Source organism: Arthrobacter crusticola, from assembly GCF_004357995.1.
In the GTDB taxonomy this organism is placed as follows: Bacteria; Actinomycetota; Actinomycetes; order Actinomycetales; family Micrococcaceae; genus Arthrobacter_D; species Arthrobacter_D crusticola.
Genome location: NZ_SMTK01000006.1, coordinates 172,703 through 228,992, shown reverse-complemented (window position 1 = coordinate 228,992; position 56,290 = coordinate 172,703). Strand labels below are relative to the sequence as shown.

Sequence of the window (56,290 nt, the reverse complement as noted above, 5' to 3'; positions counted from 1 at the left end):
ATCCTGCACGCCGACCACGAGCAGAACTGCTCGACCTCCACGGTGCGCCTGGTGGGAAGCTCCAACGCCAACATGTTCGCTTCCGTCTCGGCCGGCATCAACGCCCTGTTCGGTCCGCTGCACGGCGGCGCGAACGAGGCCGTGCTGAACATGCTGCGCGACATCAAGGCCAAGGGCATGCAGCCCGAAGACTTCATGGAGAAGGTCAAGAACAAGGAAGACGGCGTGAAGCTCATGGGCTTCGGGCACCGCGTCTACAAAAACTACGATCCGCGCGCGAAGATCGTCAAGGCCACCGCCCACGACATCCTCTCCAAGCTCGGCGGCAACGACGAGCTGCTCGACATCGCGATGCGCCTTGAAGAGAAGGCCCTGGCCGACGACTACTTCATCGAGCGCAAGCTCTACCCGAACGTGGACTTCTACACGGGCCTGATCTACAAGGCCATGGGCTTCCCGGAGAAGATGTTCACCGTGCTCTTCGCCATCGGACGCCTCCCGGGCTGGATTGCCCAGTGGCGCGAGATGATGCAGGACCCGCAGACGAAGATCGGCCGGCCCCGCCAGCTGTACACGGGCTCCCCGGAGCGCAACTACCCCGTGCGCTAGCCGCGCGGCCCGCACGGCCGGACCGCTCAGAACGAAGGCGGCCACCCACCTGCTGGTGGGTGGCCGCCTTCGTCTGTTCTTGATTCGGTTTTGATGGGCTGGTCAGCCGTTGTAGCCCTGTGGGTTGTTCTTCTGCCAGCGCCAGTGGTCCTCGCACATGGTGTCGAGGTTCCGGTGCGCCGACCAGCCGAGGTCGGCCATCGCTGCCGACGGGTCGGCGTAGCTCACCGCGGCGTCTCCGGGCCGGCGCGGGGCGAACTCGTAGGGGATTTCGCGCCCCGAGGCCTTCGAGAAGGCGTCGAGCACCTCGAGGACCGAGGAGCCCTTCCCGGTACCCAGGTTCCACCGGTACACCCCGCGGTGTTCGGTCAGGTACTTCAGGGCGGCAAGGTGCCCTGCCGCGAGGTCGACGACGTGGATGTAATCCCGCACCCCGGTGCCGTCGGGCGTGGGGTAGTCGTTGCCGAACACCCGCACCTTCTCCCGCCGGCCCACCGCCACCTGCGCCACGAACGGCAGCAGGTTGTTGGGGATCCCGGTGGGGTCCTCGCCGATCAGCCCCGACTCGTGCGCGCCCACCGGGTTGAAGTAGCGGAGCAGGGCAATGTTCCAGCGGCCGTCGGCGGCGCCGAGGTCGGAAAGGATGTCCTCGATCTGCTCCTTGGTCCGCCCGTACGGGTTCACTGCGTCCAGGGCCATCTTCTCGATCAGGGGGACCTGCTCGGATGCGCCGTAGACGGTGGCCGAGGAACTGAAGACCAGCGTCCGCACGTCGTAGGAGTCCATGACCCGCAGGAGGTTCAGGGTGCCGCCCACATTGTTGTGGTAGTACGTCAGCGGCTTCTCCACCGACTCTCCGACGGCCTTCAGCCCGGCGAAGTGAATCACCGCCTCGACCGCTTCCTCCGCGAAAACCGACCGCAGGGCCGGCTCGTCGAGCAGGTCCACTTTGTGGAACCGCAGGGGGCGCCCGGCCAGCTTCTGGACGCGCTGCAGGGACGTCTCCGTCGAGTTCGAGAGGTTGTCGATCACAACAACCTCATGGCCGGCCTCGAGCAGGGCAAGGACGGTGTGTGAGCCGATATAACCGCTTCCACCGGTAACGAGAATCTTCATGCCTCCACTCTAGTTTGCCCGCGGGCCGAAGCAGGAAAGCGGGGTGCCCGGTGGGGCTGCAGGCTCTGGAGCGGCGGGGAAGTCAGGTCTACTCTTGGAGCAGCACATCGGTCGAAGGAGGCCCATGACGCACCAGCCGTCCCGGCGCGGCGGACGCTTCAGCGTCGATACCTCGGAGGTCCTGCTCGTTGCACTGTACCTCCGCGACTGCTCCGGATTGCGCGGGATCGGCCAGCCCTGCCTCCCGCCGGTCCGCCCCGCCGTCCGTGCTTCAACGCTGGGCCGGCCGGTCGAGGATGCCGGTGGCACCGAGACGCTGCGCGTCGAGTGGGAGGCGTGGTGGCACCGCCTGGTCAGCGGGGACCTTGCCGGTGCGTCACTGCCGATTCCGCCCGAGTTTGAAGAGCTCGACGGCATGGCGGCCCTGCAGCGGGTGGCGCAGGCACACTTCGGCTCCGCCATAGAGTGGGCGGAGGAACGCCGTGCGGAGTACGCCCTGCACGCCGGCGCCCGCGGGGGCCGGCTCGAAGCGCTGCTGGAGATCCTCGTGCAGGAGCGCGAACTCGAACTGGGACGCAGCGCCCGGCGCTTCACCCTCGACGTCGTCGAGCTCCCGCTGGGTGCGCAGCGGGCGTGGTGGGTGGAGCCGGACCGGCTGCTGATGTGCCAGGACCTGTGCGAGGACGAAGGGGCCCTGCGCAGCTATGTCGAACCGGTCATCAAGATGCTCGCCTGAAGCTTGTGTTCGAGACCCGGGCGAGGGTTCGAGGCGCCGGTTCGGGGGTCCGCTCAGGGGGCAGGATCGCCCGCGACGGTGATGGTCAGGTTTCCCGCTTCGGTGGGGGCGGGGCTCCACTCGCCCGACGCGCGGGTCCACTCCTGCCCGGCGAAGGAGACCTCCGTGATGGACAGGGCGTCGGCCGTCGCCACCGCCCAGGAGGCGGTGGTCCAGCCCCCGGGCTCGGTGGCGGGCACCACCAGGGCTTTGCCCTCGGCCACACCGCCGAGGGGACCGAAGATCCGCTCGGCCGCCGCGGCCACCGCGGCGGGATCGCCCGGGGCGGAGGCCTTGCGCAGCACGCAGGTCAGGGCTGCCGGGGACTGTCCGGTCAGCGCGGAGGCGAAGGCCCGTCCCTCCGGTTCGTGGTCGGCGTAGGCGGTGGGGTAGGCGCTGCGCTGGACGCGCTGGGCGGCGTCGGTGATGGGCAGCGTCTCGTAGCCCGGTATGCGCACCAGCGCGTCATAGAACGCGCCCGCCGCGTACAGGGGATCCATCACCTGCGCCTCGGTGCCCCAGCCCTGTGAGGGCCGCTGCTGGAACAGCCCGCGCGAGTCGGGTCCTGCATCGTCGCCGTAGTTGATGTTCTCAAGCCGGGACTCCTGCACGGCGGTGGCAATCGCAATGGAGGCCGCCCGTGCCGGCAGTCCTCGGACCACGGCGACCCCGGCGATCAGGGCGGCGTTCTGCGCCTGCACCGGGGTGAGGTCGTAGCTGTCGGAGCCCACGGTGGCGGTGCACCGTTCGGTGCGGAGCACCTCCGGGGGCTCAAGCTGCGCGGCAGCCGCCCACACTCCTCCGCCGGCGACGGCGAGCAGGACGACGGCTCCGATCCTCCGGCGCCGGAGAACTGCCCGCGAGGGGCCGGTGGCAGGCATGCTCGGCTAGTTGGCGTGCAGCGCGGCGTTGAGGGCGATGCCCTCGCCGCGGCGGGGGCGGGCTTCCACGACGCCGGTGGATGAGTTGCGAAGGTAGAGGACCCCGGATACGCCGGATAGGGTCGCTGCCTTGACGATCGAGCCGTCCACCAGGGTCACTTTGGTGCCGGCCGTCAGGTAGAGCCCGGCCTCCACCACGCAATCGTCGCCCAGCGAAATGCCCACCCCGGCCTGGGCGCCGAGCAGGCAGCGCTCGCCGATGGTGATTCTCTGGGTGCCGCCGCCGGAGAGCGTCCCCATGATGGAGGCTCCACCGCCGATGTCGGAGCCGTTGCCGACGACGACGCCTGCGGAGATGCGGCCTTCAACCATCGAGGTGCCGAGGGTGCCCGCATTGAAGTTCACGAAGCCCTCGTGCATGACCGTCGTGCCCTCCGCGAGGTAGGCTCCGAGCCGCACCCGGTCCGCGTCGGCGATGCGCACGCCCTGGGGCACCACGTAGTCGACCATGCGCGGGAACTTGTCGACGGACAGTACGGTCACCGGCCCGCGCGCCCGCAGGGCCACTCGCACGCCCTCGAAGTCCGCGGCGGCGCAGGGCCCGTGGTTCGTCCACACGACGTTCGCCAAGAGTCCGAAGATGCCCTCGAGGTTGATGCTGTTCGGGGTGACCAGCCGGTGCGAGAGCAGGTGCAGGCGCAGGTACGCGTCGACGGCGTCGGCGGGCGGGGCGTCGAGGTCGATCGAGGGGGAGACCAGCGCGCTGGTCGTCCGGCGCACCGGATCGGCGCCCGCCCCGGCTAGGGCCTCGAGTTCGCTCCGCAGGGCCCGGTCGGATTCCTGCTCCTCGGCCGCCCCGAGCCGGGGGGCCGGGAACCACACCTCAAGCACGCTGTCGTCAGCGGCGAGGGTGGCGAGGCCAAGGCCGAAAGCGGTCCGCGCGCCGGGCGCGGGCGTGGAGGGATGATCTGCGCTTTGGGTCATGGGCAGAAGTCTACCGAGGGATAGGGTGGGAAAATGACTCAGCCCAGCCTGCGGCGCCTCGATCTCGGCGTCGATGTTGCCCAATTGACAGCAGATCTCGTTGACATCTACAGCGTCTCCGGCGAGGAACGCGCCATCGCCGACGCGCTCGAGGAGGCCCTGCGGGGCCTTGCCCACCTTGAGGTGGTGCGGGACGGCGACGCGTTGATCGCGCGCACCTCCCTGGGCCGCAGCGAGCGGGTGATCCTGGCCGGGCACCTCGACACGGTGCCCCTGCCCACCGCTGCGGGCGCGCGGGCGACGGTCCCGGGCGAGTGGGACGGCGAGGTGCTCTACGGCCGCGGGACAACCGACATGAAGGGCGGCGTCGCTGTCCAGCTGGCACTGGCAGCCGCGCTGACGGACCCGGTGCGCGACGTCACCTATGTCTTCTACGACCACGAGGAGGTCGAGGCCTCGCTCAGCGGCCTGGGCCGGCTGGCCGAGCACTACCCCGAGTGGCTGAGCGCCGATTTCGCGGTGCTCCTCGAACCCACTGCGGGCACCGTGGAGGGCGGATGCAACGGCACGGCCCGTTTCAATGTCATCACCACGGGCAAGGCCGCCCACTCCGCCCGCGCCTGGCGCGGCGAGAACGCCATCCACAAGGCCGCCGAGGTGCTGGTGCGGCTGCGGGAGCACCAGCCTGCGACGGTGCCGGTGGACGGGCTGAACTACCGCGAGAGCCTCAACGCGGTGCTGATCAGCGGCGGCACCGCGGGCAACGTCATCCCCGACCGCGCCGTCATCGAGGTGAACTACCGCTTCGCCCCGGATAAGAGCCCGGACGAGGCCGAACAGTATGTCCGCGGGGTGCTCGAGGGGTTCGAGATCGAGCGGACTGATGCTGCGGCCGGTGCGCGGCCGGGGCTGCAACACCCCGCCGCGGCGAGCTTCGTGGCGGCGGTGGGTGCCGAGCCGAAGCCCAAGTACGGGTGGACGGACGTTGCGCGCTTCAGCGAACTGGGCATCCCGGCGGTCAATTTCGGGCCCGGCGATGCCCTGCTGGCCCACAGCGACGACGAGCACGTGCATGCCGGCGAGGTGCGTGAGTGCCTGCGGGTGTTGACCACCTGGCTCTCCGACTGACAACAACGAGTGACAACAAAGGGCCCCGGTCAGCCGAGCTGACCGGGGCCCTTTAGGGAAGGTGCCGACGTCCTCCGGGCAGAAGCCCGGTGCGACTCAGCGGGAGAGGGTGCCCTCGGGCTCCGCTGCGGCGATCCCATCGAGTGTTTCGTCGCGCGCCCTGCCCTTGCTCCGAAAGCTCAGCAGCTTGGAGAGCTTTGTGGCGAGGGATGAAAGCGCGAAGTTGATGACAATGAAGATCACGGCGGCGATGAGGAGGGACTGCAGGAGGTTGCCCTCACCGACCCCAAGGCGCCGGGCGTTCTGCAGCAGCTCGGGGAACCCGATGATGTAGCCCAGGGCCGAGTCCTTCAGGATGACGACGAACTGGCTCACCAGCGCCGGCAGCATGGCGATGAGCGCCTGGGGCACCTCGATGGTGCGCAGGGACTGCATCTGGGTCATGCCGATCGCCAGTCCCGCCTCGCGCTGGCCCTTGGGCAGGCCCTGCACGCCGGAGCGGATCAGCTCCGCGATGACCGAGCCGTTGTATAGGGTCAGGGCGATGACGACGGCCCAGAAGGGCGCGTCCTCGACGAGGTTGGAGCGTCCCAGCGCCAGCCACAGGAAGATCATCATGAGCAGGACCGGCACGGCCCGGAAGAACTCGACGACGAGCCCGGCGAACCAGCGGATGGGCTTCACATGGGAGAGCCGGCCGAGGCCGAAGATCAGCCCGAACAGGACCGAGGTCACCACGGCGATGGCGGCCGCCCGCAGGGTGCTCAGCAGGCCGGGAAGCAGGAAGAACTCCCAGGTGCGTCCCTCGAGGAAGGGCGTCCACTTGTCTGCCGCGAGCTGTCCCTTGCCGCCGAGCAGGAACACCACATAGGCGATCAGGCCGGCGATGAGCAGGGCCCCGATGATGTTTCCGATGAGGATGGTGCGCCGCGCCTTGGGGCCGGGGGCGTCGAACAGAACGTTCTGGGCGCTCATCGGGCCACCGCCAATCTCCTGGAGGCCCAGGTTGTGAGGAGCCCGACCGGGATCACCAGGATGACGAAGCCGATGGCGAACGTGAAGAAGATCGGGATGACCAGGTCGCCGCGGAACTCGATCATGGTCTTCATCAGGCTTGAGGCCTCGGCCGCGACCGAGCCGGCCGCCGCGACTGTCGAGTTCTTGATCAGGGCGATCAGGACGTTGCCCAGCGGGGCGATGGCGCCGCGGAAGGCCTGCGGCAGGATGATCAGGCGGGCCGCCGGGAGGAAGCTGAGCCCGATCGCCCGGGCGGCTTCGGCCTGGCCCAGCGGCACGGTGTTCACGCCGCTGCGGATCGCCTCGCAGACGAAGGCCGCGTGGTAGATCGTCAGCCCGAGGATGGCCAGGCGGAAGAAGTTAAGGTTGAAGTCGTCCGTCAGGGACACCTGGAGCTGCCCGAAGAGCCCGAGCACCCCGAAGGCGATAATGATCGTCAGCGGGGTGTTGCGGAAGATGTTGACGTACGCAGCGCCCAGCCACTGAAGGCTGGGGATCGGGGAGATTCTCATGAGCGCCAGCAGGGTGCCGAGCACCAGGGACCATACGGCGGCCCAGAAGGTCAGCTGGATGTTCACCCAGAAGGCCGCCGGGACGTTGTAGGTCTCGAAGAGCGTCAGGAAGTTATCCACGGTTCACCTCATTCTTTGGGGGACATGCATTGGTGGGACGGCCGGGATCGGCCGCCCCACCAAGACAGGAGGTGATTAGGCGCAGGGCTCGGGCTCCGGCGGGTTCAGTTCCTCATTGAAACTGTAGTCCGCACCCTCGGTGTTCTTGGTGATCGCCTCTTCCCAGGCGCCTTCCTCGATCATCTTGGTGATCGCCGCGTTGATGTCCTCACAGCGGTCGCTGTCCTTGGGCAGGCCGACGCCGTAGCGCTCTTCGGAGAAGGGGTTGCCGACGACCTTGAACTGGCCGGCGTTGGCCTCCTGGGCGGCGAGGCCGGCCAGGATGATGTCGTCGGTGGTGACGGCGTCGATCTGGCCGCCGCCCATCACGCTGACGCACTCGGCGTAACCGGGCTGCTCGACCAGGTTCACGCCCGGGTACTGGTCCTTGATCTTCTGTGCGGAGGTCGAGCCGGTGACCGAGCACAGGTTCTTGCCCTCGAGGTCCTCGGGGCCGGCGATGTCGCTGTCCTTGGGCACCAGGAGGTCCTGGCCGGCGACGAAGTACGGTCCGGCGAAGGACACGGTCTGCTTGCGCTCGTCGGTGATGGAGTAGGTCGCGAAGATCATGTCGACGTCATTGTTCGCGAGCAGGTTCTCGCGGTTGGCCGACGGGGCTTCCTTCCACTCGATCTGGTCTTCCGAGAAGCCGAGTTCATTCGCGACGTACTTGGCGACGTCGACGTCGAAGCCCGAGTAGGAGCCACCCTCGTCGAAGCCCAGGCCCGGCTGGTCGAACTTGATGCCGATCGTGATGGTTTCGCCGCCGCCTTCCTCGCCGCCGCCGCCTCCGCCGCCGCCTTCATTGCCGCCTCCTCCGCCACAGGCGGTGAGGGTGAGTGCTGCTGCCGCTGCCATAGCGGCTGCATATCGGGTCTTTCGCATGATTTCTCCTTGCGTTGCGGCCCTTGTGAGGCCTTGAGGTGCGGTACGTGTAGGTCGTGAAACTCAGTGGGCGAGGATCTTGCCAAGGAAGTCCTTGGCCCGCTCGCTCCTGGGATTGGTGAAGAACTCCTCGGGTGTGGCCTGCTCGACAATCTGCCCGTCGGCCATAAATACGACCCGGTCGGCGGCCTTGCGGGCGAAGCCCATCTCGTGGGTCACAACGATCATCGTCATGCCCTCCTTGGCGAGGGCGACCATCGCGTCGAGGACCTCGTTGATCATTTCGGGGTCCAGGGCCGAGGTCGGTTCGTCGAACAGCATCACTTTGGGCTTCATCGCCAGCGCCCGGGCGATCGCCACGCGCTGCTGCTGGCCGCCGGAGAGCTGGGCAGGCAGCTTGTCGGCCTGGTTGTCGACGCCCACGCGCTTGAGCAGCGACAGGGCAAGCTCCTTCGCTTCGCCGCCCTTCATGCCCTTGACCTTGACCGGCCCAAGGGTCACATTTTCAAGGATGGACTTGTGCGCGAAGAGGTTGAAGGACTGGAAGACCATCCCGACGTCGGCGCGGAGCCGTGCCAGCGCCTTCCCCTCGGCGGGCAGGACCTTGCCGTCGACCCGGATCTCGCCGTCGTCGATGGTCTCCAGCCGGTTGATGGCCCGGCACAGGGTCGACTTTCCGGAACCGGACGGGCCGATCACGACGACGACCTCGCCGCGGGCCACCTCCAAGTCAATGTCCTTGAGAACGTGCAGGGGACCGTAGTGCTTGTTGACCTTCTTCAGGGAGACCAGGGGGTGCGCAGAAGACGCGGACGTGGACGGCTGCGGTTCGCTTGTCATGGAGAAGAATCTAGCGAACGAATGCCCTCTGGCAATACAAGCGCGCCCAAAAGGGGGAATTGTGATTCAAGAGCAACCAAAGCCCCAACGGCGGGCCGGACGGTTAGCCTAGGAGCATGCCTCACCTGAACCGCGACTCCGATTCCGACGCCAGCACCCCCTCCCGCCCGGTGCCTTCAAGAGCCAACGGGGGAGAGCCCCGACGCCGCGGCTCGGTCGAGCTGCGCCGGGGGCAGGCGGCCGAGCCGCAGTCCGACAGCTTCCTCCTGGACGCCGACGAAGAACCGATGTTCACCAAAACGGATCCGTGGCGGGTGCTGCGGATCCAGAGCGAATTCGTCGAAGGCTTCGGTACCCTCTCCGAACTCGGCCCCGCCATCAGCGTCTTCGGGTCGGCGCGGACACCGCGGGGCTCTCGCTTCTACGCCGTGGGCGAGGAGGTAGGCCGGCGGCTCGTCGGTGCCGGCTACGCCGTGATCACCGGTGGCGGTCCGGGTGCCATGGAGGCCGCCAATAAGGGCGCCTGCGAGGCCGGCGGCATGTCGGTGGGGCTGGGCATCGAGCTTCCCTTCGAACAGGGAATGAACGAGTGGGTCGACCTCGGCATCAACTTCCGGTACTTCTTCGCCCGCAAGACCATGTTCGTGAAGTACGCGCGGGGCTTCGTGGTGCTGCCCGGCGGTTTCGGCACCCTCGACGAGCTCTTCGAAGCCATGACCCTCGTGCAGACCCGCAAGGTCACCTCGTTCCCAATTGTGCTGATCGGTATCGACTACTGGACCCCGCTGTGGGACTGGGTGAAGAACACCCTGCTCGCCGAGGGCATGATCGCCGAAGCGGATCTGGGCCTGGTGCACCTCGTCGACACCGCCGAGGAAGCCGTCAATTTCGTCATTGCCGACACCAAGACACACACCGCGCCGTAGGGCCGCCCGGAACCGCTGCCGGTGCCGGAGGGCTTTCTGGCACGATGGCACTGTGACTCTCTTCCTCGTTCTCGTCGCGGTGGCCCTGCTGGCCGGCACCGCCGCCGCGGCCTGGCGGCTTCCGCAGCCGCGCACCGCGCTGCGCCGGTCCGCCCGCCCCGCCTGGGTGCTTCCGGGCCTTGCCGGGCAGCTCCCCGCGCTGCCGCCGATCCTGCTGCCGGACCCTCCGGCCGCCGAGGACGTCACCGCGATCCGGTTCGGGCGGGCCCTGCGGGGCTACCGCACCGACCAGGTGCATGAGGTCCTGAACTCCCTCGCCGGGGCGCTCGCGGCGCGGGATGCCCAGATCGAGGCGCTGCGCCGGAGCGCCCAAGGTCCCGGCGGTCGCGGCGGAGCACAGCCGTGACGCCGGCCGCCGCGGGGTCCGACGGCAAACTGCGTTGCGGGTGGTCGGTCTCCAGCGCCGAGTACGAGCGCTACCACGACGAGGAGTGGGGCCGGCCCGTCCACGGGGAGGGCGCCCTGTTCGAACGCCTCAGCCTCGAGGCGTTCCAGTCCGGGCTCAGCTGGATCACCATCCTGCGCAAGCGTCCCGCCTTCCGTGAGGCCTTCGCCGGCTTCGAGCCGTCCCGTGTCGCGGCCTTCACCGAGGAGGACATCGCCCGGCTGCTCGCCGACGCCCGGATCGTGCGCAACCGGGCCAAGATCCTGGCCACCATTGCCAACGCCCGGGCGCTGGCGGCCCTGCCCCCGGGGGTGAGCCTCGCCGGACTGCTCGAAGCCCACCGGCCGGCCCCGCGCCCGGCGCCGGTGGAGCTGCAGGACGTTCCCGCCGTCACCGCCGAGTCGACGGCGCTCGCGAAGGCCCTCCGCGGCCACGGGTTCCGGTTCGTCGGGCCCACCACGGCCTACGCCATGATGCAGGCCACCGGCTATGTGAACGACCATCTCGCCTCCTGCTGGGTGCGGGCGGAGACCGCCGCCGGTGGGCCGGACGGTGCGGCGGCACCGGTGCCGTGACGCGCCCGGGACTGCAGGGAGGCACGCGCGGGGCACTGCTCCGGTGGCCCTGGCCGCTGCAGGTGCTGCTCGTCTTCGCGGCGGCCCGTGCCGTCTCGACGGCCCTGCTCCTGGCCGCGGCCTCCCGCCAAGGGGCCAATCCGTGGGCTCCGTCTTCCCCCGATTACCTGTCCTTCCTCGAATTCTGGGACAGCGGCTGGTACCGGCGGATCTACGACGAGGGGTACCCCGAGGTGCTGCCGCGTGCTGAGGACGGAACGGTCCTGCAGAACCAGTGGGCCTTCTATCCGCTCTTCCCGGGCCTGGTCCGGGCCCTTCACCTCCTGACCGGAGTCGGCTGGAACGTTCTCGCCCCGGCCGTCGCCACCGTCTGCGGGTTCGCCGCCGCACTGGTGCTCTACCGGCTGTTCCTCCTCGCCGCCGCTCCGCGCGAGGCGCTGTGGGGTGTGGCGTTCGTGGCGGTGCTGCCGGTCTCGCCCATCCTCCAGATCCCGTACGCCGAGTCGCTCCACCTGCTCATGCTGGCCCTGGCGCTCCACCTTGTCGCGACAGGACGCTACCTTGGTGCTGTCCCGGTGGTCCTGCTGATGGGCTTCGCCCGGCCGGCCGGGGTTCCCTTCGCGGTGCTCGTCTTCGCCCTGTTCGTGCGGAAGGCGCTCGGTGCCTGGCGGGAGCGGTCGGGCCCGCCCCGGGACGGCGCCTCGGACTCCGCCCTGCAGCGGCTTGCGGTGCTCACCCTCGCCGCGGCGGCGGCCGCCCTCGCCTGGCCCGCCACCGCGTGGGCCGTGACCGGCCAGTACGACGCCTACCTCCAGACCGAAACTGCCTGGCGCGGATCCCATCTGGCACCCTTCCTGCCCTGGCTGCAGGCCGGAATGAACCTGCTCGGGCCCGTCGGTGGGCCGGTGGCGGTTCTGGCCGCCGCGGCCGGGTGCGTCCTGCTCCTGCGGCTGGAGCCGGTGCGGAGCCTCGGACGGGTGCCCGTCTGGTGGTGCGCCTCCTACCTGCTGTACCTGGCCGCGTTCTGGAACCCGCAGACCAGCACCTACCGCATCCTGCTGCCGCTGTTCCCCCTCGCGCTGGCCGCCGTCTTCGTGGTTCGATCCACGCCGGCGCGGTGCGCCATCCTGGGGGTGTCGGTGCTGCTGCAGGCCGTCTGGATCGCCCTGCTGTGGATGTGGAACCCCTCCGGGGGCAGCAGCGACTTTCCCCCCTGAGAGCGCGACACTGTGATCCGCACCGCACTGAATTAGTCCCTGCGCGCGATTGTGCTGGATAATGTTTGGTGATGACGTGTATCGGCGCGCTTCTCTCTTAGGGGGTGCGTTCCGCGCACACCGCTTACCGACGCGCGGCCCTCATCCGGCAGCGCACTGTTGAAAGGGACACTCCTTATGGCTGCCATGAAACCGCGAACCGGCGACGGACCGATGGAAGTCACCAAGGAGGGGCGCAGCCTCATCATGCGGGTCCCGATCGACGGTGGGGGACGGCTCGTTGTCGAGCTCAATGCGGAGGAAGCCGGAAAGCTTAAGGACTGCCTGCTCACCGTCACCGGCTGAGCCCGCCGCGCCGCGTCACGTCAGGCCGGGCGTCCCGTCGCGTCAGGCTCGGCTTTCAAAAGTCTCGAGCCGGGCGTTCAGCCGCGTCAGGCCTGGCGTTTCACGGCGAGCAGCAGCCCCGAGCCCGTCGGCAGCAGCGCCGACAGGAGCTTCTCGTGCTCCCGCACGGTCCTGCCGACCTGGCGCAGCGTATTGGTCGAAGCTTCCCGTACCGCCGGTTCGGCCACACGGTCGGCGTCGAGGGCGTCATTGACGATGAGCATTCCGCCGGGCTTCAGCAGCCGGATGGCCTGGTCAACGTAGAGGGGCAGATTCGGCTTGTCGGCGTCGATGAACACAAGGTCGTAGGCGGCGTCGGTCAGCCGGGGGAGCACATCGGCGGCGCGCCCCGAGATGGTGCGTGTGCGGTTGGCGGGGATTCCCGCCTCCGCGTAGGCCTCACGGGCGGTGCGCAGATGATCAACGTCGGAGTCGATGGTGGTGAGCACCGCGCTGCGGCCAAGCCCGCGCAGCAGGCACACGCCCGAGACCCCGGCGCCCGCACCGACCTCCACGGCCGTCTGTGCCTTGGACCCCGCGGCAAGCACCGTCAGCGCTGCTCCCACACCGGGCGACACGGGGGTCACTCCGAGCTCGTGGGATCGGTCCCGGGCACGCAGGAGGACGTCGTCCTCCTCGGGAAGCCCTTCGGTGTAGGACCAGCTGCTCTGCTTATCCGCGGCCATCGGTGTCCGTTCTGTCGGTGATTCTCTGGTTCGGGCCCCCACCCCGCTTCAACCCTACTGTTAATGCCCCGCAGGGCGCGCACCGGCGTCCATCCAACGCACCTGCTTTTATCAGCGTGCTCCCAGCTTGATGCGAAAGTATTTTCTTTCCGGGACATCCAACGCACGTACGGCGTCGAACTCCTTCTGGCTGCATCTTCATCTCGCAGCAGCCCGGAGCGGGAACAGATCGACGGCGGGAAGAGGAAACTGATGTCTACAGTACGGGCGGCAACGGCCGCAGGGCCGGCGATCCCGCCGGCTGAAACCGGCACGGGCGACAGTGAGTGGGTTGCGCCGTCCTGGGAGGAAGTCGTCACCAACTACTCACCCAAGGTGTACCGGCTCGCCTACCGCCTCACCGGCAACAAGTACGACGCCGAGGACCTCACGCAGGAAGTGTTTGTCCGGGTCTTCCGATCGCTGGCGAACTTCAAGCCCGGAACCCTGGACGGCTGGCTGCACCGCATCACCACGAACCTCTTCCTCGACCAGGCGCGGCGCAAGACCCGCATCCGGTTCGACGGGCTCACCGAGGAAGCCGAAAGCCGGCTCCCCAGCGGCCATCCCGGACCCGAACGCAGCTACGAGTTCAACAACCTCGACATCGACGTCCAGTCCGCACTTGAGGAACTGCCCCCGGACTTCCGGGCCGCCGTCGTGCTCTGCGACCTTGAGGGGCTGGCCTACGACGAGGTGGCTGCGGTGCTCGGGGTCAAGCTGGGAACCGTGCGCTCGCGCATCCACCGCGGGCGCACCATGCTCCGGGAGAAGCTGGCCCACCGGGCTCCGCGCAGGCCGGCCCTGTCGATCCCGCGCATCGCCGGCGTCGGCTAGGCCCGTGCGGCGGACCAAATGGTCCGGGTGCTGCCCAGGAAGGTAGTCTTTTCTCGTGTTGGGAATCAACGGTCTCGAGTTTGTCGTCCTGGCGCTGCTTGCCGTTGTGATCCTCGGCCCGGAGCGCCTCCCCGAGTACGCCTCCCAGCTCGCCCGGCTCGTCAAGGGACTCCGGAGGATGGCCACCGGCGCCCGTGAGCAGCTGCGGGAGGAAGTGGGCCCCGAGCTGGATGAGGTTGACTGGCGCAAACTCGATCCCCGTCAGTACGACCCCCGGCGGATCATCCGCGAAGCGCTCCTCGAGGATTTCGACGACGTCCTCAAGCCCGTCAGCAGCGGCGCTCCCGCCCCCGTCCCCCCTGCCGGAATCCGCAGTGCGCCCCAGACCGTCAGGCTGTCCGCCGGGCAGTCGGCCCCCTATGACGCCGAGGCGACCTAGGCAATCCAGGCCGAGGCGACCCCGACCGAGACGGCTTTGACCGGACCCGCCGTCGAACGGGTGAAACGGACCAGGCTCAGCGCGGCGAGAGCGTCAGCTTGGTCCCCGAGAGCCCCCGCGGGCGGTGCGCGAGTCCATCCGCGACCTTCCTCAGTTCCAGGGCCGCCGGGGAGTCCTCCCCGGACAGGACGATGGGGAGGCCGGCGTCGCCACCCTCCCGCAGGGCGACCTCGACGGGCACCGAGCCCAGCAGTCCGATGTCGGTGCCAAGGGTGTCGGTGAGCCGGGAGGCGAGGGTGGCGCCGCCTCCGGCGCCGAACAGCTCAAGCCGCCCGCCGTCGGGCAGTTCGAGCCAGGACATGTTCTCGATCACCCCGGCCACCTTCTGGCCTGTCTGCGCGGCCATCGCCCCGGCCCGTTCCGCCACATCCGCCGCGGCACTCTGCGGGGTGGTGACCACGAGCAGTTCGGAGCGCGGCAGCAGCTGGGCCACCGAGATGGCGATGTCCCCGGTGCCCGGGGGCAGGTCGAGGAAGAGCGCGTCGAGGTCGCCGAAGTAGACGTCCGTCAGGAACTGCTCAAGGGCCCGGTGAAGCATCGGTCCGCGCCAGGCCACCGGCTGGTTGCCGCTGACGAACATGCCGATCGAAATCACCTTCACCCCGTGGGCCACCGGCGGCAGGATCATTTCATCGACCTTCGTCGGCTGCTGGGTGATTCCCATCAACGCGGGCACCGAGAATCCGTAGACGTCGGCATCGATGATGCCCACCCGCAGCCCCTGCGCGGCCATGGCGGCCGCGAGGTTGACGGTGACGGTCGACTTACCGACCCCGCCCTTGCCGCTGGCGACGGCGTAGACCCGGGTCAGGGACCCTTCCTCATTGAAGGGGATGCCCCGGGCGCCGCCCGGACCGCGGAGCTTCGCCTTCAGCTCATCGCGCTGGTCCTGGTTCATCACGCCCAGTTCCACGCGCACGCGCTCGACGCCGGACAGGCCTGCCAGGGCCGCCTCGACGTCCGAGGTGATGGTGGTGGATAGGGGGCACCCGGCGATTGTCAGCAGGACCCGAACGGTCACGCTGCCGTCGCCGGAGGCCTGGACGCCCTCGACCATCCCGAGGTCGGTGATGGGCCGGCGGAGTTCGGGGTCGAGGACCGAACCGAGCGCCGTGAGCACGGCTGCCTCAGAGATCACTGGCTGTCGCTTCTGACCGGCGGAGCGACCCGGGGCAGGCTCATGGTGTTATCCGACGGTTTCCTCCGCGGTTTCTTCGAAAGGGTCAGCTCCTGACCATCAGCCGCCTCCAACAGTTCCTCGAGCGCCGAGCGGAGCTCCGAGCGCACATAGTCGCGGGTGGCGACCTCGCGGATGGCGATACGCAACTCGGCGATCTCACGGGTCAGGTATTCGGTGTCGGACAGGTTCCGTTCAGCCCGGTGCCGGTCCTCGCGCAGCGACACCCGGTCGCGGTCGTCCTGCCGGTTCTGCGCCAGCAGCAGCAGGGGAGCAGCGTAGGAGGCCTGAAGGGACAGCATCAGCGTCAGGGCGGTGAAGCCCAGCGCCGCGCTGTCCCACCGTGCGTTCTCGGGTCCCCAGGTGTTCCAGACCAGCCAGAGCACACAGAATACCGTCATATAGAAGAGGAACTGGGGCGTTCCCATGAAACGGGCGAAGTTCTCGGTGGCGCTGCCGAAACGGTCCGGGTTGGGGCGCAGCCGCGGGAACACCCGTTTGCGGCTCTCCCTTGGGGTGTCAAGACCGGTCGAGGTCGAGCGGATTCTTTCAGCCATGTGTTCCTCCCCGACGAAGTGCCCGCGCGTCGTCCTGGGCCCGCCAGTCGTCCGGCAGCAGGTGATCGAGCACGTCGTCCACCGTCACCGCGCCCACCAGGCGGCCCTCCTTGTTGATGATCGGCAGCGAGTTGAGGTTGTAGGTCGCGAGGATGCGGGAGACCTCGCTGACGTTGGCCTGGTCGCTGACCGGTTCGAGGTCCGCATCGAGGATGTTGCCCAGCTGCTCGGGCGGAGGGAAACGCAGCAGCTGCTGGATGTGCACCACGCCCAGGTAACGCCCGGTCGGGGTTTCCAGGGGCGGGCGGCACACGAAGATCGACGAGGCGAGCGCCGGGGTGAGTTCTTCGCGCCGGACGTGGGCCAGCGCCTCGGCCACCGTGGCTTCGGGTGGGAGGATGACCGGCACCGTGGTCATGAGCGAACCGGCGGTGTCCTCCTCGTACTCGAGCAGGCGGCGCACGTCGTCGGCGTCCTCCGGCTCCATCAGCTGGAGCAGTTCCTCCTTCTGGGCCTCGGGGAGCTCGTTGAGCAGGTCCGCGGCGTCGTCGGGGTCCATCTCCTCGAGGATGTCGGCGGCCCGTTCGCGGTTGAGCGATGAGAGGATCTGGACCTGGTCGTCGTCGGGCAGCTCCTGGAGGATGTCGGCGAGCCGGTCATCCTGAAGCTCGCCGGCCACCTCTAGGCGGCGCTTGTTGCTCATCTCGTGGAGGGCCTCGGCGAAGTCGGCAGCCTTGAGGTCCTCGTGCTGGGCGACGAACTGGGAGGCCCCCTGAGGTTCGTTCGTGGCCCCGTGGTAGGCGTCGAGCCAGTTAATGATCAGGCGCTCGCCGCTCCTGCGCAGGCTCCGCAGGGGCGAGCTCGGCCCGCCGCGCCGAATGAACAGCTGGGAGACATGCCAGTCCCCGGCACGGTTCTTCTCCATGGCGATGTCTTCGATGACGGCGTCCCCGGAGCCGTCCTGCAGGGTGACCCTCCGGTCGAACAGCTCGCCGACCACGAGCAGTTCCGCCCCCCGCTGTTCGAAGCGGCGCAGGTTGACCAGGCCCGTGCAGATGATCTGCGAGGTGTCCATCGAGGTGACCCGGGTCATGGGCACGAAGATGCGCTTCTTGCCCGGAACCTCGATGACGATGCCCACAACCTGCGGCTCCTTCAGGGCGCCGCGGTCGAGCACCACGACGTCGCGCAGCCGGCCCAGGCGGTCGCCCAGGGGGTCGAAAACGTCGAGGCCGAGAAGGCGGGCCACAAAGACGCGGGTTGGATTGGTACTCACAAGGCAAGGCTACTTCGCGGAGCGGGATCCGGTGTACTTGGTGACAGTTTCATCGGCGCGGGGACCGTCCCGGGGCTTTCCGGCACGCACCGCCGGTTCTGAAGGTTCGGCCCGGCGTGCGGGGCAGTGCCCCGTCGATGGGGAGGTCCCTTCGTCAGCCGCCCACCGGCACGGGTGAGAGCACCGCGGGCGGGGCGACGGAAAACAGGGTGAAGAACTCCGCAGCCAGCCCGGCGTCCCCCTCCACGGTGATCCGTTCGGACGCAAGCGACTCGGGCACGGTCTCGCCGCTGAAGATCAGGTCCCAGAGGGCGAGGACATCCCCGGTCACCTCCACGTCCACGGTTCCCGCGCCGGACCGGCTGACGTCGATGGCCTGCGGGGTCACCACCACGGTGAACTGGTCCCCGTTGACCCGGATCCGGATCCTTGCGTCGAACCGGGATCCTTCGGGTGGAAAGTAGAGGGCCTTGAGCATCAGCATGAAAGCGTCGGTGCTCATGCCCTTCTCCGGCCGGTGCGAAATCCTCGAGCCCCACCGCGAGAGCTCAAGGAGGATCGGTTCGAGCTGGCGCCCGCTGTCGGTGAGTTTATAGGCCGAGACGCTTGCCGGGGGCCCGAGCTTCACATGCCGAAGCAGGCCCGAGGCCTCAAGTTCCTTCAGTCGCTGGCTCAGGACATTAGGGCTGGCGTTCGGCAGGCCGGCGCGCAGGTCGCTGAAGCGCTTGGGTCCGAGCAGCAGCTCACGAACCACCAGCATCGACCACCGCTCGCCGACTGCGTCCATCGCAAGGGCCGCTCCGCACGAGTCGTCATAAGTTCTCTGTGCCATGCAGGAATTATATCGCAACCGCACGGGTTGGTATGGAAATAAGATTTTTCGATCCTAGCAAAGGATCATGCTGTATGGGAGGCGAATCATGGAGAAGTCACCAACACCGCTGGAGAGGATCTTCGGAATCGAGTGGACGCCGGAGCGTCTTCAGGCCGCGGCCGCAAGCTATGAAATGGTCCAGTCCCACACCTCGTTCAACAGCACCGTGGTACGCCTCGCCTCCCGAACGGACCGTGTCGACATGCCGTCTCTGCGGGCACTGGTCACGCGAACGATGGGGCGGGTCGAGGGGACCTACTGGATGGTTGCCGCACTCGCGATGGCCCACCTGGCGCTCAGCTGTCCGGAGCTGCTCACCGAGGAGCAGACCTCACTCCTTCTGACTCCGCTGACCGCCGGCGAAAAGTCCGGCCCCTCCGACCGGGTCTTAGCGCACGCCGCGTAGCGCGCATGAGGCCCGGGCGGAAGCACCGTCCCGGCCCGCCGGGGCATCCCACCACCGCCTGCGGCTCGTCGGCGGCCGAGGCGCGAGTTCACTGCAAGCGATACTCCATCCCGGGCGTCCGGATGTGGTGAACAATGGGCCCATGGCGAATGTACTTGGACGCACCCCTTCCCGTGACGAAGGCCGCGCTCTGCCGCGCGGTGAAACGGTGGGCCGCTACACGGCCTACCTCGAAGCGCAGAAGGCGGTGGACTACCTCGCCGACAACAAGTTCCCGGTGGAACGCGTCTCCATCATCGGCAACGACCTGAAGACGGTGGAGCGGGTCACCGGACGGCTCAGCTACCCGCGGGTGGCCCTGGCCAGTGCGGCCACCGGCGCCTGGTTCGGCTTCTTCGTCGGGCTGATCCTCACCCTCTTCGGAGGCAGCGAACCCTTCACCAGCGTCCTCTCCTCGATGGCGCTCGGTGCGATGTTCTGGCTTCTCTTCGGGGTCATCACCTACGCGTTCCAGCGGGGGAAGCGGGACTTCACCTCCACGAACCAGGTCATCGCCACAAGCTACGACGTGATCGTCGACCCCTCGGTCGCCGGGGAGGCGCGCCGCCGGCTCCAGCAGCTTCCCATGAACGGCCAGGCGCTGCATCCCGGCGGTCCGGCCGGCGGCTGGGACCGGCCCGCAGGAGGTTATCAGCCTCCCGCCCCGCTGGGCGGCGTCCCCGGTCCCGAGGTAACGCCCGGCCCGGCCGGGCCCGACGCCGGCACACCCGCACCGGCCGGCCCCGGCGGTGCGCCCGGAGATCCGGCAGGACCCCGGCGCGGCAAGTATCCCGATCTGCCCGATGGAAGGCCCCAGTACGGAATCCGGGTCGACACCCCCGTCCAGGAGGAGGTCCCCCGCGCCGAGGGTCCGGCCGGCGTGCAGCCTCCGGCCGCGGAGCCGGAGGGACCGGTTTCGGACGGGCCGGCCGGGGAGGCGGGCCAGCATGGCTCGACGAGGGTTGAGCCTCCCCGCGACGGCCGGTAGCTCCCGGCGGAGCGCCTCGGCCCAGCCGCCGGTGGAGAGCCGGCACGAGCAGCACCCGGCACGCGAGAGAGCCCGGCACCCCATGGGTGCCGGGCTCTGTCGCATTCCCGGACGCTTTGTCGCCGCCGGCGCGCCTACTCGCCGGTCGGGCTGTAGATGCCGGCCATCCAGGCCTCAACGTCCTCGGGATCGCGGGGCAGGGCGCCGCTGAGGTTCACCGGACCGTCTTTGGTCATGAGGATGTCGTCTTCGATCCGGACGCCGATGCCCCGGTATTCCTCGGGCACCGAGAGGTCCTCGTTCTTGAAGTACAGCCCGGGCTCGATAGTGAACACCATTCCCTCGGTGAGCACCCCGTCGAGGTAGAGTTCCCGGCGCGCCTGGGCGCAGTCGTGCACGTCCATTCCGAGGTGGTGGCTGGTGCCGTGGGGCATCCACCGCCGGTGCTGCTGGCCCTCTGGGGCGAGAACCTCCTCGAGCGGCACCGGGAGCAGGCCCCAGTCGTTGAGGCGCTCGGCGAGGACGGTGACGGCCGCGGTGTGGATGTCGCGGAACTTGCCTCCGGGCCGGGCCGCGGCGAAGGCGGCGTCGGCGGCCTCGAGGACCGCCGAGTAGATCCGGCGCTGCACCTCGGAGTAGGTGCCGTTCACCGGCAGGGTCCGGGTGACGTCGGCGGTGTAAAGGCTCTCGGCTTCAACGCCGGCGTCGAGCAGGAGGAGGTCCCCGGCCGACACCCGGCCGTTGTTCCGGATCCAGTGAAGCACCGTCGCGTTGTTGCCCGAGGCCGCGATCGTGTCGTAGCCGAGGTCGTTGCCTTCTTCCCGGGCCCGGGTGAAGAACGCACCCTCCACCACGCGCTCGCCACGGGGGTGGGAGATGGCCCGGGGGAGCTGGCGAACCACTTCATGGAAGCCGTTGACGGTGGCATCAACGGCGGCCTGGAGCTGCTCGATCTCCCAGGAGTCCTTGATCAGGCGCAGCTCCGAGAGCGCCTCGGCGAGCTTCGCGTCGAGGGCGTCCGCCTTCTCCAGGTCCACCCCGGTGTTGATGCGGGAGGTGTCCACGAGCGCATCGGCATTGAGGTCGACCTCGCGGAGGAGCCGAATGCTGATGCCGCCGATCTGCGGCACGCCGGCGTCCTTGGTCACGGCCGTCTCGAGGCCGTCGAGGTCGGCCGTCTCGAGGGCCAGCAGGGATGACACCTGGGCGCGGGACAGGCGCGGGCCGATCCAGAACTCGCCGTAGCGCGCGTTGGCATAGAATTCCGAGCTGTCCCGGCCGGCCAGTTCGCGGAAGTACAGGGTGGCGGTGTGGTGGCCGCCGTCGTCACCGGTTCCTTCGCCGACCGGTTCCATCACCAGCACCGCGTCGGGCTCGTGGTCCAGGCCGAGGCCGGTCAGGTGGGCGAAGCCGGAGTGCGGGCGGAAACGGTAGTCCGTGTCATTCGAGCGGACCTTCAGCGGCCCGGCCGGAATGACGAGGCGCTCACCCGGGAACTGCTCCGAAATTGCGCGCCGGCGCTGCGCGGCGAAGTCCGCCACGGGAGCCTTCTCCGGCAGGGCGGTGTCGGTGGGTGCCCAGCTGCCGGCCATGAAGGCCTTGAACGCCTCGGAGTCCGGACGCTGGGACCGGTTCTCGTTGCGGCTCGACAGCGGCTGGTCTTCGGGGGTGACCGGGGTGGCCCCGGGCTCGGGCTGGGACGCTTGAGGATTCTCTGCTGTACTCACTGGTCCATGGTCCCACCGGTCCCGCGGGCGGCCAAACATGGCGCCGGGGCGTGCGCGTGTTGAAGTGCGGGCCGCCCCTTCAAGGAAGGGGGAATCCACGTCTGCTGGCGTAGATTGGGTTGGTGAGAATCGACCTGCACACGCACTCCAACATCTCCGACGGCACGGAAAGCCCCGCGGTGCTGATTCGTTCGGCGCGGCGTGCCGGGCTCGACGCCGTCGCGCTGACCGACCACGATTCCACGGCGGGCTGGGCGGAGGCCGCGGAGGCGGCCTCGGCGGAAGGGATCCGCTTCATCCCGGGAATGGAGGTCTCGTGCCAGAGCGACACCGGCATCAGCGTGCACGTGCTGTCCTACCTGCACGACCCCACCCACGCCGGCCTGCTCGCGGAGATCGAAAAATCGCGGGCGGCGCGCCTCAGCCGCGCGCGGCGCATGGTCGAGCGGCTGTCCGAGGATTTCCCCATCAGCTGGGACCTGGTCGAGGACCATGTGGCCGACGGGGCCACAGTGGGGCGCCCCCACATCGCGGACGCGCTCGTCGCCCTGAAGATCGTCGCCGACCGCTCCGAGGCGTTCGAGCGGATCCTCACCGTGCGCTCCAAGTACTGGGTGGGGCACTATGCACCACATCCGGCGGTGGCGGTCGAACTGATCCGCAGCGCCGGCGGCGTGCCGGTCTTCGCCCACCCGTCGGCCTTCGCCCGGGGCCGGGTGATCGGCAGCGCGGTCCTGAACGAGATGATCGATGCGGGGCTGCTCGGCCTGGAGATCGACCACCGCGACAACCCCGAGGACGCGCGGGCAGCGCTCCGGCGCACCGCGGCCCAGCACGACCTGCTGATCACCGGCTCGAGCGATTACCACGGTGCGGGCAAGCCGAATCTGCTCGGGGAGAACGTGACGGCGCCCGAGACCCTCGACCGCATCATCGAGCACGCCGGCGGCCACCGCGTCCGCTAGGGCAGGCGCCGGCGGCTACGCGCTGCTGCGTCCGGCCGGTTCGCAGTAGGGAGCCAGGCGCCTGCGCATGATCTCCACGGCCTGCGGGTTCTGATCGACGCACACGAACCGGCGTCCCAGCTTTCCGGCGACGGCGCCCAGGGTTCCGGATCCGGCGAAGAAGTCGAGGACCCAGTCGCCCTCGCGGCTGCTCGCGGCGACCGCCCGGCGCAGCAGGCCCTCTGGCTTCTGCGTCGGATAACCGGTCTTCTCGCGCCCGGTTGGCGAGACGATGGTGTGCCACCAGACATCGGTGGGCAGCTTGCCGAGTGCGGCCTTCTCCGCGGTCACCAGCCCCGGCGCCATGTAGGGTTCCCGGTCCACCTCGGCGCTGTTGAAGTGGTACCGGGCCGGGTCCTTGACGTAGACGAGGATGTTGTCGTGCTTCGCCGGCCACTTCCGCTTGGCGCGGGCCCCGTAGTCGTAGGCCCAGATGATTTCGTTGAGGAAGCACTCGCGGCCGAACAGTGAATCGAGCATCACCTTGGCGTAGTGCACCTCGCGGTAGTCAAGGTGGAGGTACAGCGTGCCGTCCTCGGCGAGGAGGCGCCACGCCTCGGCCAGCCGCGGCGCGAGGAAGTCCCAGTAGTCCTCGAACGCGTCGTCGTAGCTGGCGAGCATCCCCTTGACCGTGGAGTAGCTCATCCCCTTGAACCCGACCCGGTCCCCGGTGCCGTCGGCATTGCGGACCATGCTCAGCTGCTGACGCCGCTGGGCCCGACCCGTGTTGAAGGGCGGGTCGACGTAGATCATGGTGAAGGCGCCGTCGGGCAGGGTCGGGAGGTAGGCGGCGTTGTCTGCGTGGACCACGAGGTTGCTGCCGCCCGGGGTCCAGGCAGGTTCCGTCATCGGGTGCTACTCCTCCGAGCCGCGGGTGGGCTGGGCGACGACCTCGCCGTTGCGCCGGCGGGTACGGGTGCGGCGGGGACGCTCGGGGGCGGCGGCCGACGGGGCGGCCGCGTCGGCGGTGCCCTCCCCGGCAGCCGGTGAACGGCGCCGGCGGGTGCCCTGCGCCTCGCTGCCCTCGTCGGCGGAACCTGAACCCCGGCCGCCGGAGCGGGAGCGCGAACGGCTCCGCCCGCCCTCGCTGCGCTGGCCGTCGCCGCGGGCGCCGTCACGGCGCTGACCGTCTCCGCGGCCGGTCGGCGCGCCGCCGGTGCGGCCCTTCTTGCCGGTCTCGCCGAGGTCCTCGAGCACCTCGGCGTCGATGCCGGCCAGCTTGCGGGCACCGCGCGGCAGCCGCCCCTTCGTCCCCTCCGGAATGTCGAGGTCCGTGAACAGGTGGGGCGAGGAGGAGTACGTCTCGATCGGCTCGGGCGAGTCCAGCCCGAGGGCCTTGTTGATCAGACCCCAGCGGGGCACGTCGTCCCAGTCGACGAACGTGACGGCCGTGCCCTTCTTGCCGGCGCGGCCGGTGCGGCCCACGCGGTGCAGGTACGCCTTTTCGTCCTCGGGGCACTGGTAGTTGATCACGTGCGTGATGTCTTCGACGTCGATGCCGCGGGCCGCGACCTCGGTGGCGACCAGGACGTCGATCTTGTCACCGCGGAAGGCGCGCAGGGCCTGCTCGCGCGCGCCCTGGCCGAGGTCGCCGTGGATCGCGCCGGCGGCGAAGCCGCGGTCAATGAGTTCCTCGGAGAGCTTCGCGGCGGTGCGCTTGGTCTTGGTGAAGATGATCGTCCGGCCGCGGCCGCGCGCCTGCAGGATCCGGGCGACGACCTCAGCCTTGTCGAGGTTGTGGGCGCGGTAGATGACCTGGCGGATGTCCTTCTTGGTGATGCCCTCGTCCTCGGGATCCGCGGCGCGGATATGCGTGGGCTGGGTCATGTAGCGGCGCGCCATGGCGACGACGGGGCCAGGCATGGTGGCGGAGAACAGCAGCGTCTGGCGCACCGGGGGCGTGGCGGCGATCAGCGTCTCCACGTCGGGCAGGAAGCCGAGGTCGAGCATCTCGTCGGCCTCGTCGAGCACCACGATCTTGACGTTCTTGAGCACCAGGAGCTTCTGGCGGTGCAGGTCGATCAGCCGGCCCGGGGTGCCGACGACAATCTCGACGCCGCGCTGCAGCGCCTCGATCTGCGGCTCGTAGGCCCGGCCGCCGTAGATGGTGACGATGCGCGCGTTGCGCTTCTTCGCCGCGGTGGTGAGGTCGCCGGCGACCTGGACGGCGAGTTCGCGGGTCGGCACGACGACGAGGGCCTGGGGTGCGCCCGGAACGGGCAGCTTGTCGTAGCCGGCGTCGTCGGGGCCGACGACACGCTGCAGGGCGGGGATGCCGAAACCAAGCGTCTTGCCGGTTCCGGTCTTGGCCTGGCCGATGATGTCATGGCCGCCCAGGGCGATCGACAGGGTCATCGCCTGGATGGGGAAGGGGTGGAGGATTCCGGCATCGGCCAACGACTCCACGATGTCGGGGCGGACGTTGAAGTCGGCGAAGGTCTCGGGGACCTCCTTGTGGGGCTCCTCGGTGGTGACGAGCGTGTCCTCGACGTCGATGGCGTCGTCGCTGTTATCGGCAAGGAGGTGGTGCGAATCCGCAACCGGGCTGTTCTCAGTGTTCAATTACATACCGTTCATTAAGGCCGAGCGGCCACCGAGGCTCGACGGGTAGCTGGGGTTGGCATCCAGCTCGGAGCGTATCGGAGGCGCAGGGCGTCCAGTGGAAGCCGATCGCGGGCTTGCAACTGCGTGCCGGCTGGCGGTTGAAGCGCCAGCGCCGGCTGGGAAAAACTCGGGACCGAGTAGGTACTGCGGGTCATCGGGGTATGTCGATAACGACCGGGCATCCATTACTACGAGGCCAGTCTACCCCGAGGGCGCGGCGGAAACGGGCAGGCCGCCCGCGGCGGCGGGTGCGGCCAGCTCGAAACGCACGACGCGGCGGGCGGTATCGGCCTCGACGAGCCGCACCGTGACCAGGGTGCCCGCCGTCAGCTCCCCGTAGCACTTCGCCTCGATCGCCGGATCGATCAGCTGCACCGTGCCGGAGGGGCGGGTGCGGGGCCCGGCGTCCCCGTTGCTGTGCCGCGAACCGGCCAGCACCACGGCGGTGAAGTCCTTGCCCACGTCGTCGCTCAGCAGGGCCGCCGCCAGGGCGTCCATGGCCCCGGATTCCATCCGGGCCGAGACCTGATTCGCCGTGGCCATCAGGGAATTCAGATCGGGCAGGGCCTCCCGGGCCCACCGGGGCACCGGCCGCCCCGCGCACAGGGCTTCGCAGATCACCAGCACGAACCGGTCGACCAGGCGGCGCAGAGGTGCGGTGGTGTGCGCGTAGGGGGCGGCGATCGCGGCCTGCACCACCGCGTCGGGCACCTCGCCATCGAAGGCGGTGTACCCGGCGCCGCGGAACAGCGATGCGGCGGCATGCATCAGGGCCAGCTGCTCGGGCCGGTCGGTGTCAAGGCTCCGCAGGAAGCCCCCGTAGGCCATCCCCTCCGGCCACGCCCTGCCGCAGGCCGCCGCCTGGCTGCGGAACTTGGCCAGCGCCGCCTCGTCGGGTGCCGGCATGGTGCGCAGGATGCCGATGCGTCCCTCGATCATGATCCTGGCGGCCTCCATCCCGGTCATCAGTGAGATCTGGGCGTTCCAGTCCTCCGAGGGCAGTGCCGGTGCGGTCATGAGGAAGTAGCGGCCCCGCTCGAAGCCGATCTCCTGGGCGGGCAGGTTCAGGCTGGCTCCGCCGCGCTGAAGTTCGAGGTCGATGCGCTTGAGGCCGATTTCGCGCAGCAGCACCAGGTTCTCCGGCGCTCCGCCCGAGCGCAGGTGTTCCTCGACCTCCGCATAGGTCAGCTGCGTGCGGCTGCGGACGGAGGCGCGGCGCACGGACGCCGTGGTCACCGCGGCGTAGGAATCGAGGTCGAACTCCCAGACGTATGCACCGCGGACCACCCCTGGCAGGAGGCTGGCCGCGTCCTCGGCGATCACCTCGGGATGGAGGGAGATCCGCCCGTCGGGGGCATAAACGGTCTGGCCGCGGAGCCGGGCCTCCGTATCGACGGCCCCGCCCGGCCGGACGAAGCCCGGGACGTCGGCGATGGCGTACCAGACGCGGTAGCCGGCACCCCGGCGCTGCAGGTGCACGGCCTGGTCGAGGTCAATCGAGCCGGGGGGATCGATGGTGATGAAGTCCAGGCCGGTGAGGTCCTCGGCCGGGAACTCGTAGGCCGCGACCGCGGCCTCCGCCTCCGCAAGGACCTCCGGAGGGAAGACGGTCCGCAGCTCAAGCTCGTCCCGCAGCGCCTTCAGGGCAACGGCGAGGTGCTGCTGTGAGGCGCTGTCCCCGAGACCCGGATGCAAATACGGCACACGCTCACCGTAATACACGCACTGCGGCGCCGGGAGGGGACGGCTCGGAGGGTGCGGCGCCGCTTCACCGGGCGGCGCGGGGAGGGAGGCCCGGCAGGTGCGGGCCTTCTGTAGTGTTAGGAGAATGAACAACCGCACGAACGAAGGCGTTCAGCCCGGCCCCGACGGAGCCGAAACCTCCTCCGCAGCAGCCGACCCGGACCGGGTCCAGAACCCCCGCTACGCCCGCTTCATCGCGGATCTGCTGGGGGTCATCGCCTATGGGGAGCTATCCGGATTCGAACGGCTTTCCTCGGATGCGAGGTTCTCCCCGACCCTCGCCGACCGGGCCGGGATCGGGCGCCTGGCGGTGCAGGAGTTCGCGCACTTCGAGCTGGTCAGCAGCCACCTCGCAGCCCGGGGGATCGACGTGGAGCAGGCGATGGCGCCGTTCGTGGCTTCAGTGGATGCCTTCCACGAGCGGACCCGGCCCGCTGACTGGTTCGAGTCCCTGATGAAGGCGTACGTGATCGATGCGATGTCCGGCGATTTCTACCGGGCCCTTGCAGACCGGCTGGATACGGAGACCCGGGGGCTGATCGGCAGGATCGACGCCGACGACGACACCGCGCTGCTCGGGCGGCTCCTCAAGGAGGCGCTCGCCGACGATCCCCGGCTCGCCTCGCGGCTGGCCCTGTGGGGACGCCGGCTGGTGGGGGAGGCCCTGACCCAGGCCCAGCGGATCGGCATTGAGCGTGAATTCCTCGGCGGGCTGCTGTTCGCCGACACGGCCGACCCGGCCGCCCATACGACGGCGCTGTTTGCCCAGCTCACACGGAACCATTCGCGCCGGATGAGCGCCCTGGGCCTGACGGCCTGAGGGCCCGGCCCGCCGGTGGCGGGCCGGGGCGGGAGGTGGCCCTAGAGAGCCCCGAAGCCGACGCGGCGCTGCTCTTCGGCGCCGATTTCGACGTACCCCAGGACCGTCGACGGGACGATCACCGTGCGGCCCTTCGAATCGGTGAGCCGGAGTTCGGAGCCGCCGTTCATCGCCGAGGCGACCACCTCCGCAATCGCTTCGGCGGTTTCGGAGGACTCCAGAACAATCTCCCTGTTGACGTTCTGAATACCGATCTTAATTTCCACGGCGGGTGCCTCCTGTGTAGTGAATCTTTAGCCCTTGGAAACCTACTCTAGATTTCCTTGGGGAACCGACTAATTCCGCGCCAAGCTAAACGGTAGATCAGCTCACTGGCCGTCTCGATGTCGAGGGTCCCGTGGGTTTCGAGCCAGAACCGGGCGCTGATCTGCGCCATGCCGGCCAGTCCGCGTCCGAGCAGGGTGGCCTCCACCATCGACAGCTGGGTGTCCTCGGCGATGACTTCGGCGATGGCATTGGCGAAGTGGGCGTTGAACGCCTCAAGGCGGGCGCTGACCTCGGGGTCGTTGCTGACATCGGACTCGAACACCAACCGGTGGGCCTTGCTGTCACGGGCGATGAAGGAAAAATAGGCGCGCATGGTGGCCTGCACCCGGACCTTGTTGTCCCCGGTGGAGCGGAGCGCCTCCATGAGCAGATTGGTGAGTTCTGCGAGGTGGTTCTCCAGCAGCGCCAGGTAGAGCTCCCGCTTGCCGGGAAAGTGCTGGTACAGCACCGGCTTGCTGACCTTCGCGGCCTCGGCGATGTCGTCCATCGCGGCGCCGTGGAAACCGTGGGCCACGAAGACCTCGTGCGCGGCATTCAGGAGCTGGCGGCGGCGCTCGTCGCGCGGCAGCCGCAGCGCTTTTCCATTCGGTGAAGCCTCTGCGCTCACAACCTGCAACCTTCGTTCTGGAGTTCCGTTCGGTTCAGTTTACCTACGGCGCTCCCGGGGACCGATTCGGCTGGCAGCGCAGGCGGTGCGGGCATACATTGAAGGCATGAGCGCACACCGCCGGGCCACCGGCAGACCGGGGCTTCCTCCGATGCCGCCGCTGGTCGATCCGCACCCCGGACTCACCGCCGAGGAGATGGTCCGCTACTCGCGCCACCTGCTGATCCCCGAGTTCGGCCTGGAGGCGCAGCGGCGGCTCAAGAACGCCAGGGTGCTGGTGATCGGGGCCGGGGGGCTCGGCTCGCCCGTCCTGCAGTACCTCGCCGCCGCCGGCGTGGGCACGCTGGGCATCGTCGACGACGACACCGTCGAAATCTCAAACCTGCAGCGGCAGGTGATCCACGGGGTGGGCGACCTGGGGGACCTCAAGGCCGCCTCCGCGCAGCGCAGCCTGGCCGAGATCAACCCGCTCGTCGAGGTGGTCCTGCATCCCGAACGCCTGACCTCCCGCAACGCCCTCGAGCTGCTGGGTGGGTACGACCTCGCGGTGGACGGCACCGACAATTTCGCCACCCGCTACCTCGTCAACGACGCCGCCGCGCTGCTCGGCAAGCCCTACGTGTGGGGGTCGATCCTGCGCTTCGACGGGCAGGTGAGCGTGTTCTGGGAGAAGCACGGCCCCGGCTACCGGGACCTGTACCCGGAGGCCCCGCCGCCCGGGTCCGTCCCCTCCTGCGCCGAGGGCGGGGTCCTCGGCGTCCTGTGCGCCTCAATCGGCTCCCTCATGGGGACCGAGGCGGTCAAACTCATCACCGGGGTGGGCAGGACCCTGCTGGGCCGGGTGCTGATCTTCAACGCCCTCGACATGTCCTGGCAGGAGATCACAGTGCGCAAGGATCCCACGGCCGCTCCGGTGACGGCCCTGATGGACTACGAGGCGTTCTGCGGACTGGCGCCGACCGCCGAGGAGGAGGTGCCGTCGATCGGGGTGCGGGAGCTCGCGGAGCTGCTCGGCGGCAGGGAACGCGGCGAGGAGACGTTCGACCTGATCGATGTTCGGGAACCCGGGGAGTACAACATCGTCCGGATCGAGGGCGCGCAGCTGATTCCGAAGGACCGGGTGCTGGCCGGCGGATACACCCCGGAACCGTCACGGCCGGTCTATGTCCACTGCAAGTCCGGCAAGCGTTCGGCCGAGGTGGTGCGCCACCTGCGCAGCCAGGGGCACCGGCAGGTCTTCAACGTTGACGGCGGCATCCTGGCCTGGGTGTCGGCGATCGAACCGGGCCAGCCCGTCTACTGACCGGCGTGGCCGGCCTCCACGCGGTTCCCGCGCCAGGGTTCACGCCAGGCGGATCCCACCGGGGGCTCAGGGGGCTCACACCAGGGGTGCGGGCCGGGCGCCACAGGGAGCACGCACCGCGCCGCGCGGTCAGGCGGAGGCGGCAGCGGGCGGTTCGTGGCTGACCGGACACTGCGCGGGGTCGCCGCTGCCGGCCGGGTGCGGCACGCCGGCCGGGTGCAGCGCGGGGCGGGACGGCGCCGCGGGGGCCTCAGCTTCGGCGGCGGGACGCAGGTCGATGCCGTAGAGGGCCTCGAGCGCCGCGGTGTAGTCGTCCTGGCGTCCCTCCGCGGCGAGTTCGCGGGCGCGCACGGTGGGGGTGTGGAGCAGCTGGCGCACCATCCGGCGCAGCGCGAGTTCGACCTCCTCGGCGGCGGCGGTGCACCCGTGCTGTGAGCGCACCCGCTTCATCTCCGCGTCGAGCACCTGCTGGGTGTGTTTGCGCAGGGCGACGATCGCGGCGTCCATGGCCCTCGTGTTCTGCTGCTCCTCGAAGTCGTCGGCCGCCTGCTGCACCAGCTCACCGGCCTGGCGCAGGGTCTCGGCCTGCTCCTCGGGCGCGGCGAGCCGGACGGACTCCAGGGTGATCAGCTCGACATTGTCGAGATTGGCGACGGCGGGATCGAAGTCATGGCTCAGCGCCAGGTCGATGACCACGAGGGGGCTCGAGGAGCCCTCCCGGATCGATGCGAGGTCCGTGGCCTCGATGCGGGCGTCGCTGCCGCTGCAGCCGATGATTACATCGGCCTCCCGGATCGCCCCGGTGAGGCTGTCCGAATCGAGGGCGCGGCCGCCGCGGGAGGCGACGAACGTCTCGGCGCGTCCGGAGGAGGAGAACACGGCGACCTCGCCGGCCTTCTTCTCGTTGAGCAGGGCCATGGTCGCGCCGGCGTAGGCGCCGGTCCCGAAGAGGACGACCGACTTCTGCGACCAGTCGGCGCTGCCGGAGATATCCCCGGCGAGTTCGAGCGCCACCGAGACGATGGAGCGCCCGTCGCTGCCGAGGACGGTGCGGGCCCCGACGTCCTTGGCCGTGCGGGAGGCGGCCTGGAAGAGGCGCACGAGGCCCTTGCTTGCCGCCCCCGAGGCCTGCGCCTCGATCAGGGCGCGGCGGACCTGGCCGGCGATTTCGCGCTCACCGACGACGGCGGAATCGAGGCCGGCCCCCACCGCGAAGAGATGCTTGGCGACCGAGCCGCCCTTCTTGGTGACGAAGGCGGAGGACACGGAGGGCTCGGGGATGCCGGAGTAGCTGCTGATGGTGGAGATGATGGCGGAGCGGGCGGCCTCGACGTCCTCTTCGGACGGGGCCTCGAAGTAGATTTCGAAGCGGTTGCAGGTGGAGAGCACCACGGCGCCGGACACGGGGCGGTCGTCCGCGAGCACGGCTGAAGGAACCTGGGGCGCCCCCACGCTCAGGCGGGCAACGGTTTCCAGGTCCACATTCGAGTGAGTCGCAACGAGAGAAAGTAGAACCACAGCTCTCCAAGCATAGCGAGCCGATGGTTGCGGATGGTAATAGGAAACCCTAAGTGCGGGCTTGATTTCACTGGACTTCCGCGGAATTCCACGGGGCGGGGTGTACGTGATTTTCGCCACCCGGGTGCCCACCGGAACGCCCACCGGTTAACCATCGCCCGGGATCTTGGGCAGAATCAGGGTATGACCCTTGGAGCATCCCACCCGCTGGTGGACGGCCGCACCGCAGATTCCCCGCTGATCGCGGCCTACCGCGGGCGGAAACCGTCCCGCCGTCCCGTCTGGTTCATGCGCCAGGCCGGACGGTCCCTGCCGGAGTACCGGGCGCTGCGCGAGGGAACCGCGATGCTCGAGGCCTGCCTCGACCCGGGGATGGCCGCCGAGATCACCCTCCAGCCGGTCCGCCGCCATGACGTGGACGCCGCGATCTTCTTCTCCGACATCGTGATTCCGCTCAAGCTCGCCGGGGTCGACGTCGACATCGTCCCGGGGGTCGGCCCGGTCCTCGGCTCCCCGGTCCGCACGGCCGCCGACGTCGCCGCCCTTCCCGTCCTCACCGACGAGGCCCTCGATCCGATCCGCGCCGCGGTCGCCCTGACGGTCGCCGAACTGGGCAGCACCCCCCTGATCGGCTTCGCCGGGGCGCCCTTCACCCTGGCCGCCTACATGGTCGAGGGCAAGCCCTCCCGCGACCACCTGGGTCCGCGCACCATGATGCATTCCGACCCCGAGACCTGGCAGGCGCTGGCCGAGTGGGCGGCGGATGCCTCCGGGCGGTTCCTGCGGGCCCAGCTCGAGGCGGGCGCGAGCGCTGCCCAGCTCTTCGACTCATGGGCAGGCTCCCTCGGACTGGCCGACTACCGGACGTACGCGGCGCCCGCCTCGGCCCGGGCCCTCGATGCCGTCCGCGGGCTGGGGGCCCCGCTGATCCACTTCGGCACCGGAACCTCCGAGCTGCTCGGAGCCATGCACGACGTCGGCGTCGACGTGATAGGCGTCGACTACCGGCTGGATCTGGCGGAGGCCAGCCGGAGGTTGGGCGGCACCGTCCCGCTTCAGGGCAACATCGACCCGGCCCTGCTCGGCGCCCCCTGGCCGGTGCTCGAACAGCACGTCCGGGCCGTGCTCGAGGCCGGGGCGGCCGCGCCCGGGCACGTGGTGAACCTCGGCCACGGCGTGCCGCCGGAGACCGACCCGGACGTGCTGACACGCGTGGTGAAGCTGATCCACTCGGTGGAGCCCTGACCATGGCTGAGGGCAGCGCGCGTCCGGCAGTCGTCGTCGTCGGCGGTGGCGTCGCCGGCCTGGTCGCGGCGCGCGTGCTGATGCAGCGCGGGGCGCAGGTCACCGTGCTTGAGCGCTCGGACGGGTTCGGGGGCAACCTCGGCGGCCGCGAACTCGGCGGATTCGTCCTCGACAGCGGCGCCGAGTCCTTCTCCACCCGCTCCGACACGGTGCCCGCCTTAGCGGCCGAACTCGGCCTCGAGGACCTCATCGTGACCCCGGACGCCCCCGGGGCGTGGGTGCAGCTGCCGGCGCGGGACCTCCCGGCCGGCGCCCACCCCCTGCCCGCCTCGGGCGTCCTCGGCATTCCGGCGGACCCCACCGACCCGGGTACCGCCGCGTTGATCGGGCGGACCGGAGCGCTGCGCGCCGCCCTCGACAAGGTGCTGCCGCCGGGCGCCCTTGCCACCCGCCCGGGCGTGAGCCTCGGCGAACTCGTGCGTGCCCGGATGGGCGAGGAGGTCCTGAACCGACTGGTGGCCCCCGTCGCCGGGGGAGTCTTCTCCGCCGACCCCGACACGCTCGACGTCGACTCCGTCGCCCCGGGGCTGCGGCCGGCCATGGCACGGCTCGGCTCCCTGGGTGCGGCCGCCGGCGCCCTGCGGCAGGCGGCACCCGCCGGCTCCGCGGTCGCCGGGCTGCGCGGCGGCATGGTCCGGCTGCGCGATGCCCTCGTCGCCTCCCTGCGGGAGGGTGGGGCCGACCTGCGCACCTCCGAAACCGTCCGAGCCCTTCGGCGCGCACCCGGAGGCGGGTGGACCGTGTCCACCGAACATTCGACCCTCCAGCGCAGCGTCAGCGCCTCCGCCGTCGTGCTGGCCGCCGACGGGCCCGGCGCCGTCGACCTGCTCGCCGGGGTGCTGCCGCAGGCCGCTGTGGAACGCCCCGACCCCGTGCCCGGCGTCGCGCTGGTCACCCTGATCGTCGACCAGCCCGAACTCGACGCGAGCCCCCGCGGCACCGGCGTCCTGGTGGCCCGCGGCGTGGCGGGCGTCCAGGCCAAGGCCCTGACCCACTCGACCGCCAAATGGAAATGGCTGCGTGAGCAGGCGGGCCCGGGGTCGCACATCCTGCGGGTCTCCTACGGCCGGGCCGGGGACAACCCGGCGGATTCCGGTGCCTCAACAGGAGACGAGGACCTGTTCCGGCAGGCCCTCGCCGACGCCTCGGCGCTGCTCGGGGTCCGCCTCGAGGCCGCCGACGTCCTCGCCTGGGACGTCGTACGCTGGGCCGGTGCCCTTCCGCACGCCGCCGTCGGGCACCGTGACCGCGTGGCCAGGCTTCGGGCGGCGGTGGGCCCGCTCGAGGCACTCGAGGTCACCGGCGGCTGGCTCGCCGGCACCGGACTGGTGTCGGTCATCGATGACGCCACCGCCCGGGCGCGGGCGCTCGCAGCCGAACTGGGCCTCCCCGAAGGGCCGCAGGGCGATCCACTGTGATCTTCATTACTTTCTACGTCTTGTAGAACATCGAGATTTTCTTTGCTCCAGCGCAGGGGGCAGACTAGTAGCATGAGCGAGCTAACCGGCGACCGGGTCTCCCCAACCACCTCCTCCGAACCCTCAGAAAGCGCCGGTGACGAGCCGCAGACGCCGCAGTTCTTCACCCTGTGGACGGTCTTCCGGCGGGCCGGCTCAAGCTCCGGCGCCGCGGGCCTGCCGCTGACGGAGGTCCTGGGCACCCTCGGCAACGGGGTCACGGTGCGCGGTTTCTACGATGTATCGGCCATGCGCGAGGACGCCGACGTAATGGTGTGGCTGCACGGTCCGCGCCCCGAGGACCTGCAGGCCGCGGTCCGGCGGATCCGCCGGTCGGAACCCTTTGCCGGCACCTCCATCGCGTGGTCGGCCATGGGTGTCCACCGGGACGCCGAGTTCTCCAAGAGCCATGTCCCGGCGTTCGCCCGGGGCGTCGAGCCGGCGGAGTGGGTCTGTGTTTACCCCTTCGTCCGCTCCTACGACTGGTACATCCTCCCCACCGAGGAACGCCGTGAAATGCTCTACGACCACGGCATGAAGGGCCGGCAGTACCCGCAGGTCATCTCCAACACCGTCTCCTCCTTCGCGCTGGGGGACTGGGAGTGGATCCTCGCCCTCGAGGCCCCCGAACTGGTTGACCTGGTCGACCTGATGCGCCACCTGCGCGAAACCGAAGCGCGCCGCCACGTGCGGGAGGAAGTCCCGTTCTACACCGGCCGGCGCATCACCCCCGAAGAGATCGCAGAGGTTCTCCAGTGACCCAGACCTTCAACCCGCTCGACGGCGTCGACGAAGCCGGCCGGATGGTCCCGAAGAACTACGACGCGATCGTCCTCGCCTCCTTCGGCGGGCCGGAGGGCCAGGACGACGTGCTCCCCTTCCTGCGTAACGTCACCCGCGGGCGCGGCATCCCCGACGAGCGCCTCGAGGAAGTCTCCCACCACTACCGCGCGTTCGGCGGGATCAGCCCGATCAACGGACAGAACCGCGCGCTGCGGGCGGCCATGGAGGCCGAGCTCCGCCGGCGCGGCATCGACCTTCCCGTGTACTGGGGCAACCGTAACTGGGCCCCGTTCATCGCCGACACGCTGCGTGAGGCCTACGACGCCGGCCACCGGCGCATTCTGGCCGTCACGACCAGCGCCTACTCCTCCTACTCGAGCTGCCGCCAGTACCGCGAGGACCTCGGCATGGCCCTGGTGGAGACCGGGCTCGAAGGCCTGCTCGAAGTGGACAAGACCCGGCAGTATTTCGACCACCCCGGCTTCGTCGAGCCCTTCGTCGAAGGCGTGACCGAAGGCCTCCGGAAGGTCCGCGCTTCCCTGGCCGGGCGCGGCGAGGCGGATGCGCCCGTGCACATCATGTTCGCCACCCACTCGATCCCCACCGGCGACGCCGAGGCCTCCGGCCCCCGCGCCGCCGACGGCGGCCCCGCCTACGAGGACGGCGCGTACGTCGCCCAGCACCTCGCCACCGCCCAGGCGGTCCTCGACCGCATCCCCGAAGCCGAAGGGGTGAACTGGTCGCTGGTCTACCAGTCCCGTTCCGGCGCCCCACACATCCCCTGGCTCGAACCCGACGTGAACGACGCGCTGCGCGAACGCGCCGACGCCGGCGTCCGCGGGGTCGTGATCGTGCCGCTGGGCTTCGTCAGCGACCACATGGAAGTGGCCTGGGACCTCGACACGGAGGCTCTGGAGACCTGCCGCGAGCTGGATCTGGTCGCGGACCGGGTGCCCACCCCCGCCACCCACGAAAAGTTCGTCGCCGGGCTGATCGACCTCGTCTCCGAGCGCACCATCGAGAACAACATCGCCGACCGGCCCGCGGCCACCGCGCTGGGCCCCTGGTTCGATGTCTGCCGGCCGAACTGCTGCGCCAACCGGCGGGGTGAGAAGCCGACGATCGCCGCAGTGGATTCGACCGTGGGAACGCCCCTTCCCAATCCCGGATCCTGATGTCTTCCGGAATCCGGGTCGGGACGCGGGGCAGCGCCCTGGCCCTCACCCAGACCACGACGGTCGCCGAGCGGGTCGCCGAACTGGCGGGGCGGGACTATGAACTGGTGCGGATCCGCACCGAGGGCGACGTCCTCAAGGGGCCGCTGTCCCAGATGGGCGGCACCGGGGTCTTCGTCGTGGCCCTGCGCGAGGCGCTGCTCGACGGCCGGTGCGACCTCGCCGTGCACTCGCTGAAGGACCTCCCCACCACCCCCGCCCCGGGGCTGCGGGTCGCCGCCGTGCCCGAGCGGGCCGATACCCGCGACGCCCTGTGCGCGCGCGACGGCCTGACCCTTGCCACCCTGCCCGACGGTGCCCGGGTGGGCACCGGCTCGCCGCGCCGGGCCGCCCAGCTCCGGGCCGCCCGTCCCGGTCTCGAGGTCGTTGACATCCGCGGCAACGTCGACACCCGGCTGGGCCGCGTTGCCGGCGCCGAGACGGGTCCCGGAGACCTGGACGCCGTGGTCCTCGCCGCCGCGGGCCTGCACCGGCTGGGCCGGGACGCCGCCATCACCGAGTACATCGATCCGGCGGTCATGCTTCCCGCTCCCGGGCAGGGCGCCCTGGCCGTGGAGTTCCGGACCGGTGACGAGGAAGACGGCCTCCGCGCCGCCCTGGCCGCCTACGACCACGCCGAGACCCGGGCAGCCGTCACCGCCGAGCGCGCGGTGCTGCTGCGGCTCGAAGCCGGATGTTCAGCCCCGATCGGGGCGCTCGGATCGGTGCAGGGTGACACGCTGACCCTTGAGGCGGTGGTGGCCAGCCTCGATGGGCGCCACCTGCTCCGGCGCAGCCGTTCCGCCCCCAACGAGGGCCCCGAGGGCGCCGCCCGGCTCGGAGTGTCCCTCGCCGAGGAACTTCTCGAGGCGGGGGCTGCCCGGATCGCGCCCCTCAGCGCCTGAGGACCATGCAGTTGCCCGACAGCCAGGACCTCGACGGCCTCCGGGTGGTCCTGCTGCGCACTCCGGGCCGGTCGGTGGACTTTGGGGAGGAACTCGCCCGGCGCGGGGCGCTCCCGTTCTGCCTGCCGCTGATCGACTTTGAGCGGCCCGCCGACCCCGCCCCGCTCGAACGGGGCCTGGAGCGGCTGGCTGCGGGCGGGTACGACTGGCTCGTGGTCACCAGCGCCACCACGGTCATGGCCCTCGAAGCCTGCGCCCGGCGCACCGGCTCAACGCTGGCCGGCGCCGTGCCCGCCGGCACCCGGACCGCCGCGGTCGGGGAGGCCACCGCGGCCGCCCTGTCCCGCGCCGGGGTTCCGGTGTCGCTGACCGCCCTGAACAGCTCCGCGCAGGGCCTGCTCGCCGAACTTCCCCCCGGACCCGGGGCGCTGCTGCTGCCGCAGGCGTCCCTGGCCGACGACGTGCTGGACGCCGGCCTCGCCGGCAGGGCGTGGCGGGTGGACCGGATCGAGGCCTACCGCACCGTGGACTACCCGGCCGATCCCGCGCTCCGCCTCTCGGAGCCCGAGCCGCCGCCGCCGTCCGCGCCGGCCGTGCTCGACGCCGCCGCCTACCGGCTGCTGGCGGCCGCCGGCGTCCACGCCGTGGTGCTCACCTCCCCGAGCACGGCACGCCGGTTCTTCACGCTGCTGGAGGGCGCACCCTCCACCGGTCTGGCCGCTGTCGCCATCGGACCCAGCACGGCGGCCGAGGCCGCCCGACTGGGGCTTCGGCTTGCCGCCACCGCCAACGCACCGACCCCCCGCGGCGTCGCCGACGCCGTCGCCGGCGCCGTCGCCCCGCCACCACCATCGTCGACGAACGGAGTCACCCCATGAGCTTCCCCCAGCACCGGCCGCGCCGGCTGCGCACCACCCCGGCGATGCGCCGGCTGACCGCTGAACACCGGCTCAGCCCCGCCGACCTCATCCTCCCGGCCTTCATCCGCGAGGGCCTGACCCAGCCCGCGCCCATCTCCTCGATGCCCGGCGTCGTCCAGCACACCACCGACACCCTCCGGCGGGCCGCCGCCGAGGCCGTGAGCCTCGGCGTCGGGGGGATCATGCTCTTCGGCATCCCGGCCCGCCGGGACGCCACCGGCAGCGCCGGGATCGACCCCGACGGCGTCCTGAACCGCGCCATCGCCGACGTGCGCGCCGAGGTGGGCGACGACCTCGTGGTCATGAGCGACGTGTGCCTCGACGAATTCACCGACCACGGGCACTGCGGCGTTCTCGCCCCGGACGGGTCGGTCGACAATGACGCCACCCTGGCCGTTTACGCGCAGATGGCCGTGGAGCAGGCCAACGCCGGGGCGCACGTGCTCGGCCCCTCGGGCATGATGGACGGGCAGGTCGCCGTGATCCGGCAGGCCCTCGACGCCGCCGGACACGCCACCACTGGCGTGCTGGCGTACTCGGCGAAGTACGCCTCGGCCTTCTACGGCCCCTTCCGGGAGGCCGTCGACTCCCAGCTCAAGGGCGACCGGCGCACCTACCAGATGGACGCTGCGAACCGGCGCGAGGCGTTGATCGAGGTCGAATTGGACCTCGAGGAAGGCGCCGACATGGTCATGGTCAAGCCCGCCATGAGCTACCTCGACATCCTGGCCGACGTCGCCGCGATGTCCCCGGTCCCGGTGGCCGCCTACCAGGTCTCGGGGGAGTACGCCATGATCGAAGCGGCCGCCGCCAACGGCTGGATCGACCGGCGCCGCGCCATCGAGGAGTCCGTCCTCGGCATCCGCCGGGCCGGAGCCGACATGATCCTGACCTACTGGGCCTCGGAGCTGGCGCTCTGGCTCAACGAAACCCGCAGCTGAAGGAAGAGACAATGAGCACCTCCGAAGAACTGTACGACCGCGCCCGTGCCCTCATGCCCGGCGGCGTCAACTCGCCCGTGCGGGCCTTCGGCTCGGTCGGCGGGACCCCCCGCTTCCTCGTCGACGCCCACGGCGCCCGCGTCACCGACGCCGACGGAAAGACCTACGTCGACCTCGTCGGCTCCTGGGGCCCGGCGCTGCTCGGACACTCCCACCCCGCGGTGATCGAGGCCGTGCACCGCGCCGTCGACCACGGGCTCACCTTCGGGGCCTCCACCCCGGCCGAGGCCGACCTCGCCGAGCTCGTGAAGGAGCGCGTCCCCGCGGTCGAGCTGCTGCGCATGGTCTCCACCGGCACCGAGGCCACCATGACGGCGGTGCGCCTGGCCCGTGGCTTCACCGGCCGCAGCCTGATCGTCAAGTTCGCCGGCTGCTACCACGGCCATGTCGACAGCCTGCTCGCCGCGGCCGGTTCCGGGGTGGCCACCCTCGCGCTGCCCGGCTCGGCCGGGGTGACGGAGGCGACGACCGCCGAGACCCTGGTGCTTCCCTACAACGACACCGCCGCCGTCGAGGAGGCGTTCCGCGAACACGGGGAGCGCATCGCCGCCGTGATCACCGAGGCGGCGCCGGCGAACATGGGCGTGGTGACCCCGGGTGCGGGGTTCAACGCTTTCCTGTCCCGCATCACCACCGAACACGGCGCCCTGTTCATCGTCGACGAGGTGATGACCGGGTTCCGGACCCACCCCGGCGGGTACTGGAAATTGACGGGCGGAGCGCCCGACGCCGCCGAGCCGTGGACGCCGGACCTGCTGACCTTCGGCAAGGTGATCGGCGGCGGCATCCCCGCGGCGGCCCTGGGTGGCCGCGCCGACGTGATGAACCACCTGGCGCCGATCGGGCCGGTCTACCAGGCCGGGACGCTTTCGGGGAACCCGCTGGCCATGGCCGCCGGCGTCGCCACGCTGACGGCCGCGACCGACGACGTCTACCGGCACGTCGACGCCCGGTCCCTTGAACTTTCCACCGCGCTCTCGGAGGAGCTGAACCGTGCCGGGGTGGACCACTCGATCCAGCGCGCCGGGAACCTCTTCAGCGTCGCTTTCGGCACCGCCGAGCGGGGCGTGAGCAACTACGCCGACGCCCAGGCCCAGGAGGCCTTCCGCTACGGGCCGTTCTTCCACTCGATGCTCGACTCCGGGGTGTACCTGCCGCCGTCGGTGTTCGAGGCGTGGTTCCTCTCCGCGGCGCACGACGACGCCGCCATGGAGGAGATCTTCGCGGCGCTGCCGGCGGCGGCCAAGGCCGCGGCGGCCGCACAGCCGGCCTAGGGACGCTTAAACGCATCCACTGCGCAGTAAGTACCGGATAAACCCCGCGGGGTCCGGCCTTACTGCGCAGTGGATGTTGAAGCAGTGGATGTATAAGCAGTGGCTGTCTATGCGGAAGAGTACGTCCTAGAACGCGGGGGTGACGTCTCCGCTGGGCCACTGCTCCTCGATGAAGGCACGGACCTCGTCGGAGTGGAGCAGCTCGTCGAGCTTCTCGATCCGGGCGTCCCCCTCGGAAGAGGTGTTCCAGGCCAGGAAGTTCGCGTACGGGTTCTCCTCCGTCGACTCCACGATCAGGGCGTCCTCGGTGTTAAGCCCGGCGTCGAGGATGTAGTTGCCGTTGATGATCGCCAGGTCCACCGACGGGTCCTTGACGTCGTTGAGCAGCAGCTCCGGCTGGTTCTCGACGAACTCGTAGCCGTTCGGGTTCTGCGCCTCGGTGAGCGCGAGGACCGAGGCGTCCTCCTCGATGCCTGTCAGCAGCCCGGCCTCCTGCAGCAGGGTCAGCGCACGGGCCTGGTTCGAGGGGTCGTTGGTGATGGCGATCCGGGCGCCCTCGGGAAGCTTCGAGACGTCGTCGTGCTTCTCCGAGAAGGCGGCGTACGGCTCGATGTGGACGCCCTCCCCGTGGGAGAACTCGTACCCCTGGCCCTCCACCTGCTGCTCGAAGTAGGGAAGGTGCTGGAAGTAGTTGGCGTCAAGGTCGCCGTCCTTCAGGGCGATGTTCGGGGTGGTGTAGTCGTCGAACTCGACGATCTCGAGGTCGATGCCGCTTTCCTCGGCGAGGTTCTCGTCGACGAATTCGAGGATGCGGGCGTGGGGCAGCGGGCTGGCCCCGACGGTCACGGTGACAGGGTTCGCCGGATCCAGGGATTCGACGGTTTCGCTTTCGGCAGCGGAGGCGCCGCAGGCGGAGAGCGTGAGGGTGGCTGCGAGGCCGGTGGCGGCAAGGGAGAGCAGTTTACGCACGGGTGCGTTTCCTTTCGGAGGTCCGGCGCCCAAGGGCCGGAAACGGGGCAGCTAGCGGCTACTGGCTGCCGAACCGCAGCGGCCGGATGGTGGTCCGGCATGCGGAAACCTGCATCGGTCGACCCTCGGAGGTCGAAACCCGGTGGAGTGCGGGATCCGCCTAGGCGGAGACCTCGACGGCGGGGACGCGCCGGCGGCGCCGTCCCGCCCCCGCAGTGGCGGCGTTGCGGTGGTCCACCCGGGCCATCGCCCGGTCCCCGGCCAGCTGGATCAGCTGGACGATCGCGACGATGATCACGATGATCACCACCATCACGGTGGTGTCGAAGCGCTGGAGCCCGTAGTTGTAGGCGAGCCGGCCCAGGCCCCCGCCGCCGATGATGCCGGCCATCGCCGAGTATCCGACGAGGGCGACGAGGGTGGAGGTGAAACCGGCGATGAGCCCGGGCAGGGCTTCGGGGAGGAGCACCTTGCGGATCACTTGCATGCGGGTGGATCCCATCACGAGCGCCGCGTCGATCTTGCCGGCGGCGACGTCGCGCAGGCTCGTCTCGACGATCCGGGCGAAGAATGGAATGCTGCCGATGCTCAGCGACACCGAGGCCGCGACCGGGCCGATGGAGGTGCCGGTGATCAGGCGCGCCAGCGGGATGAGGGAGACCATCAGGATCGCGAACGGGACCGAGCGCGTGATGTTCACCACGACATCCGAGAGGATGCGCTGAGTGACCGGCATGGGGCGGAGCCCGCCCGGCGCACTCGCGATGAGGAACACCCCGAGGGGTAGTCCGATGAGCACCGTGAAGAAACCGGAGATGCTGATCATCTGGAGCGTTGCGCCGAACTCCTTGGGCAGCGCCTCGGTCAGCCCGGGATTGTTTGCGATCTCCTCAAGGAAATTCATGCCGCTACCTCCACTGTGACGCCGCGGGCCCGAAGATGGGACACAACCTCGTTCAATTCAAGGGGCTCGGCCGGAGCGGTGTCCTCCGAGGCCGGGGCCAGCCCCACGCGCATCCTCGAGAACTGCTCGCCGGCGAGGGTTTCCACGCTTCCGGCAAGGAGGGTCACGTCGAGGGAGAAGCGGCGGGCGAGTTCGGAGAGCACCGGGCCCGAGCCGGAGCCGCCCGCCGTGAGCAGGTCGAGGACAGGGCCGGTGCCGGACGAGTTATGGGGCGGCAGCGGCAGCAGCGCCTGGACCAGCCGTCCGTTGAGGGAACCGGCCACCTCGCGCAGGGGGCCCTGTTCGACAACGCGGCCCTTCTCCAGCAGCGAGACGGAGTCGCAGATCCGCTTCACGACGTTCATCTCGTGGGTGATGATCAGGACGGTCAGGCCGAGGGTGTCCGCCAGCTCACGGATCAGGTCGAGGATCTCATTGGTCGTGGCCGGGTCGAGCGCCGAGGTCGGCTCGTCGCACAGCAGCACCGTCGGATCCGCGGCGAGGGCCCTTGCAATGCCCACCCGCTGCCGCTGGCCGCCGGAGAGCTGGGAAGGGTAGGCGTCCGCGAATTCCGCAAGGCCCACAAGGCCAAGGAGGCGGGCGACCTTCGCGTCTTTTTCGCTCTTGGGGAGCCTCACGAGTTCCAGGGGCAGGGCGACGTTGCCCGCGGCGGTGCGCGAGTCAAGGAGGTTGGCGTGCTGGAAGACCATGCCGATCCGGCGGCGCGCCGAACGCACCTCGGAGTCCTTGACGGAGGTGAGGTCCCGGCCGTCGATGGAGACCGAGCCGGAGGTGGGGCGGTCGAGCAGGGTCAGGCAGCGGACCAGTGTCGACTTGCCGGCTCCGGAATGGCCGATGACGCCGTGAATCGTTCCGCGCGGAACCTCGAGGCTGACGCCGTCGAGGGCGTCGATGGTGCGGCCGCCCTGGCGGTAGGACTTGCGCAGCTCAGTAACCGTAATCATGGGTCCTCATGGCTTGGCTGGAAATGGATTCGGCGCGGCGCTGCGGCACTTAGATAGCTCTTCGATGGTCGCATGGACCAAAGGGCCGGCGAAATTGTGTGTGCGGGATCACACCGGTGCGCGTCATGCACCGTAAAAAAGTTGGAGCCCGCCTCTGCGCGGGCCCTGCTCCGGCCACTCCGGGGCCCTTCCGCAACCTCTTTCGGGTGCTCCCGGAACTCTGTCCGGGCCGTTCAGTGCCCGGGGCCGGCTCAGCCGACGAGGAGGTTCTCCTCCGCCGGGGCGGGAATCACGGGCCAGGCGCGCTCCACCACCACTTCCGGATCGGCGCGCCGCAGGTACTCCTCGAGGCTCGCGGCCTGACGGTCGGCCCACACCACCTGCGCCTCGTGCAGGTCTCCGGCGGGGCGGGCGAGGCTCGGATGGCGGGCCGCGAGACATTCGGCGACGCGCAGGGTGGCCAGCACGTCCGCGGCGGAGGTGTGGGCGTTTTCGAACTCGATGCCGAAGTGCCCGCACAGGGCCGTCAGGGTCCGCTTGCCCCGCCGGTAGCGGTCGACCTGCTTGTCCATCACATACGGGTCAAGCACCGGCGACGGCGTGGGCGCGTCAATGCCGTACCGGGCGCTCTCGCGGGCCAGGACCGTGAAGTCGTACCGGGCATTGAACGCCAGCACGGGCACGCCGGAGGAGAACAGCCGCCGCAGCACCGCTGCCACCTCCGCCACCACGGTGCCGGCCGGCTGGCCGTGGGCCCGCGCGTAGGCGGTGCTGATGCCGTGGATCGCCGCTGCTTCCTCCGGAATGTCCACGGCCGGATCCGCAAGCCACTCATGCTGCTCAACGATGGATCCCCCGCCGTCCACGACAAGGATGGAGGCCGTGACGATACGGGCGTCCAACGGATCGCGCCCGGTGGTTTCGAGGTCGAACCCTGCCCGGGGGAGGGAGTTCCAGGTGGTCATGGATTCCACGCTAACGGCACCCGCCGACGTTTCCGGCGGCGACGCTCCGGCTACGCTGGAAACCATGAGGAGCGCTGCCGACTACCAGGAGTCGGTGCTTGACGTGGCCCGGCTCATCCCGCCGGCCTTCGTGCTGACCTATGGGGATATCGCCGAGCTGCTCGAATGCGGCGGGCCGCGGCAGGTCGGAGCGGCGATGAGCCGAAGCGGATCGGCTGCGCCATGGTGGCGGGTGATCCGGGCGGGCGGCTTGCCTCCCCGCGGGCTCGCAGGGGAGGCCCACCCCCACTACGCTGCCGAGGGCACTCCGCTGCGGGCTTCCGGAAGCGGCCGGGGACAGGACGGCGACTACGCCGTCGACCTTCGCTCCGCCCGGTGGGCGCCCTCTGCGGAGGAACTGGGGGAGCTGACGCGGATCCGGGAGCGGCTGCGCGGGCCGTCCGAGACCGACACAGCGCCAACCCTCGCCTGAATTGTCGGTACCTCGTGATGGGCTTAAGGAATGACCACCACCCTTTCCGGCCCCGGGACCGACGCCGACACCTCTGGTGCGTTCCCCGACCCGGGGGCTTCCGGCCGCCCGCGCGGATTTGCGGACGCCGCGTCGGTGGTGAACGCTCCGCCGGCCCCCGGGGGGACGCTCGTGCTCGGCGGTCCGGGGGCGGGGAAGTCGAGGCTGCTCGTCGACCTGGCGGTCCACCGCATCAACTCGGGCCTGCTTGAGCCCTCGGGGCTCCTGCTCCTGGCGCCCACCCGCGCGGCAGCGGCACGGTTGCGCGATCAGCTCACGAGCAGCCTCGACCGCAGCCTCAGCACTGCCCCGGCCCGCACCTGGGGCTCCTACGCCTTCGACCTGATCCGCCGCGCCAAGATCGAGGGTCGGATGCCCCACCTGAGCCGGCCTCCCCGGCTGCTCTCGGGCGCCGAGCAGGACCTCATCATCAAGGAGCTCCTCGCGGGCCACGGCGGCGAGGGCGCTCCGGCCCCAGCCTGGCCGGCCAGCCTGGCCCTGGCCCTGGGCACGCGGGGCTTCCGGCAGGAAATCCGCGAGCTCTTCGACCGGGTCAGCGAGTACGGAGCTTCCGCCGAGGAACTCCACGCATGGGGCCTGCGCTTCGACCGGCCGGACTGGAGCGCGGCCGCCGCCCTCTACCAGGAGTACCGCGACGTCCTCGACCTGAGGATGCCCGAGGCGTTCGACCCGGCCGGCATCCTCACCGGGGCACGCCAGCTGCTGGAGCAGGATCCGGAGTTCCTCGACGAGGAACGGGCGCGGTTGAAACTGATCCTCGTCGACGACTATCAGGAGGCAAACCCGGCCATCCATGCCCTGCTGGGGCTCCTGGCCCAGGGCAGCGAGGCGGTCATCACCTCCTGCCCCGACACCGCCGTCCAGGGCTTCCGCGGAGCCCGCCCAGAACTTACCGGGCGGCTCGAGGAGCTGCTCGACGCCGGCCAGGGCCTGCGCACCGTTGTGCTTCCCACCTCCTTCACCCTGCACGAGCACCTTTTGGGGGCGTGGCGGAACGTCGCCTCCCGCATCGCCACGGCCGGCGCCGGCAGCGCCTACCGCCAGCTGGCGGGGCGGCCGGCACCGGAACAGACCGGACAGGGCCCCGCTGCAGGGCCCGGTCCCACCCACGGTCCCACCCTGTCGGACGCCGGACCCGCCCCGGCCGGCGGAACCCCGGGAGTGGAGGTCCACCTCGTCGACTCCGTGTTCCACGAACAGCGCTACCTCACCCAGCGGATCCTCGAGGCGCACCTTTACGACGGCCGCAGCTTCGATGACATCGCCGTGATCGTGCGCAACGGCGGACAGGTCCAGGCGGTCCAGCGGTTCCTGACCGCCCAGGGGCTCGCGGTCAATGTGCCGGCCGCCGAGACGGCGATCCGCGATGAACCGGCCGTCCGGCCCCTCCTTGACATCTTTTCGGTGGTCGTGGGTGCCACCGAGATCACCCCCGAGCTGTGCGTTTCGCTGCTCACCTCACGCATCGGCGGCGCCAGCCCGCTTGAGCTGAGGCGCCTGCGACAGGTGCTGCGCCGTGAGGAGCTCACCGAGGGCGGCGGGCGCACCAGCGATGAGCTCCTCGTTGAACTGCTGTCGGCACCCGTGCCGGCGGGCACCCTGCCGCGGGAAGCACGCCCGGTGCAGCGCATCGCCCGGATGATCGAGGCGGGCCGGGACGCGCTCGCCGCGGCCGGCGATCCGGAGTCGGTGGTGTGGGCCCTGTGGTCGGCCTCGGGCCTCTCAACCACCTGGTCCGCCGCGGCGGTTGCCGAAGGCCCGTCCTCCGCCCGGGCCGACCGCGACCTTGACGCCGTCCTTGCCCTGTTCCAGGCCGCCGAGCGGTTCGTCGACCAGATGCCCGGGGCCCCTGCGGGGCTCTTCCTCGAATATCTCCTGAGCCAGGAACTTCCGATGGACACCCTCGCCCCCCGGGCTCACCGGAGGGCGTCGGTTTCGGTCCTGACCCCGGCCAGCGCCGCCGGGCGGCACTGGCCCATGGTGATCGTCGCCGGCCTTCAGGAGGGGGTGTGGCCCAACCTGAGGCTGCGCGGGGAACTGCTCGGATCGGGCGAGCTGCGGGCCCTGCTCGATCACGGAGCCTCCTTCCGCCAGCACCGGGACCCGCTGAGCCTGCTTCAGGACATCCGCTTCGATGAGCTGAGGACCTTCTCCACGGCCGTCTCGCGCGCCACGGAGCAGCTGCTGTGCATCGGGGTGTCCTCCCCGGACGAGCAGCCCTCGCAGTTCCTCGACCTCGTCGACCCGCTGCCTCCGGGAGTGGACGAGCGGACCCGCACCGAGGTGCAGCGTCCCCTCACGCTGCGGGCCCTGGTGGCCGAACTGCGCAAGTTCGTCCAGGAACCGGCACGGAGCCCGGCCCTGGCCGCGGAAGCCGCCCTGCACCTGGGCCGCATGGCCGGGGTCTCACCGCCGGTGCCCGGGGCCCACCCCTCCCAGTGGTGGGGTCTGCTGCCGCTGAGTTCCGACGGCCCGGTGGTCCCGCCCGACGCGGCCATCCCGGTGTCGCCCTCCAAGGTCGAATCGGTCCTCCGCTCCCCGCTGAACTGGTTCGTCTCGGCCGCCGGCGGGGAACTGGCCACCGACTTCGCCCGCTCGCTTGGGACCCTGGTGCACCAGATCGCCCAGGACCTCCCGCACGCCAGCGGCGGGGAGTACGTCGCGGAACTGCAGCGCCGCTGGCCCGCTCTGGGCATGAAGGAAAACTGGGAGGGCAAACTCGACTACCGGCGGGCCGAAACCATGGTGCGCAAGCTCGCCGCCTACATTGTCGACGCCCGCCAGGCCGGCAGGTCCCTCGTCGCGACCGAGGTCGACTTCACCGTCGACATTCCGGTGCCGGCCGGTGACGCCGAGCGCACGGCGCGGCTCAAGGGCCAGATCGACAGGCTCGAAATCGACCCCGCCGGCCGCCTCGTGGTGGTGGACCTGAAGACTGGAAAGTCCGCGCCGGCCAAGGCCGAGCTCGGACAGCACCCCCAGCTCGCCGCCTACCAGGCGGCCGTGGGTGAAGGCGGCCTGCTCGAGGCCGCCGGGTCGGACACCCCGGGCGGTGCCGCGTTGGTGCAGCTCGGGACGACGGCGAAGGGCGCCTCGGTGCAGGAACAGGCTCCCCTCGAACCCGGGGACACCTGGGCGAAGGACATGATCGGCCAGGCGGCGCTGCTGATGGCCGCCGCCGAGTTCGATTCGGTGCACGACCCGGGCCGGTCCGGGTTCGGCGGCAGCGGGTGCCGGCTTCCGGAGATCTGCCCGCTGTGCGCCGAGGGAAAGCAGGTAACCGAGTGACCCGGGACGTTTCGGACCGGCCCGCCGCCCGGCCCACCGGGGCTGCCTGCATGCGCTTTTCGGCCCGGGCGCTGGCCGAGCTGCTCCACACCGACCCGGCCTCGCCGGTTCAGTACCCCACCGCCGACCAGGCGCGCGTCATTGAGGCGCCGCTGGAGCCGCTGCTGGTGGTCGCCGGAGCCGGCTCGGGCAAGACCAAGACCATGGCGGACCGGGTGGTGTGGCTCGTCGCCAACGAACTGGTCCGCCCGGAGCAGATCCTCGGGGTGACCTTCACCCGCAAGGCCGCCGGCGAGCTCGGCACCCGGATCCGGCAGCGCCTGGCGGCCCTGTACCGCGCCCTCGACGGCGAGGATGCCCCGGGGCAGGACCGGCTCGACCCAACGGTGTCGACCTACCATTCCTTCGCCAACGGAATCGTCCAGGACTACGGGCTCCGCATCGGGGTGGAACGCGATTCGGTGATGCTCGGAACCGCGCAGGCATGGCAGCTGGCGGTATCGGTCGTCGAGGCGTACAGCGGGGAGTGGAGCCACTTCACCGCCGCCAAGTCGACCCTCGTGAGCGCCGTGCTGGGCATGGCCGGGGAATGCGCCGAACACCTCACGTCCCCCTCGGTGGTGCGGGCCGCCCTGCGGGAGCACATCGAGGCTGTTGAAGGCCTTCAGTATTCGCTGACTTCGGCGCGCAAACCGACCCAGGCGGTCGCGAACCTGCTGGACAAGCTGCGCACACGGGTGAGCGTCACCGAACTGGTCGACCAGTATGCGGCGGCGAAGCTGGCCCGGCGGCAACTCGACTTCGGCGATCTGGTGGCCCTCGCGGCCCGGATCGCCCAGGAGATTCCCGAGGCGACCGCGATGGAACGGCAGAAGTATGAGGTTGTCCTGCTCGATGAGTTCCAGGACACCTCCCACGCCCAGATGGTCCTGTTCTCCCGCCTTTTCGCCGACGGCAGGGCCGTGACGGCCGTCGGTGATCCGCACCAGTCAATCTACGGTTTCCGGGGAGCCTCTGCGGGCCAGCTTGGAACCTTCCGCACGGCCTTTCCAGTCGGGGCGCCGGGCGGGTCCCTGGCGCCGTCGCCGGTCTCGAACCTCTCGGTCGCCTGGCGGAACTCGACGGCAATCCTGGCCGCCGCCAACACCGTCTCCGCCGCGCTCAACGTGCCCGCCCCCTGGCTCCGTTCTGCCCCGTCGCTGACGGTCCCAGGCCTGAGCCCCCGGCCCGGTGCACCGCTGGGGGAGGTGAGGATCGGACGGTTCCTCGCGGATGCCCCGGCCGGTGTGCAGCAGGCGGAGGCAGCCGGGCCGGCCGGTCCAGGCGTGCCCCGGCCGGTCACCGAGGCCGAGGCCGTGGCGGCCGAGGTAATGTTCCACTCCCGGCGCACCTTTGAGCGCGACGACTCGGGCGACCGCCTGCGCCCGACCATCGCCGTGCTGTGCCGTGGCCGGAAACAGTTCGAGCCGATCCGCCGTGAGCTTGAGCGCAATGGTATCCCGGTGCAGATCGTCGGCCTCGGCGGGCTGCTGCGCACCCCCGAGATCGTGGAGATGCTCGCCGTGCTGCGGGTCCTTGGCGACCCGGACCGCTCCGACTCGATGCTCCGGCTCCTGGCCGGCGCCCGCTGGCGCATCGGGCCCGCGGACCTCATGGCGCTCGGCGACTGGTCCCGCCAGCTGGCCCGGGCGCGGGAAGCGGCGGTCGGACGTTCGGCGCGTACCGGCGAAGCGCAGGGGGACGACGACGCCGTCATCGCCCCGGACGCGGCCGAGAGCGGCAGCCTGGTCGAGGCCGTTGATCACCTCCCGCCCGAAGGCTGGGAGTCCGGCGCCGGCCGCAGCCTGACCAGTGAGGGAAGGGAACGGCTTGGACGTCTGCGAGATGAGCTGAGGCGGCTGCGCGACTACGTGGGGGATGACCTCGGCACCATCATCGGCGAGGTGGAGCGGAGCATCCTCCTCGACATCGAGGTGGCGGCCAAGCCCGGCGTCGGCATCCACGACGCCCGCCGGAACCTCGATGCCTTCTCCGAGGCCGTCGCCGGGTTCACTTCAACGGCCGAAAGGGTCGACCTTCCCGCGTTCCTCGCGTGGCTTGAGGCGGCCGACGCCGAGGAGGACGGGCTCCCGGTCACCCAGCTCGAGGCAAGCCGCGAGGCGGTCCAGCTGCTCACTGTTCACGCCTCCAAGGGCCTCGAATGGGATGTGGTTCTCGTTCCAGGGCTGAACGAGGGATCCTTCCCCAGCGGGACGGCGTCCCGGTGGAGCAGCGGCGATTCGGCCATTCCCTGGACCCTGCGCGGCGACGCGCCCGAGCTGCCCCAGTGGGACTGGGATCAGCCCGATGCGAAGGAGTGGCTGGAGAGCGAGAAGCGGTATGCCGAGGAGGCGCGGGCCCATGCCGAACGGGAGGAACGCCGGCTCGCCTATGTGGCCTTCACCCGGGCCAAGCACGTCCTCGTCTGCACCTCCTCGGCCTGGGGCGGCGGACGCACGCGGCCCACGCCCGCCTCGGGTTACCTGTTCGACCTGCTCACGCTGGCCGAACAGGGGGAGGACGGTTTCACCGTGCTGCACTGGCTGGCCGCCGAGGACGAGGGCGACGAGAACCCCGCCGCTGCCGTACCGCAGCGCGCAACGTGGCCCATCGATCCACTCGGCCCCCGGCGTCCGGCCCTGAGCGAGGCAGCCGGTGCCGTCGCGGGAGCGGCGCAGGCCTTCGCCGCCGCCGGGCCGGCCGCGCGGGAGGCATGGGCGCCACCGGCGGGCCGGTGGAGCCGGGAGGTCGAGCTCGCCCTCGCCCGGCGCGCCCAGGACGAGGAGAAACTCCCGGTGACCCTGCCGGCCCACATCTCGGCGTCGACGCTCGTCGAACTGGGCGAAGACCCTGCCGCCGTGTTGGCGCAGCTGCGCCGGCCGGTGCCGCGCCAGCCAGGGTCCGCCGCCCGCAAGGGAACGGCCTTCCACGCCTGGATCGAGGAGTTCTACGGCACCAGCGGCATGCTGGACCTGGGGGAGTACCCGGGAGCAGCCGACGCCCATGTCGACGAAGCACTAGGCCTTGACGACATGGCCGAGATCTTCCGGAACTCGTCCTGGGCCGCACGGACCCCCGCCGGGATCGAGGTGCCCATTGAGACGAAGGTCGGCGGAGTCATCGTGCGCGGGCGCATCGATGCGGTGTTCCGGGACGCCGACGGCGGGTGGGACCTCATCGACTGGAAGACCGGCCGGCCGCCCAGCGAGGCGAATCGGGCCGCCAAATCGGTCCAGCTTGCCCTCTACCGGCTCGCCTGGGCCCGACTCAAGGAGGTGCCGCTGGAATCGGTCCGCGCGGCCTTCTTCTACGTGGCGGACAACGCCCTGATCCGCCCGCACGACCTCGCAGGGGAAACAGAACTCGAACGGATCATCGCCGCCGCCGTCGAGCTCGGCGGGTAGGCCCGCTGCCGGGCGCCCGGGGCGGACATCGCGGACCGAACATGCAGCACGGCGGCGCGCAGGCCGGACCAACCGTCCCGGCCCGGCGCGCGGCTCCTAGCGGTGGGAGGAGATGATCGGCATCGCCGTGGTGGCTAGGTGGTCGGTCGACCCGCCGGCCGGTGTCGACGCTGTACCCGCCGGGCGGAGCAGCGTTACCGCCGGGAGGGTTTCCTTAGTGCCGTCGGCGTGCATATCGTGGCCGGCGGCAGCCGCCCGGCCGCCGGCCCGCTGGACCGCGGGAAGGGTCGAGGGCGCGGGGACGGATGGTCCCAACCGGTCGGCTGCTGCCTTCCCGGCAGGCATTTCCTGGGGTTGCCCTGCAGTCTCGGCGGCAGGCTCGGTCGGTTCGCTGGATGAGGGACGCGAGGCATCCTCCGCGGGTCCCTGCCCCTGCTGCCCGGTCTCCGCGGCCGGGAGATCCGGTGACGGCGCCGGGTCCGTCGACGGAACCGCCACCGGCGCAAGCACCGCGGGGGCGATCATGGTCGGGGCGATCACTGCCGGGGTCATTACGGTCGGGGTCACCACTGTCGGCTTCGGTTCTCCGGCGGTGCCGGGCGTGGCCTCGGGACGTTCGCCACCGGCCGCCGTGCCGTTCAGCTTCGTGGAGCCCGCCGTCGTGGCGGTCACCGTCGTGCTGCTGAGCATCGTGGTTCCGGAACCTGCGGTTCCGGGGCCCGCCGTCCCCGGGGTTCCGGCGGGTCCGCCCTCGCCCGGGGAGGCAAGGTCGAAGGCCACGACATCGGCCTCGAGGGAGGCCATCATGTCGTGCGCCTCGGCGATCATCTGGGGGTCCTCCATGGCCAGGCCGCGCACCATCCACTGGGCCAGGGCGAACTCAGCGGCCAGCGCAGCCCGCCGGGCAAGGTGCTGGTCCGCCGCGCCGCGCGCCTTGGCGTAGGCGGCATAAACCGAATCCACGAAGGAGGCATCGGCGACCGCCGCAAGCCAGGCAAAATCGTCGGCGGGGTCACCGATCCGCAGATCGGTCCATCCGGTGACGGCCGAGATGCGGCTGCCCGAGATCAGGAGGTGGTCCTCGTGCAGGTCCCCGTGGACCACCGTGGGGCTGAACCGCCACAGGGTCACATCCTCAAGGGCGTGCTCCCACCGGCGCAGCAGGACCGAAGGAATCCGGCCCGTCGTCGCCGCCTGGTCAAGCTCGTTGAGCTTGCGTGTCCGAAACTCGTTAGCCTCGTAACTAGGAAGGTTCGCCTGCTGCACGAGCGCCTTGGGCAGTTCGTGGATGGCCGCCAGCGACCGCCCGATCTCGGCTGCCATGCCGCGCCCGCCGGCGGCGAGGGTCTCGAGGTCCCGGGTGCTGCCCTCGAGATGGGAGTAGACGAACGTGCTCAGGTTGCCCTGACGGACGCTCCCGGCGATGTGCGGGATGAGGAAGGGAAGCTCGGCGCGGACGGCCGGCGTGAAGGCCCTCAGGGCCTGCAGTTCCGTTTCGAGGCGCATGCTGGCCTCCGGGTGGCGGGGGGAACGGACCCTCCACTGCTTGCCGGCGGCGTCCACGAGCAGGGCGGCGTCGAAATCCGCGCTGTCGTCCGGGGCACCGGTAACACCGGTGGGTGCGAGCCCAGGCACAGCGGCGCTGGCGATGGCAGCAAGTTCCATGGGAGTCCGTTTCACACTGTCAACGGTAGGCGCATCGGTGCACCTCGGGACAATTCAGCGGCGGCGAGTCGTCGAATGCCTTGAAATTCCGCGGCTTCTCCTCCACAGCTCCGGCCCTCAAATGTCTTTTGGGGGACCAAGTCAGTACCGTAGAAGGATGAGCGATCCCTTGCGCACCCTCCTCCAGCCGCCGCTCGTTTCCCTTCCGCTCTCCCGCTCCCACGCCGACCGCGGAGCGGATTTCCGGCTCACCCCCGACCTGTTCGCCAGGCTGTGGGAGTCCTCCGACACGCAGGTGCTGGTCCTGGCCCAGGGGCGCACCCCGCTGGCCGGCGGTGCGCTGCGGCTGTTCGGGACGGACGAGGTGCCGCGCCCGGAGAACCCGGTCTATCTGGGCCGGATCCTGCCCGGTGCGCGGGCCGCCGGCGCCCACGTGGTGCTGGTGATGCGCGACGACATCGACGAAGCGCTCGCCCCCGGCGCGGACTGGCTCGGGCTGCGCGAGGTTGCCGCTTCCCTCGACGCCCGCGACGTCGGCCTGTTCGTTGAGGCCGCGGCGCTGGGGCACTGGCATGCCACCCACACCCACTGTCCGCGCTGCGGCAGCCCCACCGTGCCCGAGGACGGCGGCTGGGTGCGCCGCTGCCCGGTGGACGATTCGCTTCATTATCCGCGCACCGACCCCGCCATCATCGTCTCGGTGATCGACGCCGAGGACCGGATCCTGCTCGGCTCGGCGGTGTCCTGGCCCGCCAACCGGTTCTCTACCCTTGCCGGCTTCGTGGAGCCCGGGGAGTCACTTGAGTCGGCCGTGATCCGCGAAGTGGCCGAGGAGTCCGGGGTCGACGTGCATTCCCCGCAGTACCTCGGGTCCCAGCCGTGGCCGTTCCCCGCCTCCCTCATGCTCGGCTACACGGCCGTGGCGGCAGGAACGGACCTGACGCCCGACGGCGTCGAAATCGAGACCCTGAGGTGGTTCACCCGCCGGGAACTGCACGAGGAGGTCCGCGACGGCCGGATCACCGTGGCGGGGGAGATCTCCATCGCCCGCGCCCTGATCGAGCGCTGGTACGGCGGACCGCTCGAGGGCGATCCGGACGGAGCCCGCCTTCCGTGAGCGATCAGCCGTTTGAAGAACGCATCCTCGAGGGCCTCGACAACGAACAGCGCGCTGTGGCCACGACACTGGCCGGCCCTCTGTGCGTCCTGGCCGGCGCCGGAACGGGCAAGACCCGCGCCATCACGCACCGCATCGCGTACGGAGTCCACACCGGGGTGTACAAGCCCCAGCAGGTCCTCGCCGTCACCTTCACCGCCCGGGCCGCCGCCGAAATGCGCACCCGGCTGCGCGACCTCGGAGCGGGCGGGGTCCAGGCGCGCACCTTTCACGCCGCCGCGCTGAGGCAGCTCCAGTACTTCTGGCCCTCGGCGGTCGGCGGGCCCCTGCCGGCGCTCGTCGACCACAAGGCCCAGCTCATCGCCGAAGCCGCGCGGCGCCTGCGCCTGTCCACCGACCGCGCGGCCATCCGGGACGTCGCCGCGGAGATCGAGTGGGCCAAGGTGTCGATGCTGATGCCCGACAGCTACGTCGCGGCCGCCGCCGGTCGGGCGGAACCCGCGGGCATGGACCTCACGACCGTCGCCCGGATCTTTTCGGCCTACGAGGACCTCAAGATCGACCGGAACCTGATCGACTTCGAGGACGTCCTGCTGACCACCGTCGGGATCCTGCAGGAGGACGAGAAGGTCGCCGCGACCGTCCGCAGCCAGTACCGGCACTTCGTCGTCGACGAGTACCAGGACGTCTCGCCCCTGCAGCAGCGCCTCCTCGATCTGTGGCTGGGCGACCGGCGGGAGCTGTGCGTGGTCGGTGATGCCAGCCAGACCATCTACTCCTTCACCGGTGCGACCTCGAGGCACCTGCTGAACTTCACCAGCCGCTACGAGGGCGCCCAGGTAGTGCGGCTCGTCCGGGACTACAGGTCCACCCCCCAGGTCGTCCGGCTGGCCAACACGCTCCTTGCCGCGCGCAGCAGCGAGGTGGACCGGCGGGCCGGGGCCACCTCCTGGTCGGCTCCGCTCGAACTGGTCGCGCAGCGCCCGGCAGGGCCCGAACCGGTCTTCACCGAGTGCACCGACGACGAGGCCGAGGCCGCCGAGGTGGCACGGCGCATCGGTGAGCTGCTGGCCTCGGGCGTACCGGCGAGCGAGATCGCCATTCTCTTCAGGACCAACGGGCAGTCCGAAGCGTACGAGCAGGCGCTCGCCAGCGCCGGCATCGGCTACCAGCTGCGCGGCGGAGAACGCTTCTTCGCCCGCCGCGAGGTTCGGGACGCCCTGCTTCAGCTCCGGGCGGCGGCCCGCGCCGAAGGCGAAGACGACGTCCCGCAGCAGGTACGCGACGTCCTTTCCTCCCTCGGATACACCTCCACCGCCCCGCAGACCTCCGGGGCCGTGCGGGAAAAGTGGGAATCCCTGGCCGCACTCGTGGGCCTGGCCGACGAGCTCTCCCGGACCCGCGAATCGTTCTCTCTTCGGATGTTCGTCGCCGAGCTTGAGGAACGGGCGGCCGCCCAGCACGCCCCGACCGTTCAGGGCGTCACCCTCGCATCCCTCCACTCCGCCAAGGGCCTGGAGTGGGATGCGGTGTTCCTCGTGGGCCTGAGCGAGGGGCTGATGCCGATCTCCTTCGCCGACACGCAGGAGGCAATCGACGAGGAACGCCGGCTCCTCTACGTGGGCATCACCCGCGCACGGGCCCACCTCGCGCTGTCCTGGTCGATCTCCCGCTCGCCGGGGGGCCGGGCCACCCGCAAGCCCTCGAGGTTCCTCGACGCCCTGCGTCCGGCCGGGACCGGCGGGCGTCCGTTCCGGCAGCCGACGGCGCGCAAAGCCCGCAAGGCCGCCGCGCCTGCGGTGTGCCGCGTCTGCGGGAAGGCGCTCGGCACGGGCTCCGAACGCAAGATGGGCCGCTGCGGCGACTGCCCTGCCACCTACCGCGAGGAGACGTTCGAGGCGCTGCGGGGGTGGCGCTTGGAGGAGGCACGCGACAAGGACGTCCCGGCCTTCGTCGTGTTCACCGACGCCACCCTGATCGCGATCGCCGAGGCCAAGCCGCAGACCCTCGAGGAGCTCGGCGAGCTGGCCGGGGTCGGCTCCGCCAAGCTCGAGCGTTAC

Annotated in this window: 52 protein-coding genes (2 of these 52 cut by a window edge); 28 read left to right on the top strand and 24 right to left on the bottom strand. The window is 70.2% G+C overall.

Annotation, left to right across the window (positions count from 1 at the left end):
- Positions 1-609, top strand: the final stretch of a protein-coding gene (locus E2F48_RS16875) for a citrate synthase (RefSeq protein WP_120165000.1). The gene continues 675 nt to the left of window position 1, outside the view; the window shows 609 of its 1,284 coding nt (coding positions 676-1,284); its start codon lies beyond the left edge, outside the window; its stop codon occupies positions 607-609.
- 102 nt (positions 610-711) lie between these two features.
- Here E2F48_RS16875 and galE read toward each other — a convergent pair whose 3' ends face one another.
- Entirely contained in the window at positions 712-1,725 is a 1,014-nt protein-coding gene (gene galE / locus E2F48_RS16870; protein WP_133405106.1) for a UDP-glucose 4-epimerase GalE, read from the bottom strand.
- Between the two features lie 124 nt (positions 1,726-1,849).
- Between galE and E2F48_RS16865 the strand changes: the two genes are divergently transcribed.
- The gene (locus E2F48_RS16865; protein WP_133405105.1) at positions 1,850-2,461 is read left to right on the top strand and encodes a hypothetical protein; all 612 of its coding nucleotides are present in this window, start codon (positions 1,850-1,852) and stop codon (positions 2,459-2,461) included.
- Between the two features lie 53 nt (positions 2,462-2,514).
- Here the strand turns inward: E2F48_RS16865 and E2F48_RS16860 are convergent, their stop codons facing one another.
- Positions 2,515-3,381: a hypothetical protein gene (locus E2F48_RS16860; protein WP_133405104.1), complete on the bottom strand. Its 867-nt coding sequence runs from the start codon at positions 3,379-3,381 to the stop codon at positions 2,515-2,517.
- Between the two features lie 6 nt (positions 3,382-3,387).
- A complete protein-coding gene (gene dapD / locus E2F48_RS16855) occupies positions 3,388-4,365 on the bottom strand; it encodes a 2,3,4,5-tetrahydropyridine-2,6-dicarboxylate N-succinyltransferase (protein WP_133405103.1) in 978 nt (325 codons plus the stop codon).
- A gap of 33 nt (positions 4,366-4,398) precedes the next feature.
- Between dapD and dapE the strand changes: the two genes are divergently transcribed.
- Positions 4,399-5,493, top strand: coding sequence for a succinyl-diaminopimelate desuccinylase (gene dapE, locus E2F48_RS16850; protein ID WP_133405102.1), 1,095 nt, complete (start codon positions 4,399-4,401; stop codon positions 5,491-5,493).
- A gap of 96 nt (positions 5,494-5,589) precedes the next feature.
- On the opposite strand, the gene E2F48_RS16845 is transcribed toward dapE, so the two are convergent.
- From E2F48_RS16845 to E2F48_RS16830, 4 genes are all read right to left on the bottom strand, one after another.
- Positions 5,590-6,468 (bottom strand): amino acid ABC transporter permease, encoded by an 879-nt coding sequence (locus E2F48_RS16845; RefSeq protein WP_133405101.1) that lies wholly within the window; start codon positions 6,466-6,468, stop codon positions 5,590-5,592.
- On the bottom strand, positions 6,465-7,142 hold the full coding sequence (locus E2F48_RS16840) for an amino acid ABC transporter permease (RefSeq protein ID WP_120165007.1): 678 nt from the start codon (positions 7,140-7,142) through the stop codon (positions 6,465-6,467). Before E2F48_RS16840 ends, E2F48_RS16845 begins: the two co-directional genes overlap by 4 nt.
- 75 nt (positions 7,143-7,217) lie before the next feature.
- Positions 7,218-8,066 (bottom strand): glutamate ABC transporter substrate-binding protein, encoded by an 849-nt coding sequence (locus E2F48_RS16835; RefSeq protein WP_133405100.1) that lies wholly within the window; start codon positions 8,064-8,066, stop codon positions 7,218-7,220.
- Between the two features lie 63 nt (positions 8,067-8,129).
- Positions 8,130-8,906: an amino acid ABC transporter ATP-binding protein gene (locus E2F48_RS16830; RefSeq protein ID WP_133405099.1), complete on the bottom strand. Its 777-nt coding sequence runs from the start codon at positions 8,904-8,906 to the stop codon at positions 8,130-8,132.
- 116 nt (positions 8,907-9,022) lie between these two features.
- Here E2F48_RS16830 and E2F48_RS16825 point away from each other — a divergent pair, with 116 nt between their 5' ends.
- The 5 genes from E2F48_RS16825 to E2F48_RS16805 all read left to right on the top strand — a co-directional run bounded on the left by E2F48_RS16825 (position 9,023) and on the right by E2F48_RS16805 (position 12,414).
- Entirely contained in the window at positions 9,023-9,832 is an 810-nt protein-coding gene (locus E2F48_RS16825) for an LOG family protein (RefSeq protein ID WP_133405098.1), read from the top strand.
- 52 nt (positions 9,833-9,884) lie between these two features.
- The gene (locus E2F48_RS16820; RefSeq protein ID WP_246019226.1) at positions 9,885-10,238 is read left to right on the top strand and encodes a DivIVA domain-containing protein; all 354 of its coding nucleotides are present in this window, start codon (positions 9,885-9,887) and stop codon (positions 10,236-10,238) included.
- Positions 10,235-10,852, top strand: coding sequence for a DNA-3-methyladenine glycosylase I (locus E2F48_RS16815; RefSeq protein WP_133405097.1), 618 nt, complete (start codon positions 10,235-10,237; stop codon positions 10,850-10,852). The genes E2F48_RS16820 and E2F48_RS16815 overlap by 4 nt, the downstream gene beginning before the upstream one ends.
- Entirely contained in the window at positions 10,849-12,069 is a 1,221-nt protein-coding gene (locus tag E2F48_RS16810) for a hypothetical protein (RefSeq protein ID WP_246019224.1), read from the top strand. Before E2F48_RS16815 ends, E2F48_RS16810 begins: the two co-directional genes overlap by 4 nt.
- A 177-nt stretch (positions 12,070-12,246) precedes the next feature.
- Positions 12,247-12,414, top strand: a complete 168-nt coding sequence (locus E2F48_RS16805) for a DUF3117 domain-containing protein (protein ID WP_081737717.1) — start codon at positions 12,247-12,249, stop codon at positions 12,412-12,414.
- A gap of 86 nt (positions 12,415-12,500) precedes the next feature.
- Here the strand turns inward: E2F48_RS16805 and E2F48_RS16800 are convergent, their stop codons facing one another.
- Entirely contained in the window at positions 12,501-13,139 is a 639-nt protein-coding gene (locus E2F48_RS16800; protein ID WP_133405096.1) for an O-methyltransferase, read from the bottom strand.
- Positions 13,140-13,391: 252 nt separating this feature from the next.
- Here E2F48_RS16800 and sigE point away from each other — a divergent pair, with 252 nt between their 5' ends.
- Both sigE and E2F48_RS16790 read left to right on the top strand, forming a co-directional pair.
- Complete coding sequence (sigE, locus tag E2F48_RS16795) at positions 13,392-14,015, top strand: RNA polymerase sigma factor SigE (RefSeq protein ID WP_133405095.1); 624 nt, start codon at positions 13,392-13,394, stop codon at positions 14,013-14,015.
- Positions 14,016-14,070: 55 nt separating this feature from the next.
- Positions 14,071-14,454: a sec-independent translocase gene (locus E2F48_RS16790; RefSeq protein ID WP_133405094.1), complete on the top strand. Its 384-nt coding sequence runs from the start codon at positions 14,071-14,073 to the stop codon at positions 14,452-14,454.
- A 76-nt stretch (positions 14,455-14,530) separates the two neighbouring features.
- Here E2F48_RS16790 and E2F48_RS16785 read toward each other — a convergent pair whose 3' ends face one another.
- The 4 genes from E2F48_RS16785 to E2F48_RS16770 form a co-directional block, all read right to left on the bottom strand.
- Positions 14,531-15,652 carry an Mrp/NBP35 family ATP-binding protein gene (locus E2F48_RS16785; protein ID WP_246019220.1) on the bottom strand — a complete coding sequence of 374 codons (1,122 nt, stop codon included), beginning with the start codon at positions 15,650-15,652 and terminating at the stop codon, positions 14,531-14,533.
- Positions 15,649-16,248, bottom strand: a complete 600-nt coding sequence (locus E2F48_RS16780) for a DUF1003 domain-containing protein (protein ID WP_133405093.1) — start codon at positions 16,246-16,248, stop codon at positions 15,649-15,651. The genes E2F48_RS16785 and E2F48_RS16780 overlap by 4 nt, the downstream gene beginning before the upstream one ends.
- Positions 16,241-17,524, bottom strand: coding sequence for a magnesium transporter MgtE N-terminal domain-containing protein (locus E2F48_RS16775; protein WP_133405092.1), 1,284 nt, complete (start codon positions 17,522-17,524; stop codon positions 16,241-16,243). The genes E2F48_RS16780 and E2F48_RS16775 overlap by 8 nt, the downstream gene beginning before the upstream one ends.
- 154 nt (positions 17,525-17,678) lie before the next feature.
- Complete coding sequence (locus E2F48_RS16770; protein WP_133405091.1) at positions 17,679-18,356, bottom strand: winged helix-turn-helix transcriptional regulator; 678 nt, start codon at positions 18,354-18,356, stop codon at positions 17,679-17,681.
- Between the two features lie 88 nt (positions 18,357-18,444).
- Between E2F48_RS16770 and E2F48_RS16765 the strand changes: the two genes are divergently transcribed.
- On the top strand, positions 18,445-18,804 hold the full coding sequence (locus E2F48_RS16765) for a hypothetical protein (protein ID WP_133405090.1): 360 nt from the start codon (positions 18,445-18,447) through the stop codon (positions 18,802-18,804).
- 142 nt (positions 18,805-18,946) lie between these two features.
- A complete protein-coding gene (locus E2F48_RS16760) occupies positions 18,947-19,831 on the top strand; it encodes a YflT domain-containing protein (protein ID WP_133405089.1) in 885 nt (294 codons plus the stop codon).
- Positions 19,832-19,965: 134 nt separating this feature from the next.
- Here the strand turns inward: E2F48_RS16760 and E2F48_RS16755 are convergent, their stop codons facing one another.
- The gene (locus E2F48_RS16755; RefSeq protein WP_133405164.1) at positions 19,966-21,597 is read right to left on the bottom strand and encodes an aminopeptidase P family protein; all 1,632 of its coding nucleotides are present in this window, start codon (positions 21,595-21,597) and stop codon (positions 19,966-19,968) included.
- An 83-nt stretch (positions 21,598-21,680) separates the two neighbouring features.
- Between E2F48_RS16755 and E2F48_RS16750 the strand changes: the two genes are divergently transcribed.
- Positions 21,681-22,523 (top strand): PHP domain-containing protein, encoded by an 843-nt coding sequence (locus E2F48_RS16750; protein ID WP_133405088.1) that lies wholly within the window; start codon positions 21,681-21,683, stop codon positions 22,521-22,523.
- Positions 22,524-22,538: 15 nt separating this feature from the next.
- Here the strand turns inward: E2F48_RS16750 and E2F48_RS16745 are convergent, their stop codons facing one another.
- The 3 genes from E2F48_RS16745 to E2F48_RS16735 form a co-directional block, all read right to left on the bottom strand.
- Positions 22,539-23,411 carry a DNA-methyltransferase gene (locus tag E2F48_RS16745; protein WP_133405087.1) on the bottom strand — a complete coding sequence of 291 codons (873 nt, stop codon included), beginning with the start codon at positions 23,409-23,411 and terminating at the stop codon, positions 22,539-22,541.
- Positions 23,412-23,417: 6 nt separating this feature from the next.
- Positions 23,418-25,124, bottom strand: coding sequence for a DEAD/DEAH box helicase (locus E2F48_RS16740; RefSeq protein WP_133405086.1), 1,707 nt, complete (start codon positions 25,122-25,124; stop codon positions 23,418-23,420).
- A gap of 243 nt (positions 25,125-25,367) precedes the next feature.
- Positions 25,368-26,870 (bottom strand): RNB domain-containing ribonuclease, encoded by a 1,503-nt coding sequence (locus E2F48_RS16735; protein ID WP_133405085.1) that lies wholly within the window; start codon positions 26,868-26,870, stop codon positions 25,368-25,370.
- A gap of 124 nt (positions 26,871-26,994) precedes the next feature.
- Here E2F48_RS16735 and E2F48_RS16730 point away from each other — a divergent pair, with 124 nt between their 5' ends.
- On the top strand, positions 26,995-27,729 hold the full coding sequence (locus E2F48_RS16730) for a ferritin-like fold-containing protein (protein WP_133405084.1): 735 nt from the start codon (positions 26,995-26,997) through the stop codon (positions 27,727-27,729).
- 41 nt (positions 27,730-27,770) lie between these two features.
- On the opposite strand, the gene E2F48_RS16725 is transcribed toward E2F48_RS16730, so the two are convergent.
- Together E2F48_RS16725 and E2F48_RS16720 are read right to left on the bottom strand one after the other, a co-directional pair.
- Complete coding sequence (locus E2F48_RS16725) at positions 27,771-27,995, bottom strand: DUF3107 domain-containing protein (RefSeq protein ID WP_133405083.1); 225 nt, start codon at positions 27,993-27,995, stop codon at positions 27,771-27,773.
- A 47-nt stretch (positions 27,996-28,042) separates the two neighbouring features.
- Entirely contained in the window at positions 28,043-28,663 is a 621-nt protein-coding gene (locus E2F48_RS16720) for a TetR/AcrR family transcriptional regulator (RefSeq protein WP_246019218.1), read from the bottom strand.
- A gap of 106 nt (positions 28,664-28,769) precedes the next feature.
- Between E2F48_RS16720 and moeB the strand changes: the two genes are divergently transcribed.
- Entirely contained in the window at positions 28,770-29,966 is a 1,197-nt protein-coding gene (moeB, locus tag E2F48_RS16715) for a molybdopterin-synthase adenylyltransferase MoeB (protein ID WP_133405081.1), read from the top strand.
- 129 nt (positions 29,967-30,095) lie between these two features.
- Here the strand turns inward: moeB and E2F48_RS16710 are convergent, their stop codons facing one another.
- The gene (locus E2F48_RS16710; protein ID WP_133405080.1) at positions 30,096-31,484 is read right to left on the bottom strand and encodes a glutamyl-tRNA reductase; all 1,389 of its coding nucleotides are present in this window, start codon (positions 31,482-31,484) and stop codon (positions 30,096-30,098) included.
- Positions 31,485-31,667: 183 nt separating this feature from the next.
- Between E2F48_RS16710 and hemE the strand changes: the two genes are divergently transcribed.
- The 8 genes from hemE to hemL all read left to right on the top strand — a co-directional run bounded on the left by hemE (position 31,668) and on the right by hemL (position 40,343).
- Positions 31,668-32,729 carry a uroporphyrinogen decarboxylase gene (gene hemE / locus E2F48_RS16705; protein WP_133405079.1) on the top strand — a complete coding sequence of 354 codons (1,062 nt, stop codon included), beginning with the start codon at positions 31,668-31,670 and terminating at the stop codon, positions 32,727-32,729.
- Positions 32,730-32,731: 2 nt separating this feature from the next.
- Positions 32,732-34,207: a protoporphyrinogen oxidase gene (gene hemG / locus E2F48_RS16700; protein WP_133405078.1), complete on the top strand. Its 1,476-nt coding sequence runs from the start codon at positions 32,732-32,734 to the stop codon at positions 34,205-34,207.
- Between the two features lie 72 nt (positions 34,208-34,279).
- A complete protein-coding gene (gene hemQ / locus E2F48_RS16695; RefSeq protein WP_133405077.1) occupies positions 34,280-35,005 on the top strand; it encodes a hydrogen peroxide-dependent heme synthase in 726 nt (241 codons plus the stop codon).
- A 44-nt stretch (positions 35,006-35,049) separates the two neighbouring features.
- Positions 35,050-36,204, top strand: a complete 1,155-nt coding sequence (locus tag E2F48_RS16690; protein WP_133405163.1) for a ferrochelatase — start codon at positions 35,050-35,052, stop codon at positions 36,202-36,204.
- Positions 36,204-37,148, top strand: a complete 945-nt coding sequence (gene hemC / locus E2F48_RS16685; protein WP_133405076.1) for a hydroxymethylbilane synthase — start codon at positions 36,204-36,206, stop codon at positions 37,146-37,148. The genes E2F48_RS16690 and hemC overlap by 1 nt, the downstream gene beginning before the upstream one ends.
- Before the next feature lie 5 nt (positions 37,149-37,153).
- Complete coding sequence (locus tag E2F48_RS16680) at positions 37,154-38,026, top strand: uroporphyrinogen-III synthase (RefSeq protein ID WP_133405075.1); 873 nt, start codon at positions 37,154-37,156, stop codon at positions 38,024-38,026.
- Positions 38,023-39,009 carry a porphobilinogen synthase gene (gene hemB, locus E2F48_RS16675; protein ID WP_133405074.1) on the top strand — a complete coding sequence of 329 codons (987 nt, stop codon included), beginning with the start codon at positions 38,023-38,025 and terminating at the stop codon, positions 39,007-39,009. Before E2F48_RS16680 ends, hemB begins: the two co-directional genes overlap by 4 nt.
- An 11-nt stretch (positions 39,010-39,020) precedes the next feature.
- The gene (gene hemL, locus E2F48_RS16670; RefSeq protein ID WP_133405073.1) at positions 39,021-40,343 is read left to right on the top strand and encodes a glutamate-1-semialdehyde 2,1-aminomutase; all 1,323 of its coding nucleotides are present in this window, start codon (positions 39,021-39,023) and stop codon (positions 40,341-40,343) included.
- A 126-nt stretch (positions 40,344-40,469) separates the two neighbouring features.
- Here hemL and E2F48_RS16665 read toward each other — a convergent pair whose 3' ends face one another.
- The 4 genes from E2F48_RS16665 to E2F48_RS16650 form a co-directional block, all read right to left on the bottom strand.
- Positions 40,470-41,312: a MetQ/NlpA family ABC transporter substrate-binding protein gene (locus E2F48_RS16665; RefSeq protein ID WP_133405072.1), complete on the bottom strand. Its 843-nt coding sequence runs from the start codon at positions 41,310-41,312 to the stop codon at positions 40,470-40,472.
- A 160-nt stretch (positions 41,313-41,472) separates the two neighbouring features.
- On the bottom strand, positions 41,473-42,216 hold the full coding sequence (locus E2F48_RS16660; protein WP_133405071.1) for a methionine ABC transporter permease: 744 nt from the start codon (positions 42,214-42,216) through the stop codon (positions 41,473-41,475).
- Positions 42,213-43,220 carry a methionine ABC transporter ATP-binding protein gene (locus E2F48_RS16655; RefSeq protein WP_133405070.1) on the bottom strand — a complete coding sequence of 336 codons (1,008 nt, stop codon included), beginning with the start codon at positions 43,218-43,220 and terminating at the stop codon, positions 42,213-42,215. Before E2F48_RS16655 ends, E2F48_RS16660 begins: the two co-directional genes overlap by 4 nt.
- Positions 43,221-43,471: 251 nt before the next feature.
- On the bottom strand, positions 43,472-44,185 hold the full coding sequence (locus E2F48_RS16650; RefSeq protein WP_133405069.1) for a 3'-5' exonuclease: 714 nt from the start codon (positions 44,183-44,185) through the stop codon (positions 43,472-43,474).
- Between E2F48_RS16650 and E2F48_RS16645 the strand changes: the two genes are divergently transcribed.
- The 3 genes from E2F48_RS16645 to E2F48_RS16635 are packed head-to-tail and all read left to right on the top strand — an operon-like array spanning position 44,184 to position 51,448.
- A complete protein-coding gene (locus tag E2F48_RS16645) occupies positions 44,184-44,657 on the top strand; it encodes an MGMT family protein (RefSeq protein ID WP_246019216.1) in 474 nt (157 codons plus the stop codon). The two genes, E2F48_RS16650 and E2F48_RS16645, sit on opposite strands and share 2 nt — an antisense overlap.
- 30 nt (positions 44,658-44,687) lie before the next feature.
- The gene (locus E2F48_RS16640; RefSeq protein ID WP_133405068.1) at positions 44,688-48,005 is read left to right on the top strand and encodes an ATP-dependent helicase; all 3,318 of its coding nucleotides are present in this window, start codon (positions 44,688-44,690) and stop codon (positions 48,003-48,005) included.
- 50 nt (positions 48,006-48,055) lie between these two features.
- Positions 48,056-51,448 (top strand): ATP-dependent helicase, encoded by a 3,393-nt coding sequence (locus E2F48_RS16635; protein ID WP_133405161.1) that lies wholly within the window; start codon positions 48,056-48,058, stop codon positions 51,446-51,448.
- A gap of 96 nt (positions 51,449-51,544) precedes the next feature.
- Here the strand turns inward: E2F48_RS16635 and E2F48_RS17770 are convergent, their stop codons facing one another.
- On the bottom strand, positions 51,545-53,113 hold the full coding sequence (locus E2F48_RS17770; RefSeq protein ID WP_165968803.1) for a phosphotransferase: 1,569 nt from the start codon (positions 53,111-53,113) through the stop codon (positions 51,545-51,547).
- 157 nt (positions 53,114-53,270) lie between these two features.
- Here E2F48_RS17770 and nudC point away from each other — a divergent pair, with 157 nt between their 5' ends.
- Positions 53,271-54,230: an NAD(+) diphosphatase gene (gene nudC, locus E2F48_RS16625; protein ID WP_133405066.1), complete on the top strand. Its 960-nt coding sequence runs from the start codon at positions 53,271-53,273 to the stop codon at positions 54,228-54,230.
- Positions 54,227-56,290, top strand: partial view of an ATP-dependent DNA helicase UvrD2 gene (locus tag E2F48_RS16620; protein ID WP_133405065.1) — the 5' portion only. It continues 39 nt past the right edge of the window; 2,064 of the gene's 2,103 nt are visible here — the first part of the coding sequence; the start codon lies at positions 54,227-54,229; its stop codon lies off the right edge, out of view. The genes nudC and E2F48_RS16620 overlap by 4 nt, the downstream gene beginning before the upstream one ends.

Excerpts from the sequence above, each read along its gene's own strand:
- galE (WP_133405106.1), bottom strand. The coding sequence starts at position 1,725 with ATGAAGATTCTCGTTACCGGTGGAAGCGGTTATATCGGCTCACACACC.
- E2F48_RS16865 (WP_133405105.1), top strand. The coding sequence starts at position 1,850 with ATGACGCACCAGCCGTCCCGGCGCGGCGGACGCTTCAGCGTCGATACC.
- E2F48_RS16860 (WP_133405104.1), bottom strand. The coding sequence starts at position 3,381 with ATGCCTGCCACCGGCCCCTCGCGGGCAGTTCTCCGGCGCCGGAGGATC.
- dapD (WP_133405103.1), bottom strand. The coding sequence starts at position 4,365 with ATGACCCAAAGCGCAGATCATCCCTCCACGCCCGCGCCCGGCGCGCGG.
- dapE (WP_133405102.1), top strand. The coding sequence starts at position 4,399 with ATGACTCAGCCCAGCCTGCGGCGCCTCGATCTCGGCGTCGATGTTGCC.
- E2F48_RS16845 (WP_133405101.1), bottom strand. The coding sequence starts at position 6,468 with ATGAGCGCCCAGAACGTTCTGTTCGACGCCCCCGGCCCCAAGGCGCGG.
- E2F48_RS16835 (WP_133405100.1), bottom strand. The coding sequence starts at position 8,066 with ATGCGAAAGACCCGATATGCAGCCGCTATGGCAGCGGCAGCAGCACTC.
- E2F48_RS16830 (WP_133405099.1), bottom strand. The coding sequence starts at position 8,906 with ATGACAAGCGAACCGCAGCCGTCCACGTCCGCGTCTTCTGCGCACCCC.
- E2F48_RS16825 (WP_133405098.1), top strand. The coding sequence starts at position 9,023 with ATGCCTCACCTGAACCGCGACTCCGATTCCGACGCCAGCACCCCCTCC.
- E2F48_RS16805 (WP_081737717.1), top strand. The coding sequence starts at position 12,247 with ATGGCTGCCATGAAACCGCGAACCGGCGACGGACCGATGGAAGTCACC.
- E2F48_RS16800 (WP_133405096.1), bottom strand. The coding sequence starts at position 13,139 with ATGGCCGCGGATAAGCAGAGCAGCTGGTCCTACACCGAAGGGCTTCCC.
- sigE (WP_133405095.1), top strand. The coding sequence starts at position 13,392 with ATGTCTACAGTACGGGCGGCAACGGCCGCAGGGCCGGCGATCCCGCCG.
- E2F48_RS16780 (WP_133405093.1), bottom strand. The coding sequence starts at position 16,248 with ATGGCTGAAAGAATCCGCTCGACCTCGACCGGTCTTGACACCCCAAGG.
- E2F48_RS16770 (WP_133405091.1), bottom strand. The coding sequence starts at position 18,356 with ATGGCACAGAGAACTTATGACGACTCGTGCGGAGCGGCCCTTGCGATG.
- E2F48_RS16765 (WP_133405090.1), top strand. The coding sequence starts at position 18,445 with ATGGAGAAGTCACCAACACCGCTGGAGAGGATCTTCGGAATCGAGTGG.
- E2F48_RS16760 (WP_133405089.1), top strand. The coding sequence starts at position 18,947 with ATGGCGAATGTACTTGGACGCACCCCTTCCCGTGACGAAGGCCGCGCT.
- E2F48_RS16755 (WP_133405164.1), bottom strand. The coding sequence starts at position 21,597 with ATGTTTGGCCGCCCGCGGGACCGGTGGGACCATGGACCAGTGAGTACA.
- E2F48_RS16745 (WP_133405087.1), bottom strand. The coding sequence starts at position 23,411 with ATGACGGAACCTGCCTGGACCCCGGGCGGCAGCAACCTCGTGGTCCAC.
- E2F48_RS16730 (WP_133405084.1), top strand. The coding sequence starts at position 26,995 with ATGAACAACCGCACGAACGAAGGCGTTCAGCCCGGCCCCGACGGAGCC.
- moeB (WP_133405081.1), top strand. The coding sequence starts at position 28,770 with ATGAGCGCACACCGCCGGGCCACCGGCAGACCGGGGCTTCCTCCGATG.
- hemE (WP_133405079.1), top strand. The coding sequence starts at position 31,668 with ATGACCCTTGGAGCATCCCACCCGCTGGTGGACGGCCGCACCGCAGAT.
- hemG (WP_133405078.1), top strand. The coding sequence starts at position 32,732 with ATGGCTGAGGGCAGCGCGCGTCCGGCAGTCGTCGTCGTCGGCGGTGGC.
- hemQ (WP_133405077.1), top strand. The coding sequence starts at position 34,280 with ATGAGCGAGCTAACCGGCGACCGGGTCTCCCCAACCACCTCCTCCGAA.
- E2F48_RS16690 (WP_133405163.1), top strand. The coding sequence starts at position 35,050 with ATGGTCCCGAAGAACTACGACGCGATCGTCCTCGCCTCCTTCGGCGGG.
- hemC (WP_133405076.1), top strand. The coding sequence starts at position 36,204 with ATGTCTTCCGGAATCCGGGTCGGGACGCGGGGCAGCGCCCTGGCCCTC.
- E2F48_RS16680 (WP_133405075.1), top strand. The coding sequence starts at position 37,154 with ATGCAGTTGCCCGACAGCCAGGACCTCGACGGCCTCCGGGTGGTCCTG.
- hemB (WP_133405074.1), top strand. The coding sequence starts at position 38,023 with ATGAGCTTCCCCCAGCACCGGCCGCGCCGGCTGCGCACCACCCCGGCG.
- hemL (WP_133405073.1), top strand. The coding sequence starts at position 39,021 with ATGAGCACCTCCGAAGAACTGTACGACCGCGCCCGTGCCCTCATGCCC.
- E2F48_RS16660 (WP_133405071.1), bottom strand. The coding sequence starts at position 42,216 with ATGAATTTCCTTGAGGAGATCGCAAACAATCCCGGGCTGACCGAGGCG.
- E2F48_RS16655 (WP_133405070.1), bottom strand. The coding sequence starts at position 43,220 with ATGATTACGGTTACTGAGCTGCGCAAGTCCTACCGCCAGGGCGGCCGC.
- E2F48_RS16645 (WP_246019216.1), top strand. The coding sequence starts at position 44,184 with ATGGATTCCACGCTAACGGCACCCGCCGACGTTTCCGGCGGCGACGCT.
- E2F48_RS16650 (WP_133405069.1), bottom strand. The coding sequence starts at position 44,185 with ATGACCACCTGGAACTCCCTCCCCCGGGCAGGGTTCGACCTCGAAACC.
- E2F48_RS16640 (WP_133405068.1), top strand. The coding sequence starts at position 44,688 with ATGACCACCACCCTTTCCGGCCCCGGGACCGACGCCGACACCTCTGGT.
- E2F48_RS16635 (WP_133405161.1), top strand. The coding sequence starts at position 48,056 with ATGCGCTTTTCGGCCCGGGCGCTGGCCGAGCTGCTCCACACCGACCCG.
- E2F48_RS17770 (WP_165968803.1), bottom strand. The coding sequence starts at position 53,113 with ATGGAACTTGCTGCCATCGCCAGCGCCGCTGTGCCTGGGCTCGCACCC.
- nudC (WP_133405066.1), top strand. The coding sequence starts at position 53,271 with ATGAGCGATCCCTTGCGCACCCTCCTCCAGCCGCCGCTCGTTTCCCTT.